This window comes from Primorskyibacter aestuariivivens, from assembly GCF_028023675.1.
Taxonomy (GTDB): Bacteria; Pseudomonadota; Alphaproteobacteria; order Rhodobacterales; family Rhodobacteraceae; genus Marinovum; species Marinovum aestuariivivens.
This window is the reverse complement of the sequence record NZ_JAQIOZ010000019.1, coordinates 1-54,899: the sequence shown is the minus strand read 5'-3', so window position 1 is coordinate 54,899 and position 54,899 is coordinate 1. Positions and strand designations below refer to the sequence as shown.

Here is a 54,899-nt window from a genome sequence, read left to right as displayed (position 1 = left end):
ACCGATGTGGTGGTGGAGGTCATTCATACGGTGCTGTTTGCGCTGGCCTCGGTGGTGGGGGCGATCCTGCTTCTGGGTACGGTGGATTTGCGGATCGCGCTGGGCCTGTTGGTCTGGATCATCGGCTATCTGGCGCTTGTTCGCTATTTCATGCCGCGCATCCGCAAACGGTCCAAGGCACGGGCCAGCGCACGCGCCATGGTCACCGGGCAGGTCGTGGATACGGTGACCAATATCAAGACCGTCAAACTGTTTGCGCATGACGATCACGAAGACGATGTGGCGCTGGACGCGATGGACCGGTTCCGGGACCGTCAACTGGCATTCGGCGCGATGTCCGTCAGATTCCGGTTCTGGCTGATGACCGTTGCCGGTGTCTTGCCCATCCTGCTGGTTGGCGGGGCGCTTTGGTATTGGTCCCGCGGTCTGGTGAGCGCGGGTGACATTGCCGCCACCGGCGCGGTCAGCCTGCGGCTGGCGCAGATGACCGGCTGGGTGAGCTTCACGCTCATGTCGCTCTATGCCAATGTTGGAGAGGTCGAGGACGGGATGCGCACTTTGGCCCCGGCCCACACGCTGACCGATGCGCCGGATGCCGCGCCGCTTGAGGTGAGCCAAGGCGAGATCCGGTTTGACAATGTGAGCTTTGCCTATGGGCGCGAAACCGGCGGCGTCGATGGAATCGACCTGACAATTTCGCCGGGCGAAAAGCTGGGCGTTGTCGGGGCGTCCGGCGCTGGCAAGTCCACGCTGGTGGCGCTGCTTTTACGGCTCTATGACACAGAAAGCGGGCATATCCGCATTGACGGGCAGGATATCTCATCCGTCACGCAGGAAAGCCTGCGCCGACAGATTGGCATGGTCACGCAGGAAACCGCGATGTTCAACCGCTCGGCGCGTGAAAACATCGGTTACGGCGAACCCGACGCAACCGAGGCTGACATCATCGCCGCCGCGCGCCGCGCCGAAGCCCATGGTTTCATCCTCGGGCTTGAGGATCACGAAGCCCGCAAGGGTTATGACGCGCATCTGGGCGAACGCGGTGTAAAGCTATCGGGCGGGCAACGCCAGCGCATCGCGCTGGCCCGCGCCATCCTCAAGGACGCGCCCATTCTGGTGCTGGACGAGGCGACAAGCGCGCTCGACAGCGAGGTCGAGGCCGCCATTCAATCCGCGCTGGAACAGGTGATGGAAGGCAAGACCGTGCTGGCCATCGCGCACCGGCTCTCCACCATCGCCCGGATGGACCGGATCGTGGTGCTGGAGGCGGGGCGCATCGTCGAACAGGGCACGCATACCGAGCTTCTGGCGCGCGGCGGCGTTTATGCCCGCTATTGGGAGCGGCAATCGGGTGGCTTCCTGAATATCGTCGAGGCCGCCGAGTAGGACTTTATCGACGCGCGCCAAGACTGTATCTGGCGTTATGGAATATCTGATCGAACGTCTGGGCCATCAGGGCGATGGCATCGCACCGGGTCCGTTTTTTGCGCCGCTTACCCTTCCCGGAGAGCGCATTTCCGCCGTGGCCAATGGCGACCGGCTGAGCGATATCCGCATTGTGGAACCGTCGGAACACCGCGTTTCCCCGCCCTGCGGACATTTCAAGACCTGCGGGGGCTGTCAGCTGATGCATGGCTCGGACGCGTTTGTGGCGGAGTGGAAGCAAGAGGTGGTCGCGCGCGCCCTGAGCGCCCAGCGCATCGAGGCAAAAATGCGCCCCATCGCCACCTCACCCGCGCAGAGCCGCCGTCGCGCGACATTTTCCGCGCGCCGCACCAAAAAGGGTGCGATGGCCGGGTTCCACGGCCGCGCCTCGGATGTGATCATTGAAATCCCGGACTGCAAATTGCTGCATCCCGATCTGCTGGCCCTGCGTCCGGTGGCCGAGGCGCTGGCGCGCGAGGGAGCAAGTCGCAAAGGCGCGCTGAGCGTACAGATCACGCTCTCCAAGGATGGCGCGGATGTGTTTGTCACCGGCGGCAAGCCATTGGATGGCCCGCTGGAGATCGCGCTCGCGCAATTGGCTGGCGCGCATGGGCTGGCGCGGCTGGTTTGGGAGGATGACCCGATTGCCATGCGCGCCCCGCCACGTCAGGATTTCGACGGGATCGACGTGGTCCCGCCGCCGGGCGCGTTCCTTCAGGCCACCGATCACGGTCAAGCCACGCTGATCGCCGCCATGAAAGAGGCGGTGGAAGGGGCGGACCACATCGCCGATCTCTTTGCCGGATGCGGCACCTTTGCCCTGCCGCTGGCGCGCGGGGCCGAGGTGCATGGCGTCGAGGGCAGCCGCGCGATGCTGACTGCGTTGGACGAGGGCTGGCGCAAGGCGCAGGGGCTGAAGAAGGTCACCACGGAAACCCGCGATCTCTTTCGCAATCCGCTCCTGCCCGATGAGCTGAATAAGTTCGATGCGCTTGTCATCGACCCACCCCGCGCGGGGGCCGAAGCGCAGGTGACCCAGATCGCCAAAAGCGATGTGGCGCAGATCGGCTTTGTCTCCTGCAATCCGGTGACATTTGCCCGCGACGCGGCAACGCTCATTCAGGCGGGATATTGCCTTGAATGGGTGCAGGTTGTGGATCAGTTCCGGTGGTCCACCCATATCGAGCTTGCGGCGCGCTTCACCCGTCGCCATATGTGAGCCGGGCTTAACAAGGGCAGGACAGATGCGGGCAAAACTGGCGGCATGGCTGGATCAGGCATGGGTGCGCAACGGGATCATCGCAGTGATCCTTGTGAACGCCGTAGTTCTGGGGCTTGAGACCTCGGAGACCGCCATGGCACGGGCCGGTGGTCTGATCATCGCCATTGATACCATCTGTCTGGCGATTTTCGTGGTCGAGATCGCCCTGAAACTCATAGCGCAAGGCGGGCGGTTCTTCCTGCGCGGCTGGAATATGTTTGACTTCGTGATTGTCGGCATCTCATTGGTCCCATCGGCGCAAGGCCTGTCGGTCCTGCGGGCGCTGCGCATTCTACGGGTGTTGCGCATCCTGACCGTTGCCCCCCGCCTGCAACGGGTGGTCGAAGGCTTCATCACCGCCCTTCCCGGTATGGGCAGCGTGTTCCTGCTGATGGCGCTGATCTTCTATATCGGCGCCGTCATGGCGACCAAGCTCTTTGCCGCCAGCTTCCCGGACTGGTTCGGCACATTGGCCCTGTCGGCCTATACGCTGTTCCAGATCATGACGCTTGAAAGCTGGTCCATGGGCATCGTGAGGCCCGTCATGGATGTCTACCCCTATGCCTGGCTGTTCTTTGTGCCCTTCATCATGGTTACCACATTCGCGGTGGTGAACCTGTTGGTCGGTCTGATCGTGAACTCCATGCAGGACGCCCATCACGAAGAAGACGTGGCCGCAACGGACGCCTACCGTGACGAGGTGCTGGTGCGGCTGGAGGCCATCGAAAAACGGCTTGCAGCCCAAGAGGGACAATCCGCCGACAAGCAATAATGTGATATGCGTCAGCGCCACATTTGCGGTAAACTGTGTCAAAACATTCCGGGCAGTGACACTATGCGTTTTCTCAAAGTTCTGATGATCCTTGGCATCGGCGTTGTGCTTGCCGGGTGCAGCGGCAAGTTCCAACCCTATTTCGGACCCGAGGTGACCCGCGTGGTCGTGGATAAGGGCGCGCGCAAGATGTACCTGCTGCATCACGGCGAGGTGCTGGAAAGCTACAATGTGGGGTTGGGTTTTGCGCCTGAAGGCCACAAGGGCAAGCAAGGTGATGGACGCACACCCGAAGGCGAGTACATCATCGATCGGCGCAATCCGAACAGCGAATTCTACCTGTCCATCGGAATCAATTATCCCAATGAGGCCGATATTGCCCGCGCGCGCGAAGCGGGTGTCGATCCGGGTGGGGACATTTTCATCCATGGTCGCCCGTGGAAAAACCGCAAGGGCGGGCGCGACTGGACCGCCGGGTGCATTGCGGTGACCAATACCGAGATGCGGCAGGTCTATTCCATGGTGAAAAACGGCACGCCGATCAGCATCCGGCCCTGAGAGATCGAAATCTTTTGAAGATTTCGGGCCGATTTCTTCTAAAGAAATCGCGTCTCACCTGTTTCAAGACCGCGTGAGCTCCAGAAACACGTCCTCAAGATCCGCTTCCTGGGTTTTCACATCCCGGATGCGGATGCCCGCGTTGCGCACCGCTTCCAGAACCGCCTCGGCCGGGGTCTGCTGGGCGTGGTAATTGATAACCAGTGATCCGTCATCACGCAGGGACACATCCAGCCCCTCCGCCTTGGGCGGGGTTTCGATGGGCGCGTCCGGCTGAATCACCATGCTCTTGGCATCCAACCGACCCAACAGCGCCGATGTGCTGTCCCGCGCGACCAGCTCGCCATGGTTCACGATGGCAATCTCGTCGCACATCTCCTCGGCCTCTTCGAGGTAATGGGTGGTCAGGATGATCGTCATGCCCCGCTCGCGGTTGAGCTTGCGCACATTGTCCCACAACATCTGGCGCAGCTCGATATCCACCCCCGCCGTGGGCTCGTCCAGCACAAGGATCTGCGGATGATGCACCAGCGCCTTGCCCAGAAGCAGACGCCGCCGCATCCCGCCCGACAGGGTTCGGGCATAGGCATGTGCCTTGTCCGACAGCCCCACCATTTCAAGGATTTCATCGCTGCGGCGCTGGGATTTCGGCACGCCGTAAAGCCCGGCCTGAACCTCCAACGCGCCGCGCGGGCTGAAAAACGGATCGAGGTTCAACTCCTGCGGCATCACCCCGATCGAAGCGCGCGACTGGCGTGGATTCACATCCTGATCAAAGCCCCAGATCTTGACCGTTCCGGCGGTCTTGATCACCAACCCCGCCAGAATATTGATCAGCGTGGATTTGCCCGCCCCGTTGGGCCCCAAGAGGCCAAAGACCGACCCTTGCGGAATGGTCAGATCGATGCCCTTGAGCGCCTCTTTCGCGGGCGCGCCCTTTTGCGCAGCATAGGTCTTGCGCAGTCCCGATATCTCGATCGCCGCTTGTGGCATGCTCTTCCCTTGCCCCTGTGCCTGATCTGCCTCATAACGCATGTAATTCAGGGTTTGCCAAAAGGAAACGGTCCGCCATGACGATAGAGGCTCCGGAAACCAAGATCGTTGACAGCTACCGCGTCTCCTGTGACGGGGGCGAAGGCGCGCTGGGCCATCCGCGCGTCTGGTTGCAGATCCCGTTGAAAACCGGCTGGGTTGAATGCCCCTATTGTGACGCGAAATACGTGCACAAGGATTTCGAAGGCCAGGCGTAAGACCAGCCTTTCAATCGCCTCCGGCGGGCGTATTTTCAAAGACAAGAAGACCAGACAGGCTGGCGCTGCCCCGGGCGGCGTGGCATGACTTGGGCTGTGCGTGACAGGGGAGAGTTGCAATGGCGGATGGATTTGGCAAAGGGTGTCACCTTCACCTGATCGACGGATCGGCCTTTATCTTTCGCGCCTATCACGCGCTGCCGCCACTCACCCGCAAGTCCGACGGTTTGCCTATCGGCGCGGTCAGCGGCTTTTGCAACATGCTGCAAAAATATGTCGAGGACAGCAGCGGCCCGGACGCGCCCACCCATGTGGCGGTGATCTTTGACAAGGGCAGCCATACGTTCCGCAACGACCTATACGATCTGTACAAGGCCAATCGCGAAGCGATGCCCGAGGACCTGCGCCCGCAGATCCCGCTGACCCGGCGCGCGACGGAAGCGTTTAATATCGCCTGCAAGGAGCTTGACGGGTTCGAGGCCGATGACATCATCGCAACGCTGGCCTGTCAGGCGCGCGAAGCCGGGGGCCGGGTGACCATCATCAGCAGCGACAAGGACCTCATGCAGCTGGTTGGCGGCGGGGTCGAGATGCTGGACGCGATGAAGAACCGGCGCATCGATGCGGATGGGGTGGTTGAGAAATTCGGCGTCGGCCCCGAACGCGTGGTGGATGTGCAGGCGCTAGCCGGGGACAGCGTGGATAACGTACCCGGCGCGCCAGGGATCGGGATCAAGACTGCCGCTTTGCTGATCAATGAATATGGCTCGCTTGAGGAATTGCTCGACCGGGCCGGGGAAATCAAACAGCCCAAACGTCGCCAGACGCTGATCGAGAAACGCGAGCAGATCGAGCTGTCGAAGAAACTGGTGCAGCTGGATTGCGAGACGCCACTGGATTTCGGTCTGGATGATCTTGAGGTGCGCGATCCGGACCCTGACACGCTCTTGGGCTTCCTGACCGAGATGGAGTTCCGCACCCTGACCAAGAGGATTTCATCGACACTGGGGGTCGAGGCACCGCCCATCCCCGACACCACCCCCGAAGGCGCGAACCCTGTGGAGCGCGCCGAAGAGGTGCCGATCACGCCCGAAGCCTATGAATGCGTGCGCGACATGGAGGCCCTGCAGGTCTGGATCGACCGGATCAATGAGCGTGGCTATGTGGCGGTGGATACCGAAACCACGGCGCTGAATGAAATGCGCGCCGATCTGGTGGGCATTTCGCTTTGTGTGGAGCCGGGACAGGCCTGTTACATCCCACTGACCCACAAGGAAGGGGCGAGTGACGATCTCTTTGGCTCGGACGATCTGGCCGAGGGGCAGATGGGGATGGACGCCTGCCTCGATGCGCTGAAACCGGTGCTGGAAGACCCTGCCGTGATGAAAATCGGGCAGAACATGAAATATGATGCCAAGATCTTTGCCCGCAACGGCATCAATATCGCGCCCATCGACGACACGATGCTCATGTCCTACGCGATGAATGGCGGCATTCACGGGCATGGGATGGATACCCTGTCCGAACGATATCTCAGCCACACACCCATCCCGATCAAGGAACTGCTGGGCTCCGGAAAATCCGCGATTACCTTTGACAAGGTGCCGATTGACGAGGCAACGAAATACGCCGCCGAGGATGCGGATATCACCCTGCGCCTGTGGCAGATGTTCAAGCCGCAACTGCATCAGACCAAGGTCACCCGCGTTTATGAGCGGCTCGAACGACCGCTTGTGCCGGTGCTGGCGCAGATGGAGATGCACGGGATCAAGGTGGATCGCGATACGCTGTCGCGCATGTCCAACGCGTTTTCGCAGAAGATGGCGGCGCTGGAGGATGAGATCCACCAGTTGGCGGGGCGCAAGTTCAATGTGGGTTCGCCCAAACAGCTGGGCGAGATCCTGTTCGACGAAATGGGCATCGAGGGCGGCAAGAAGGGCAAGACCGGGGCCTATGCCACCGGGGCCGATGTGCTGGAGGATCTGGCCACCGAACATGACCTGCCCGCCCGCGTGCTGGACTGGCGGCAGCTGAGCAAGCTGAAATCGACCTACACGGATGCGTTGCAGGAGCATATCCACCCCGATACGGGCCGGGTGCATACGTCCTACGTGATCTCCGGGGCCACCACCGGGCGGCTCGCCTCGACCGATCCGAACCTGCAGAATATCCCCGTGCGCACCGAAGAAGGCCGCCGCATCCGCGAGGCTTTTGTCGCGGAGCCGGGCAATGTGCTGGTGGCGCTGGACTATTCCCAGATCGAGCTGCGCATCCTCGCCCATATCGCGGATATCGACCAGCTCAAGCAGGCCTTCCGCGAGGGGCAGGACATCCACGCCGCCACCGCGTCGGAAATGTTCGGCGTGCCGCTGGACGAGATGACACCCGATGTGCGCCGTCAGGCCAAGGCGATCAATTTCGGCGTGATCTATGGGATCAGCGGCTTTGGCCTTGCGCGGAACCTGCGCATTCCGCGGGCCGAGGCGCAGGGGTTTATCGACCGCTATTTCGAACGTTTCCCGGGCATCAAGACCTATATGGATGACACCGTGGCTTTCGCCAAAGAGCACAACCGCGTCGAAACCCTGTTTGGCCGGGTGATCCATACGCCTGAGATTTCCGCCAAGGGGCCGCGCGCGGGCTTTGCCAAACGTGCGGCGATCAATGCGCCGATTCAGGGCACCGCCGCCGATATCATCCGCCGCGCCATGGTGCGCATGCCCGATGCCATCGCGGATATGCCCGCCAAGATGTTGTTGCAGGTGCATGATGAATTGCTGTTCGAGGTGGAACAGGGTGCCGAAGTCGACCTCATCAAAGCCGCGCGGGACGTGATGGAAAATGCCGCCGACCCGGTGGTGAAGCTCGATGTGCCTTTGGTTGTCGATGCCGGTCAGGGCGCGAACTGGGCCGAGGCGCATTAAGGCACCGGGCCACGTACCTTTGCGCTAAATCCCGCGCGCGCAGCGTCAGCAATCCGTTGCGCGCGGGTAGATACTCCTTCATATTCATATAAGAGATTTTGAGGAGGAGTATCATCGATGAACCTGACACGTCGCAGGATGATGGCCGGGATGGGAGCGGCGGCAGGGATGGCCGCAGCCGGACCGGTCTGGTCAAGTGTATCCCTTGGGCAAATGCAGATCGACACGCTGAGCGACGGGACATTGATGCTGCCCGGCGATTTCATATTCGGCCCGATGCCAAAGGATGAATTGCGCCCAATCATCGACAAATATGGCGTCTCGCCCGACAGCCTGACCCCGGAATGCAACCTGACGCTCGTGCGGGACGGCGAGCGCGTTATCCTGTTCGACGTGGGCTCTGGCCCGGATTTCATGCCAAGCGCTGGTAAATTGCAGGAGGCGTTCGACGCCATTGGCCTCTCCACGGATGAGGTCACGCATGTGGTCTTTACCCATGGCCATCCCGATCACCTCTGGGGGCTTCTGGACGATTTCGGAGACCCGCTGTTCTATGACGCGGAATATATGATGGGTGCCGGAGAGCTGGACTATTGGATGGCGGATGAGACCGTCAACACCATTGGCGAAGAACGGCAATCCATGGCCGTGGGTGCCAAGCGTCGGCTTGAGATCATCGCCGATCAGATCACCACCTTTGACGACGGTGCCGAGATTCTGCCGGGCATTCTGGCCCATGGCAGCTTCGGCCATACGCCGGGACATATGTCCTTTGAACTGCGCTCCGGGTCAGAGTCCGTGATGGTGCTGGGCGATGCCATTGGCAATCATCACGTGGCCTTTGAAAAACCCGGTTGGGTGTCAGGTTCGGATCAGGACGGCGAGATGGCCGCCGCGACGCGGTTGCGGCTGTTTGACAAGATCACCGCAGACAAGATGCGGGTGATTGGCTTCCACCTGCCCGGCGGCGGGCTTGGCCATGCGGATGCGCAGGGTGATGGGTTTGTCTTTGTCCCGGAGGACGCGTGATGCGGGGAATTCTTTTTGCACTGATGATGGCGGCGACGCCGATGATGGCCAGCGAAGATATCGCTGACCAATATCCCGGCAGCTTGCTCTACTCCAAACCCGTCGAGTTCATTCCCGGCGTCTGGTCCGCCATTGGGGCCACCGCCCCGCCGACCTACGAGAACTCGGGCCACAACAACAATCTCAGCTTCATCGTGACGGGTGAAGGCGTGGTGGTGATCAATGGCGGCGCGGCGCATAAACTGGCCGAAGCGCTGCATGAAGAAATCAAGAAAATCACCGATGAACCGGTGATCGCGGTGTTCAATGAGAACGGTCAGGGGCACGCGGCTCTGGGCAATTCCTATTGGGCGGCGCAGGGCGTGGATATCATCGCCCATGTGGATGCGGCCCATGAGCTTGAGGAATACGGGGCACAGATCCTGTCGGGCATGATGCGCTATAACCGGGACAAGGGGGACGGGACCGAGATCACCGTGCCAAATGTCACCTTTGAGGATGAATATATCCTCGAAAAGGGCGATTTCCGGATTGAGGCGCGTTACCTTGGCCCAGCGCACAGCCCGGGTGACATTTCCGTCTGGCTGCCCAACCAGTCATTGGTGATCGCAGGCGACATGGCGTTTCACGAACGCATGCTGCCGATTTTCGAAGACACGATCACCGCGGATTGGCTGGAAACCTGGGATACCGAGTTCGAGGCGCTTGAAGCGACCTATGTCATACCCGGTCACGGACACCCGACCAACATGGATCAGGTGCGCAAATATACCAAAGGCTATCTCGAATACCTGCGCGCGCAGATCCGCGAACATATCGACAATGGCGGCGATCTGGCCGGGGCCTATTACGTGGATCAGAGCCCTTATGAGGGGCTGGACACCTACGAGGAACTGGCCACGAAGAACGCCGGTCGCGTCTTTGAACAGATGGAGTGGGAATAACCCATTCCCAGCGATTGATCCTTTGGCACCTCAGGCTGTCTGAGGTGCCATGACCCGCGTGGTGAGCACATGGGTCGCCATCGCTCCGATCCACATGAAGAACACCGCAACCCAGGCTGTCATTGCAAAGATTGCGCCACCCGAAACACCGGCCCCCACGGCGCAGCCACCGGCGAGCATGGAGCCGAACCCCATGAGCGACGCCCCGATCAGGTAGCGTTCCATCGGTGTGTCGGGGCCAAAACGCTGGATGCGGAATTCACCCGACAGGACCGCCATCACAAAGGCCCCGAGGAACACCCCGGGTACAAGCCCCACGCCGAAGCTGGCGGGCAGGCTGGGTTCGTTGACGAGCCCCATGAGCGTATCTGTCGACGGCCCCGTAAAGGTCACAGAAGAGATCGGGACCACTTCGAACGAGGTCTGCGCAAGCGTGTAGGTCAGCACCCAGCCCAGCGCGACGGCAAACCCCACGAGCGCGGCGGAAAGGGACCGTGTGAGCGGAACAACGCGCCGCAACGCCAGCCAAATGCCCCCGGCAAGAACCAGTGCCGCCGCGATAGCAGCGGTGCTATGGCCGATACCGGTGAGATGCAGGAGGCTGCGCTCTGCCCCACCATCCACCAAGGATAGCGCGCCAAGGTATTCACGCGCCGGTGACAGGATCCCCCGCAAGGATGCCTGCGCCACGAGGGTCAAGACCAGACCTGACACGATAGCACGCAGATTGCCCGTGGCCGACAAGACCAGAAGACGCGACGCGCATCCGCGCGCAAGGATCATGCCCACTCCGAACATCAGCCCGCCAATGACCGCGCCCGAGAGCGAGCCCGTCGCGGCCAGTTGCCGTGCCTCGCTCACATCCAGCCACCCCACTGAAATGGCACTCTTCACACCCAGAACAGCGGCAGAGAAGGCGATGAGCCAGATCGCCAGTTTGCTCCCGAACTGCCCGTCTGCCACCTCGGCAGTTGCCGCCCGCAGGCAAAAGCGCGAATGCTGGGCGGCTGCGCCAAAAATCAACCCGGTCACAAGCCCGATCGCGACCAGCATCGTGCCGTCACCGAATCTGTCGATAAGCGTTTCCATCGGACGTCCCTCAATCTTTGGGCCGTCATATATGGACAGATGAATGTGTACCTTGATTTGGCTCAAGGCCGGAGAATTCGCCTTTAGAAAGCCAGAGCTTCCTGAACGAGGCCGTCGAGAAGCTCTTCGACCGCATCCATCGGTCCGTCAGGATAATTCTGGTAGCCGATTTCCACCTGCCCGTCGCGCTCGGAGACATAAATGCCGTAGGGGCAAAACGCGATGAGGGCGGGATCAGCCTCCATCACCTGCCGCGATACGGTCGCTGAGCAGAACAGGAAGATATCCGCCGCATCGTAGAGCTTTTCTCCGCCCACATCGGCGCGGGTGCGTTCCAGCATCTCGCCGGTGTGGCTGCGGTAGTCGATCACCAGACCTGCATTCACGATAGCGCTTTCCACGCTAAAGGTCGCATCTTCGAAACTGCCATCATATGGGTAGCTGGTCGAAAAATCGCCCGCCAGGGCCGGTGTCGCGGCAAGTGCAAATGCGCAAATCAGTTTCATGTTTTGGACCCTCAAATGAAGTACGCGCCCCCGATATTGGGGACGCGAGTGCCATGGTTTCGATGTGGTTCAGCCGAACATGTCGGACGTGATGCCGTCATACCAGCCGAGACTTTCCTGATAGGTCGCCTCCCGCGTGGCTTCGTCTTCGCCTACCTGGCTGACAAAGCTGTCGACCGAGGCGATCTTTTCCTCAGTCGGCTCGTAAGCGGCACCCACCTTGATCCCGTCATTAGTGGTGATCAGGGACCAGCAGGTATTGGCGAATTTCGCCGGGAAAACGCGCGAATCTGTCAGTGCGCCGCGCACGGCGTTAGCGCAGACCTTGGCTTGGCTGTTGGCGGCGAAGCCGGATTTCGGCATGTCGCCCTGCAGCGCGGCGTCACCCAGAACATAGATATCCGGATCCGCCTTGCTGGACATGTCAGAGGGGTTGATCGGAGCCCAGTTGCCATCCGTCACGCCGGCAAGCTCTGCGATGCGGCCTGCTTTCTGGGCGGGGATCACGTTGCAGACGTCAGCCTTTACGATTTCCCCGTCGATATCAACGGTCATCTCATCGGTATTAACGCTCACGTTTCCACCCCCGAAATCCGGACCAATCCGCTCGATCATGCCGCTGTAATATTTGGTCCAGCCATTCTCGAACAGCGTCTGTTTCGAGAATTTCGCCTTCGGGTCCGCGACGATGATCTTGGCCGTCGGATTGGTTTCCTTCAGTACATGCGCCACCATCGAAATGCGCTCATAAGGCCCCGGGGGGCAGCGGAACGGGTTCGGTGGGGCCACCATCACAAAGGTGCCGCCTTCGGGCATCGCCATGACCTGCGCCCTGAGAAGCTCGGTCTGCGATCCGGCCTTGTAGGCGTGAGGCATGATGTGTTGCTTGGACTGGTCCCAACCGGGCACAGCACCATCAACAAAGTCGATGCCGGGGGACAGGATCAGCTTGTCATAGGGCACCCTGCCGCCACCCGCGAGCGCCACCGTCTTGGCGTCCCGGTCCACACCGGTGGCCCAGTCATGCACGACGTTGATCCCGTATTCGATGGCCAGCGTGCCATAGGAATGGCCAATGCTTTCCAACGTACGAAAACCGCCAAGGTAAAGGTTCGAGAAGAAGCAGGTATAGTAGTGCCGCGTCGGTTCGATCAGAGTGACATCGATCTCGCCCTTGCTGTCTTTCGCGATGTAGCGTGCCGCCGTGGCGCCGCCCGCACCACCTCCGACAACCACAACGCGCGGCTTGCCATGGCCCGCCGCGCGAACCATGGGCGCAGTTGATGCCGCGGCCGCAGTCGCCGAGCCTAAAAAGGCGCGTCTGTTCAGTTTCATAGGTTCCTCCCTTCGCTGGACGCTCAGGGTTCGAGCGCCCCAAAATATGCGGCAAGTGCCGCAATCTCTTCGTCGGACAAGCGCCCGGCGATCATCTGCATGACCGGATGGTTCCGGCGTTTGGTCTTGTAGGCGTACATGGCGATCACGAAGTCCTCTTCGGGCCAGAGCGTGATCGACGGAATGCCGCTGTCACCGCCATCTGCCTGATGGCAGGTGGTGCATTCAGAAGAGAGATACTCGCCATATTCCGGGTCCCCCACAATGGCGAGGATTTCCGGGTCCACATCGTGATCCGTGCCTGTGGCTGTTGGATCGGCCTCGGGAATATTTGCCGGGTTATCGGAGAATTTCCGCAGATAGGCCAAGAGATCAGCCCGGTCTTCGGGGTCTTTCATCCCGCGGAAACTCATCCGCGTGCCGGAAACCAGGTTTTTGGGGTTTTCGATATAGATATCGAGCGTGTCGGCATGCCATTCAAGACCATTGGCACCCGCGCGGGCAAGGTCCTTGGAATACCGGTATCCCTCATGTGCCCCGGCGCGCCTGCCAAACAGGAAGTTCAGGTGCGGGCCAACGCGGTCCTTGGCCCCCTGCCCCACTTGGTGGCAGCCCTTGCACTGGGCAAACAGCTTTTCACCCTTGTCCGGGTCTCCAAGCGCCTGCGCATTGGCCGCCTGCACTATGCAGACCGCCAATGCCAGAATCGTGAAAGCTGAACGCCACATGCCGCTACTCTGCAGCAAATGACTTCAGGTATTCAACAATTGCGTCGAGATCCTCGTCCTTGCGCAGACCGCTGAACGACATTTTGGTGCCATTCATGTAGTCCCGTGGCTTGGCCAGAAACGCCTTGAGCTCTTCCTCGGTCCAGACAAGCCCGCCTTCGCCAGCCTCGGCCATGGCCTTGGAGTATTTGAAGCCGTCAACGGCCCCGACCGGATGGCCAACGATACCGTTGAGCATCGGACCGGTGCGGTTCTTGGCCCCGTCTCCGACCTGATGGCAGGACTTGCATTTCTTGAAGACCTTTTCGCCATCGGCAACCAGCGCGGGATCAAGTGCAGCGGTTTCCACGGGCGCTTCTTCGGCTGCGGGTGCCTCGGTAGCAGCCTCTTCGACAACGGTTTCCTCGGCGGGTGCGTCCATGGAGGCTTCTTCCGTGCCTTCTTCTTCCGGGGTCACGTCCAGAACAGTCGCGCGCATGGTGATTTCGACGCTGTCCTTGCAGTTTTCCATGCACGGCTCGGTACGCCAGATCGAATATTCCGTCTCGGCCCGGTCATCCACGATGAAGCCGTCCGCGTTGGGCATTTCGACCTCAAGGAAATTCTCGTGGCTGAGGGTAAAGTCATCCTCGACGATATAGTTGGAGTAGAGGATATAAGCCGTGATGGCATAGGTCTCGTCCGCGGTCAGGGTCTGTGCGGCGCCAAACGGCATGGAGCGGTGCACATAGTCCCAGACCGTCGAGAGATAGGGCCAGTAGGACCCAACCGTTTTCAGCGGGTCTTCATCGGCAAGCGTGCCATCACCCCCGGCCAGCTTTGGCCAATTGTCGATGCCCTCGGCAAAGTCACCGTGGCAGGCGGCACATTTCTCGACAAACACTTGTTCACCGGTAAAGACATCGCCGGACCCTTCGGGCAATCCCGAACCGTCGGGGCGCACATCCACGTTCCAGGCGGCAATTTCTTCGGGAAGGGCAGCACGGCCCAGACCGTAATTGGCGCCTGCGCCGTCGGACGCATTGGCCGCACCCACGAGAATTCCGCCCGGCGCTTCAGCCACTTCGGGTTCGGGGCTCTCAAAGATTTTCAGCGGCACGGTATCGGCGCGCTCGGGCATCTCCGCGACAAAGCGATCGGCGAAATTCACCGCGATCGTGGCCAGCGCCACAAAACCGATGGCACCGCCACCGAAGAGGGTGAGATTAGGAAACTTCGACATTCTCTGCCTCCCCGTTGGGTTTTACATGCCATGTCTGGATGCAGTTGTTGTGGTAGATGGAGTTTTCGCCGCGCACTTCGCGTAGCTGGGCCTTGGTCGGCTGGACATAGCCGGTTTCATCCATGGCACGCGCCTGCAACAGCCAGTCTTCGCCGTTCCATTCGGTGTCGAGGTAGAAGCGCGTCAGGGCCTTGTTCGCGCCATCCGCGCCAAGACGCGCGGTCTCCCATGTGATGCCGCCATCCTTTGAGACATCCACACGGGCGATCTTGCCATGGCCGGACCAGGCCATGCCGGTGATGACCAGCGGGCCGTGACCATGTTTGATCGGCATCTGGGGCGAGGGCGAGGTGATGACCGATTTGGCATCCATGACCCAGGTCCATTTGCGGCTCGTGCCGTCGGCCAGCGTGTCGGTGTATTTCGAGGTTTCCTCGCGGCTTTCCACGGGGCCGTCCATGACTTCGACACGGCGCAGCCACTTGACCCACATGTTGCCTTCCCAACCGGGCACGACAAGACGCACGGGATAGCCATGTTCCTTGCGCAGCGCCTCGCCATTGGCCTTGAAGGCCACCAGCACGTCGTCCAGCGCTTTTTCCATCGGGATGGAGCGACCGTTCGACGACGCATCCGCGCCCTCTACATAGACCCACTTGTCCTCTAGGTCGCCCGCAGCGCCCAGACCCGCCTCGTTCAGCAGGGTGCGCAGGGTGACGCCGGAATATTCCATGTTGTGGATCATGCCATGGGTGAACTGCGCACCGTTGAGTTGCGCGCCCGCCCATTCCATACCGGTATTGGCCGCGCATTCGCAGAAATAGACGTGGTTTTCGCGCGGGAAGCGCTCAAGGTCTTCGTAGGTGAAGACCAGCGGCGTATCCACCAGCCCGTTGATCATCAGGCGGTAGTCTTCTTTCTTCAGCTCGATCGCGCCCGAGTGGTGACGCTCAAATGCGCAGCCCTGCGGCGTGATGGTGCCGTCCAGCGCGTGGATCGGTGTGAAGTTGATCGAAGAGATCGTGTCGGCGGTCAGCCATTCCACATTGCGGCGGATAACGTCGCTTTCAAACTCGATGGGCAGGCCATAGGGGACCTCATCAACGCCTGCGCCAAGACCGGAAGCCCAGTCCTGAACCTCGGTGATCAGCGGATCGGGGCTGTTTGCGCTGGCGGTCCCCGCAGCCACCGCTCCTGCGGCGGCGGCAACACCGCCCCGCAGGAAGGCGCGGCGCGAGGTGCCTTTGCCCTGGAAAGTATCGGACATGTCCAAAACTCCTCTTACTTGAATGCCTTAGGCGCCAATAACCTTGACGCTGTTGTTGGGATTAAGAGACACGGTGCCCTGTTTGCGGATGTGGTTTTCCACCACGTCCCAGATCATCGGCCCTTCGGTGCCTTCGTTCACAGAGGCCCAGCCCGCGACCACGTAGGTTTTGGTCGGGTCAATCGCTTCGCCGGTCTTGAGCAGGGTCATTTCCGAGATCCGCTCGCCCTGCGGCTTGTTGATGTCGATGCGGTAGCCCATGCCGCCGATCCGCACCATGTCGCCGCCCTGTTGGTAATAGGGGTCGGGGTTGAAGATGTTGTCGGCCACGTCTTCTAGGATCACCTTGATGAATTCGCCGGTCATCTCGGAGCGATAGGCCTGACCATAGGTCATGGAGGTCACGTTCCAGATGTCTTCGCGGGTGATGTCATCGCCGGGGATCAGCGACGGACCCCAGCGCACGCCGGGCGACATGGCGATGTCAGCCTCGCGCTCGGAAATCAGCGCGTCACAGATCAGATCGTCCCAGGAGCCGTTGAAATTGCCACGGCGATAGAGCAGCGAGTCGGTCTTGCCGATCACCTCTTCCAGCTCGGCCTTGTAAGGCGCGCGTTGTTCGTCGATGAGCGCGGTCATATCCGCGTCGGGCGTGATCACGTCCGAGAAGATCGGGATCAGCTTGTGACGGAAGCCCATCATCCGGCCGTCGCGCACATCAAGATCGACGCGGCTCACGAATTTGCCGTTCGAGCCGGAGGCCACGATGATCGTCTCGCCCACCAGCACTGGTTCGGGCAGCGCGTCATGTGTGTGCCCCGACAGGATCACGTCGATGCCGGAGACGACGCTGGCCATCTTCTTGTCCACGTCGAAACCGTTATGCGACAGGCAGACCACAAGCTCGGCACCCATGCCGCGCACTTCATCGACCATCGCCTGCATGTTCTCGTCGCGGATACCGAAAGAGTATTCCGGGAACATCCAGCGCGGGTTGGCGATGGGCATATAGGGGAAGGCCTGACCGATCACGGCGATCTTGGTGCCGCCGCGTTCAAAGAATTTGTAGGGTTTGAACAGCTCAGCCGGTTCGTCCCATTCCGCGTCAAAGATGTTCTGACCCAGCGCCGCATAGGGCAGGCTTTCGACCAATTCATTCACCCGGTCAGAGCCCAACGTGAATTCCCAATGGAAGGTCATGGCATCGGGGTTCAACGCATTCATCACGTTGACCATGTCCTGCCCTTCGGTCTGGTAGCAGGTATAGGACCCGTGCCAGGTGTCCCCACCATCCAGAAGCAGCGCATCGGGGCGGTCCGCGCGGATGGCATTGACCACGGTGGCCACCCGGTCCAGCCCGCCAACACGGCCATAGGCCTGGGCAAGCGACGCAAAGTCACCGGACGACAGCGCGTAATGGGAGGGGCTGCCATCGTCGATGCCGTAAAGCTTGCGGAAATCGGCACCGGTCACATGCGGCACCGCGCCTTTATTGCCGCCTACGCCGATATTGATCGACGGTTCGCGGAAATAGATCGGCTTGAGCTGCGCATGAATGTCCGTGACATGAATCAGAGAGACATTCCCGAACGTATCAAACTCCAGCAATTGATCCTGTGTCAGGCTTTGCTGAGCGGCCAGTCGGGACCAGTTGCCAAAACCAGAAGCCCCCACGAGGGCCGATGCGGCCATGGAGACCTGAAGAAAGTCGCGGCGGGAGATCATCAGATTGTCTCTTCCTTAAGATTCATTTCACATGCGCATATGTGAATGCGTTTAGGCTGAAAAACCCCGCGCCAGCAAATGCCAGCGCAGGGTTTCGGTGATTAGTTGCGGACGGACGGGCCTTCGATCGACAGGCCGTTGCCGCGCGACTTTACGTAAAGCTCAAGCGCGATGAATTCATCCGAACCGGCCGAGAAAGTCTCGGCGCGGGTGTCGCGAATGCAGCCCTTGAAGCGGCTATGCGACCCGTTCAGCTTGGCGTTTTTCAGACGATAGGTCGGGAAACCATTGATCTGGCCCTGGCTGAGATGGTCGGCACGGATATAGTTGCCATAGTTCTGCTCGTGGCAGGAGGCACAGGACAGTTCCAGAATACCGTAGCGGGTATAGTAGATTTCCTTGCCCTTTTCCCAGTACGGGGCCGCGTCGCCATCGATGGCCACATTGACCGGCATACCGCGAGAATGCGACGCGATCAGGGCGTCCATATTCACGGCAGTGCCCGAATCGTATTTCCAGGGCTCGGCCCCCATATTCTCTTCGCGACAATCATTGACCTGCATCTGCACGGTCTGCATTTCGCCCGCGTCTGCGTCAAATTTCGGATAGCTCGCTGCAACACCGGCCATCGAGTCCGCCGGATCACCGTGGCAATCGGCGCAGGATTTACCTTCGCTGCCCTCGGCCGTGTTCCAGACTTCCATGGCCTGATCGACAAAGATCATGCCCTGGTTCTCGAAGTCGTCCATTTGCAACGCTTGTGTTTCGTCAGTACGGAAATGCCAGCCCGAGATGATCTCGTCGATATTTTCCATATGCTCCGGCGCGGCGGTCTTGGTGACCATCTCGATCTCGCCATTAAGCACGAGCGTGTCATCATCGGGTCCGCCCGCGAATGCGGTGCCGGAAACCGCCAGCAATGCGGCTGCTGCCGTCAGTGCCTTGAATTTCATTCTGTTCCCTCCCTTAGCTGCCCTGCCCCGGATCGGGGATCAGATGGCTTACCTGCCCCCGGACCGTTCCGGGAGCAGGACAGTGGTTTATTACCCAACCGCGACTTGCTTGGCTTCTTCGTAAACGTCGCCATCGTCGTCGTACCAGGTGAACTTGTACTCACCGGCTTCAGGGAATTGTGCCTCGAACTCGAAATACGGGTTGGTCGAGATTGCCGGTTCCAGCGTTACGTCAATCACGTTCTGACCGTTGAAGTCACAGGTGAAGCGATTGATGATCGAACGCGGAATGACATTGCCGTCACCATCCTTGCGCTGACCCGATTCCATCTTGTGGCTGATCAGAGTCTTGATCGTGATGGCGTCGCCGACAGCCGCCTTCTTGGGAACCTTGACGCGGGGTTTCACACCTTTTGCCATTTGTCTGTCTCCTTACGTCTGTTAGCCGCCGCAGCCGCCGATGGTGACCTTGACGGTCTTCGAAGTGCGGGCGTAGCTGCCGTCCGCCAGTTTGGCGATGGCGATCACATCCTGTGTGCCTGCCAGACGAATCCGGGTCGAAGCCGCCTGAGATGCAGCCAGCGGGCCGAAGTTGAACGTGGCAACCGGCGGGGTCGGGTTGCCAGCGGCCAGCACCATGATCGCGGTCGCACCCTCGGCGGACACGTCGATCGGAACGGTGTTGCCGTTTTCGGCGATCTCCGGTGCGGTCAGGTCCACACCCGCATCGCCCACGGCGGCACCGCCGGTGAATTCGTTGATAAGATCGTCAACCGCCGCGTTTGCGCGGAACGGCAGGACGGTCAGAAGCGCCGCACCGGCACCCATGGCCAATGTCTCGCGTCGCGTGAAGTCCATCATCACTCTCCTTAGTCTTAGCTTGGTGGCCGGACTTATTCGTCCGTCAGCGTCATGAGAAACGCCACCACATCCTCGATTTCCTGAGCCGACAGAATCGGCTCAATTTCGCCCTGTGCCGCCTTGCCGGTATAGCCGTCACCCGGGCGGGTGAAGCCGTCGGTCTTGTAGAAGGCAGGCATGACTGTCCCGTCAAAAGTCTTTTTGGCGTTGGCTACCAGACCGCGGAGTTCCGCTTCGCTCCAGCGCGATCCGGTCCCGTCAAGGCTCGGGCCAACCTCGCCATGGAACGGCGCATCCTTGAGCGCGGTGACGTCGTGACAGGCGACGCAGTTGCCCTTGCCGCGATTGGTCATAATCATGGCACCGCTGGCCGCATCACCGGCCTGACCGGTCAAAGACGCCGCGATGGCCCCGTATTCATCATAGTCAACATCACCCGGCGCAACGATCTCTGCGATCGCGCTCCCGGCAGTCAATAGTGTTGCCGCCACTGCAAGTGTCGTAAGCCTCATGGTCCCTCCCTAGGATGCTGCCTTGTCATTGGATCGGTAGCTCGGCATACCGTAGTGGACCGCACCCCCAAGACGCAACAACAAATTCATCTTTGTGAATTACTGGCGCATTTTGTCGCGCGTTAATCACTCTTGCCGTTGCTGCGTTCTTGGATCATGCGCGCGTGATAACGCTGAAAATCTTCCCCATTATCAAGCTCGTAGCGCTTTTCATGCACCCATTTGAAAAGGTCGAACGTTGTGCTCGCCGAAAAGGCGCCCGGCATTGCGGCAACCGCCGCCTGTACAGCGCTTTTGTCGTCTTCGACCTCTTCAGGCAGGAACATGATTGTCGGTGTAAAGAGAATCCCCCACTTTCGCGCCATGGCTTTTTCCGGCAGTGCTTCGCCGTCGAAATCGATCACTTCGATGTCCCCATGCAGGTTGAGCTGCACCACGAAATAGTCCTCTTCAAGCATCTTGGTGATGCGCGGATCTGGAAAGACTTCTTTGTGCATTTTCGCACAGTAGGTGCAACCACGTTGCTCAAAGAACAATACGAGACGCTTTCCCTCTGCGTTCGCCTCGGCCAGATCTTCACGCAGGTCCTTGAACGTGTCGCGCATCCAATCGGCCTTGTGCAGCCCATCGGCCCCAAGCTCGGCACCCATGACCGGAAGGGTCAGAAAAAGTGCCGCAAGTGTCGCCAGAATCCGTTTCATTTTATCCTCCCTTCGGCTGTTCAGCCGATTTGCATGAAGACCGGGAAGGTCTCCAACATCCATTGTGCGATGTAGTTTATCGAATCCGTGGCAATGAGCACGCCGAACACGATGAGCAGAACGCCCATGGCCCGTTCGATCTTGGGCAGATGTCGGCGGAACCGTTGCATCCAGCGCATGAAAGGACCGATGAACATCGCGGCGACGATGAAGGGCAGAGTCATGCCCAGCCCGTAAACAAAGAGCAGAAGCGCTCCGGTCGATGCGGTGTCCTGACCGGCGGCCGTAAAGAGGATCGCGGCCAGGACAGGACCCACACAGGGCGTCCAGCCAAAGGCAAAGGCCAGCCCAATGACAAAGGCCCCAACAAGGCTCAGGTTGCTGGTTTCCCCGGTCTCGGCCCGGAATTGCCGGTAAAGAAATCCAATCCGGATCACGCCCAGGAAGTGCAGCCCCATGGCGATGATGATCGCCGCTGCGACCCAGCGCAGGATGTCGAAATAGTCGCGCACCATCTGGCCAAAGGCGGTGGCCGTCGCGCCGAGGCCCATGAAAACCGTGATCACGCCCAGGGCAAACATCGTAGCGGCCAGCACCGCGCGGCGGCGCACGGCGGGCGATATTTCGGCATCGGCCGAGACCTGATTCATTCCGACACCGGCAAGGTAGCTGAGATAAAAAGGCACAATCGGCAGGATACAGGGCGACAGAAAGGACAATAGTCCAGCAATCAGCGCGCCGACAAAGGTGACGTCAAACATATCGGGCTCGCCCAGCTTGAAAAATTCACATATTCAAATTATGCTAAGTAATCCTGAGGCGGTCAATCAAAAGCCATGAACCCTATTCGCACATTCTTTCTCGCCGGTCTGAGCTGGCTTTTCCTGGCCGGTGTTGCAGCCGCCCAGATGACGCTGATTATGGTCGAAGAACCCGGCTGCATTTGGTGCGCGCGCTGGAATGAAGAGATCTCGGAGATTTATCCGAAAACGCCGGAAGGTCAGGCCGCGCCGCTGCGCCGGATCGACATTCGTGACCCGACGCCTGACGATCTGTCCTTTGCACGTTCGCTACACTTCACGCCAACTTTTGTTCTGATGCTGGACGGTAAGGAAGTGTCGCGGATAGAAGGTTACCCGGGTGAGGATTTTTTCTGGGGACTGCTGACCCAGATGATCGCCCGCGCAACGGCCTCTGAGGCCGCGGGATGAAAGACGTCTCGGCCCCAACGAACTGCAATGTGAAAGGTCAGGCTATGGATCTTCCTGTATTTGACCAGAATACATGCGACGAAGATCTCGAACGCATGATGGAGAATGCGACGCGCGCCTCCAATTTCCTCAAGGCCATTGGCCACGAGGGACGCTTGATGATTCTGTGCCATCTGGCCACTGGCGAAAAATCCGTGACCGAGCTTGAAGACCTGCTCTCGGCGCGTCAGGCTGCTGTTTCGCAACAACTGTCCCGCCTGCGGCTCGAAGGGTTGGTCAAACCAAGACGTGATGGCAAGGCAATCTACTATTCCTTGACCGACGACCGCCCCCGCCAGATTATGGAAATCGTCTATGATTTGTTCTGCCGGGCAGAGCCGGGAACCCCGGACTGAGACCCGGCACCGCTTCAACGGGAGGTGAAGACGGTTGATTGAGCTTGCCAGCGAATCTGTGCTCGTCGCTTTGGTCGGTCTGGTCAGCGGGTGCCTGCTTGGTCTCGCTGCTCGTCTGGGCCGGTTCTGCACGCTCGGGGCCATCGAGGACTATTTCTATTCCAGTAGCGATCTGCGCCTGCGCATGTGGGGCGTTGCCATCGGAACTGCGGTGATCGGGACCTTTGGGATCATCGGGTTCGGATGGCTGGACGCTGCGGCGCCCGCGTATCTTGCACAGGAGTGGCGCCCGCTCGGCAGCATTTTTGGCGGGCTGATCTTTGGCTACGGGATGGCGATCAGCGGCAATTGCGGCTTTGGCGCGCTGGCCCGTCTTGGCGGTGGTGATCTGCGGGCCTTTGTGATCGTGCTGGTCACCGGGATTTCGGCCTATGTCGCGCTGTCCGGTCCGTTGGCGGAATTGCGCACCACCGTCTTTCCGGTGGTGGAAACCTCTGGTGATGCGCTACCGGGTTTTGCCCATGCGATCAGCCGCGCGACCGGCCTGTCTGCTCCCATGATCGGTGTTGGAATCGGTGTGCTCATTCTATTGGCCGTGATCTGGCCAAGCCATGTGCGCCGCTCTGGACGCACGATTTTCTGGGGCGCGATAGTCGGGCTGGCCATTACACTGGGCTGGGCGGGCACCGCATGGGTCGCCCGTGAGGGGTGGGAGGGCTTGCCGGTTGTCTCGCACACCTTCTCGGCCCCGCTGGGCGACACCATCCTCTATGCGATGCTGTCCTCCGGGCTGACGCTCAGCTTTGGCATGGGATCGGTCTTGGGCGTTCTGACCGGCGCCTTTATCGGGTCGATGTTCAAGGGGCATTTTCGGTGGGAAGCCTGTGACGACCCGCGGGAATTGCGCCGCCAGATCGGTGGCGCGGTCCTGATGGGGTTCGGTGCGGCACTTGCGGTTGGATGCAGCGTGGGACAAGGGCTTTCGGCGATGTCGCTATTGGCCTACAGCGCTCCGGTCACTCTGATTTCGATCCTTGCAGGCAGCTATATCGGGCTGCGACAGCTGGTTATGGGGTTCGCACCGGCGGAATAACCACCGGTGCGAATTGCGCCTCAGAAGTCGAGGTTTTCCACGCTCAGGGCGTTTTTCTGGATGAATTCGCGGCGCGGTTCGACCACGTCACCCATCAGCTTGGTGAACATGTCATCGGCCTCGGCCACGTCGTCGATCTTGACCTGCAAAAGCGTGCGCGCATCCGGGTCCAGCGTGGTTTCCCAAAGCTGGTCGGGGTTCATTTCGCCCAATCCTTTATAACGCTGCAGCGTGTTGCCCTTTTCCCCCTCTTCGAGGATCGCCTCAAGCAATGTAATCGGCCCTTGGATCAGCTGATGCCGATCCTTGCGGTGCAAGGTGCAGGCCGTTGAATAGACATCCTGCAACGCCTTGGTGAATGAGCCTGTCTTGCGGGCCTCGCCCGATCGCAGCATAGGGCCATCCAGCGTGCGCACCTCTTCGACACCACGCAGGATGCGCGCCAGCCGGATGCCCATGTCCTGAGTAATCCGGCCCTGCCAGCCGCGTTCATATTCCAGCGCAATCATGTTGAGCCGTTCAGCAACCTTGTCCGCCACCCCCTGCAGGTCGGCATCCACAGCGCCCGGCACAAAGGCCCCGGCAATCGCCGCCTGTTCCAGAATGTGACGCGGGTAATGCGTCGGAAAAGCATCCAGAACGCGCTTGAGTTGGCGTGCCTCGTCGACCACGCGCACCAGATCCTGGCCAATGATTTCTTCACCGCTGGCCAGCTTGAGCACCGCGCCTTCGGTCCCCTGATGGATCAGGTAGTCATCCAGCGACGCCTGATCCTTGAGGTAGACCTCGGACTTGCCCCGGCTCACTTTGTAGAGCGGCGGCTGTGCGATATAGAGGTAACCCCCTTCGATCAGTTCCGGCATCTGCCTGTAGAAGAAGGTGAGAAGAAGCGTCCGGATATGCGCGCCATCCACATCCGCGTCCGTCATGATGACGATCTTGTGGTAGCGCAGCTTGTCGATGTTGAACTCATCCCGGCCAATGCCGGTGCCCAGCGCCATGACCAGATTGCCAATCTCCTGCGAGCCGAGCATCCGGTCAAAACGCGCGCGTTCGACGTTGAGGATCTTGCCTTTGAGCGGCAGGATGGCCTGGGTACCCCGGTCACGGCCCGTCTGCGCCGATCCCCCTGCGCTATCGCCCTCGACGATGAAGATTTCGGTCTTGGACGGATCTTTTTCGGAACAATCCTTGAGCTTTCCGGCAAGGTAGTTCACATCCATCGCCGTCTTGCGCCGGGTCAGTTCGCGCGCCTTGCGGGCGGCCTCGCGGGCCAGCGCCGCCTCGATGATCTTGCCAACGATCAACTTGGCCTCGTTCGGGTTCTCCTCGAACCACTCGGAGAGTTTCTCTCCGACAAGGTTTTCAACTGCCGGACGCACCTCGGAACTGACCAGCTTGTCCTTGGTCTGGCTGGAGAATTTCGGATCCGGCACCTTGACCGAGAGCACACAGGTCAGACCTTCGCGCGCGTCATCACCGGTGAAATTCACCTTTTCCTTTTTCGCGATCCCGCTTTCCTGCGCGTATTTCTGGATCGTGCGGGTCAGCGCGCCACGGAAGCCCGCCAGATGCGTGCCGCCATCGCGCTGCGGGATATTGTTGGTAAAGGGCAGCACGGTTTCGTGGTAGCTGTCATTCCACCACATCGCCACTTCGACACCGATCTCGTCACGTTCCCCGATCACATAAATCGGGTCTTCGATCATCGCGGTCTTGTGGCGGTCCACATATTTGACGAATTCCTTGACGCCGCCCTCATAGAACAGCTCGCTTTTCACCGGCTCTGCGGGGCGTTCGTCTTCGAGGATGATGCGCACGCCGGAATTGAGGAAGGCCAATTCGCGCAAGCGCTTTTCCAGCGTCTCGAAGCTGTATTCGAGGTTCGAGAATGTGTCCGTTGACGCCAGGAACCGCACCTCGGTCCCGGTGTCACCCTCGGAATCACCAACAACGCGCAGATGCTCGGACGTTTCACCATGTTCGAACTTGGCGAAATGCTCCTTGCCATTGCGCCAGACCCGCAGTTCCAGCCAGACCGACAGCGCGTTCACTACCGACACGCCCACGCCGTGCAGACCGCCGGAGACCTTGTAGGAGTTGCTGTCGAATTTGCCGCCCGCGTGCAGCTGGGTCATGATGACCTCGGCGGCTGAGACGCCCTCTTCCTCGTGCAGATCGACCGGGATTCCGCGGCCATTGTCGCGCACCGAAACGGAGCTGTCGGCGTGGATTTTCACATGCACATAGTCGGCGTGACCGGCCAGTGCCTCGTCAATACCGTTATCGACGACCTCATACACCATATGATGCAGGCCCGAGCCGTCATCCGTATCCCCGATATACATTCCGGGACGTTTGCGGACCGCTTCTAAGCCTTTGAGAACCTTAATGGAATCTGCGCCGTATTCCGGCGCGGCATTTTCTTGCTCGGACATGAGATGCCTTGTTGTTCTGTCGCGCGAAATATACGTGTTTTCGCCATGTATGTCACGCGTCTGACACAATATTTTGTGGATTGGCGATGTGACGCCACGACAGTGATCTGGGTTCAGGACTCGCCGGTTTCCGCCGCATCCATGGCTTCCGCCATATCCAGCAATGCGGCCACCGTGCGCCAGTTGCGCGCCGTGGCCTCCCCGACCGTCAAACGTTCAAGTTTCGGTGCGATTTTTGAGCCGGACATGAGCGCCGGGCAATGCAGATAGACGTGTGACGACGCGACATGCAGGCGTTCGCCCGGACCTGCATGTTGCACAAGATCGTCCTGCCGAAGCTCAGATGCCCCCGAGAGGAAAAAGACATTCAGTGCCCGGTGATCTTCGACCTCCGGGAAAGGGTTGGCAGAGACCACGTCGCGCCATTGGTCAAGACTGCGCGACAGGATCGCGGGGCTGAACCCGTGTGACGCCTCAATTCCCGAGGCCAGCGCGGCAATATCCACATGCCCGTGAACCACCAGATTGCCGCTTTGCAGGTAGCTTTGCGCCGTGGCGGCGCCACAGGCAATCGCCATATGTCGCAGGTCCTGCATAGGCAACCTGTGGCGTCCACCGACATTGATGCCGCGCAAAAGTATGATTTCAGTGCTCATGTCGCACCTCCCAGCACCGATGTACCATCCTCTTCGTTAACTTCGATATACTGCGCCCGGTCGCCAAGCTCTTCGAACAGTTCCATGCCAGTCCCTGTCATCCATGCCTGCGCCCCCAAGGCACAGATTTCGTCGAACAGTGCGGCCCTGCGCGCCCTGTCCAGATGGGCCGCAACCTCGTCCAGCAAAAGGATCGGCGGCAGGCCGGTATCCGCCGCCAGCGCCCGTGCATTGGCCAGCACGAGGGAAATCAAGAGCGCCTTTTGCTCGCCCGTCGAACAATCCCGCGCCGCGACGCCCTTGGCCTTGTAGACCGCATGGAGATCGGCGCGATGGGGGCCGACAAGCGTGCGCCCGGCGGCAAGGTCGCGAAACCGGCTCTCTGACAAGGCATCTCGCAAAGCCTCCTCGGTTTCGGGAATGTCGCTGTCCGTGCTGATCAGTTCGAGCTGCGAGGTGGGAAAACTGGTCTCGGCCCCGTCCTGGGCCGCCGCGACACGGGCGATGGCGGATTGCCTGTTCTGCGTGATGCGGGCCCCGGACCGCGCCATCTGGGCTTCCAGTGCGCCGTACCAATGCGGGTCGCGAACATTCTCCTTGAGCAGGCGGTTGCGCTCGCGCATGGCCTTTTCGTAGTCAAGCACCTCGCTCGCGTGATCGGGGCGAAAACTCAGCGTCATGCGATCGAGGAAACGGCGCCGCCCCTCGGCCCCTTCGATCCAGAGCCGGTCCATATTCGGGATGAGCCAGAGCACACGGGCCAGCCCGGCCAAAGCCACCTGCGCCGCGGGTTTGCCATCTATCCGCACTTGCCGGGATGCGCCTTTTTCCGACCGGCTTTCGATCTCATAAGTCCGCTCATCCAGCCTCAGAAGTCCCGTCAGCTTCCAGCCCAACGCCTCGGGGCGTCGCGTCATGTCCTCGGCACTGGCGCGGCGCAATCCGCGCCCCGGTGAGAAGAGTGAAACCGCTTCGAGGATATTGGTCTTACCCGCGCCATTGGGGCCATGGATCGCGACGGGACGCGCGTCGCAATCCAATTCAACCCGTTTGTGCGAGCGGAAATGCGACAGGCTCAGATGAGACAGAAAGGCGGATTTCATCGGGCAGCACCGATTTCTTCAAAGAAATCGATCCGGAAATTTTGAAAATTTCCGGTGCTGGTCACACGCGCATGGGCATGACGACATAGACTGCACTGGTGTCATTGCCTTCCCGCATCAGCGTGGGATCGCCCGAGGAATTGAACAGGAACACCGCGTTTTCGCGATCCACCTGGCTGGCGATCTCCAGCAGGTATTTCGCGTTGAACCCGATCTCCAGCCGCTCATCGCCATAGGCCACGGCAAGCTCTTCCTCTGCGGCCCCGCTGTCAGGCGCATTGACGGACAGGACCAACCGGTCCTCATCCAGCGCCATTTTGACCGCGCGGGAGCGCTCCGAGCTCACGGTAGCCACACGGTCCACGGCCTTGGCAAAATCGGCGGCGTCCACTTCCATCTTGCGGGTGTTGCCCTGTGGAATGACACGGGTGTAGTCCGGGAATGTTCCGTCGATGACCTTGGAGGTCAGGGTGATGTCGGGCGTGGCAAAGCGCACCTTGGTTTCAGACACGCTCACTGCGATTTGCATGTCGTCATCATCCAGCAGCTTGCGCATCTCTCCCACTGTTTTGCGCGGCACGATCACGCCGGGCATGTCGGCTGCATCTTCGGGCAGTTCCGCATCAATCCGCGCCAGACGGTGACCATCGGTGGCCACGCAGCGCAGCACCTTGCCGCCTTCGGCATCGGCGACATGCATATAGACGCCGTTCAGGTAATAGCGCGTTTCCTCTGTGGAAATCGCGAATTTCGACTTGTCGAAGAGGCGGCGCAACACCGGCGCGGGGGCCGAGAAATTTGTGCTGTATTCCGAGGTCGCCATGACCGGGAAATCTTCCTTGGGCAGGGTGGCCAGCGAGAAATTCGACCGTCCGGCCTCGACCGTCAGCCGGTTCGACGCCCCCTCTTCGGTCAGCGTGACAAGCGCCCCATCGGGAAGCTTACGGACAATCTCATGCAGGGTCACGGCAGATACTGTCGTGGCGCCTGCGCGCTCCACCTGCGCCAGGGCCTTGTCGACGACTTCGATATCCAGATCGGTCGCCCGGAACTGAACGCTGTCGCCCTCGGCTTCGATCAGGACATTGGCAAGGATCGGAATGGTGTTGCGGCGTTCAACAACCGACTGCGCCTGTGCCACGGCCTTGAGCAATGTGCCGCGCTCGATGCTGATCTTCATAGCCTGTCCCTCCGCTAGACCCGGACCGGCACGTTATCCGCATCACAGGTGGCCTCCAAGCCCTTTTTGGACTGTTGTCAGAGGTTTCCAATGGATTGTCGGGAGGGTCAAGGGCTGGCCCGGTCCGAGATCACTCTGACCGGGCCATTGATGCGGATATGCTCAGGCTTCCAGCGCCCGGCGCAGCATTTCGATGTCTTCGGCGATCTGCCCATCCTGGATCTTGAGCTCTTCGATCCGGCGCACCCCGTGCATGACGGTGGTGTGGTCGCGCCCACCAAAGCGGCGGCCGATCTCGGGCAGGGAGCGGCTGGTCAATTGCTTGCACAAATACATGGCCACCTGACGCGGGCGGGCAAAGGCGCGCAGACGTTTGGGACCCAGAAGCTCGGACAGGCGAATATTGTAATGCTCAGCCACCTGGCGCTGGATTTCCTCGATGGTGATCTTGCGCTCGGATGCACGCAGCACATCCGCCAGACAGTCCTGGGTCAGGTCCATGGTGATCGGACGACCGACCAGCGATGCAAAGGCGAAGAGCCGGGTGAGCGCGCCTTCGAGGACACGCACATTTGTCGAAATCCGATGCGCAAGGAATTCCAGAACCTTTTCGTCCAGTTCGAGGTCCAGATATTGGGTCCGGTGCGCTGCAAGCTTGGACTGCAGGATACCCAGGCGCAGTTCATAATCCGTCGGGTGCAGATCGACCACCAGACCGCTTTGCAAGCGCGACTGAATGCGGTTTTCCAGATCCTTGATCTCGCCTGGGGCACGGTCGGCGGAAATGATGATCTGTTTGTTCTGATCCACCAGCGCATTGAAGGTGTGGAAAAACTCTTCCTGCGTGGAATCCTTGCCCGCGATGAACTGCACATCATCCACCATCAGCACATCGACAGAGCGGAAGATCTGTTTGAAATCCATCATCTTGCGGTCGCGCAGCGCCTGAACAAAGCGATACATGAACTGTTCCGCCGACAGGTAGAGGACGTTCAGATGCGGCATACGCGCCTTCAGCTCCCAGGCGATCGCATGCATCAGGTGCGTTTTACCAAGCCCGACGCCGCCATACAGGAAAAGCGGGTTGAACGTGACTTCGCCCCCTTCGGCGACACGGCGCGCGGCGGCATGGGCGAGCTCGTTCGGTTTGCCGACGACGAAAGTGTCAAAGGTGAACCGCTTATCAAGCGGCGCGCTGGGCAACAGCCCCTCAAGAGCATTGGCAGAGCCCCGGCCCGGCTTGGCGTCGTTTTGCACAGGTCTGGCCGTTGGCTTGTCAGCACCCTTGCCCGAAGCCGTCTTGGCCGCGGCGTTAGCCGGCACGTTGAACTGGATACGGCGCACATCGGACCCGGCCGACGTCATCGTATACAGGAGCACATCGCCGAAATTGCGCGACACGTAATTCCCCAGAAAGCTGGTTGGCACCGAAAAGGTTGCAACGCCGTTTTCAATCCCGCCGAATTCCAGCGGCTCTATCCAGTTTGAGTAGTTGTTCGCCCCGACCGTTTCCCGCAACTGCCCCTGAAGTGCGCCCCATTGTTCTCTTGTCATATTCCCCGCATCCGCATTCATGTGTCCCGATCACCTTGCGGCGATCCCTACCCCCGTCTCTCATTCGGCCGATGATGACGCCCGCGCAGCAGATGCGCGGACCAACCCAGCCCTGTCGGCAAACACAGCACGACGCTGTACGGAAAAACTTCCGTCAGAATCGGCTACTACCGACGATAATCGTTGGACACGACGAAAGGCATGTGGCGGCATCTCGTTGAGATTGTGGTATTTTCTCTGTCCCCCGAGGAAACACCGTGTTTTCGCAGCCTGCCTTTTGTAACCTGTCCCCCCATTGCGAAGTGACTCGCAGGGAGGAAGTTACCAACTCGTTCAGCCGGGCGGCAACTGAACTTCAAACTTGACTCGGGATAAACTCAAACGAATCTCAAACGCCATGCAAAGGCGACACAGTTCGGTCACAAGCGGGCAAAAAAGCATCCTGCGACGCTTAAACCTGTTGGAGCCTTGAGGGCCTTTTGGCCCGGCACGATCTTAGCGATTCTTTCGTTAACACGACCACAAAAAAACCCGCGTTCCGGGCTGGAACGCGGGCTTATGCTTGTCCTGTCGGGACCGGGATCAGCCGATAGCTTTGACCCGCGATGCCAGACGCGACATTTTACGCGATGCCGTGTTCTTGTGCAGGATACCTTTGGTCACACCGCGCATCAGTTCAGGCTGAGCTGCGCGCAGAGCGGCCTGTGCTGCGTCCTTGTCGCCAGAAGCAATCGCTTCTTCAACTTTGCGCAGATAGGTGCGGATGCGCGAACGGCGGGCTTTGTTAACGGCAAAGCGCTTTTCGTTCTGACGTGCGCGTTTCTTGGACTGGGGCGAATTGGCCATGCGATCATCCCTTCTTAGGGTTTGGTGTAACTGTTAAGCGCAATGCCAAACCCAACCCGTACTGTCGTCACCGGGGATGATTCGAGCCTGAGCGGGCTGCACGCGCATGTATGGCACGGCGTATAACGGGTTTCGCCGCGCTTGCAAAGATGAAAAAGGGGCGCCCGGAGCGCCCCACTGTTTGACTACCTGTCGCGGAACTGTGCCTGACGTTTTTCCAGGAAAGCCGCCATGCCTTCCTTTTGATCCTCGGACGCAAACAACGAATGGAACAGACGCTTTTCAAACAGCAGCCCTTCGGACAGCGTTGTCTCTTCGGCGCGGTTCACGGCCTCTTTCACGGCCATCGCGGTCAGAACCGATTTCTCGGCGATCTTCTGGGCCGCGGACTGCGCCTCTTCCATCAGCTTCTTGACCGGAACCACGCGACTTACCAGCCCCGAGCGCTCAGCCTCTTCGGCATCCATGAAACGCCCGGTCAGGTGCATGTCCATGGATTTTGATTTGCCCACGAGGCGAGTCAAACGTTGCGTCCCGCCAATCCCGGCCACGACGCCCAGGTTGATCTCGGGCTGGCCAAACTTGGCGTTGTCCGCGGCGATAATGAAATCGCACATCATGGCCAGTTCGCAGCCACCGCCCAGCGCATAGCCTGCGACCGCGGCGATGATCGGCTTGCGCACTTTCAGCACGGCCTGATGCTCTTCCGAAAAGAAGTCGGACATGAACATGTCGACAAAGCTTTTCTCGGACATCTCCTTGATATCGGCCCCGGCGGCAAAGGCCTTGGCCGATCCGGTCAGGATGATGCAGCGCACCTTGTCATTCTCAGAGGCTTCCGCCAACGCCTTGGACAGCTCGCCCAACACCTGCGTGTTCAGAGCGTTCAGAGCGTCGGGGCGATTGAGTGTGATCGTGGCAATGTGGTCTTCTACGTCGACGATGATCGTCTCATAGGCCATGTGATTTGCCCTTGGTTGTTTCAGGTCAGAGTTCCGTGATTACCATTCTGGCGGATGCGTTCAACCTATCTTTGGCAGGTCGGGCAGTAGAAACTGGATCGTCCGGATTGCACGACGCGCGAAATACGGCTGTTGCAGTCCGCGTTGCGGCAAGCGTCACCCTCGCGACCATAGACATCGAAATTGTGCTGGAAATATCCAAGTTCTCCATCGGTTTGGCGAAAATCGCGCAACGACGATCCCCCCGCATCAATCGCCTCGGACAGCACGTCGCGAATGGCCGAAACCAGCACCTGCAGGCGTGCCTTGCTGACGTTGCGTGCTTTTCTCAGCGGCGAGATTCCGGTGCGGAAAAGTGCCTCGCAGACATAGATATTGCCCAGCCCGGCAACGATTTTCTGATCCAGAAGCGCCGATTTGATGGGCATATTGCGAGGCTTCAACGCCCCGACCAGATAAGATTCGCTGAAATCATTGCCCAGCGGTTCGGGGCCCAGACTGGCCAAAAGCGGATGTGCATCACCCTGTTCGCTGGCGAACATGTCCATTGCCCCAAATCGCCGGGGGTCGTTGAAGGTGACGCGCGCGCCACTCTCCATATCAATCACCACGTGATCATGTTTCTCCTTGGCCGGATGCTCCTGCACGAAGCGCCCCAGCGGATCGCCCGAGATCAGCATGCGCCCAGACATGCCCAGATGGATAAGAAGCGTCTCGCCACTGTCCAGATCGGCAAGGATGTATTTCGACCGCCGCCTGAGGTGCAGCACCCGTTTGCCAGTAAGTCGCGCGGCCATGTCCGGGGGGAACGGCCAGCGCAGATCGGGACGGTTCACGGCGACCCGCGCCATGACCTGCCCCGTCATCACCGGCTCCAGCCCGCGACGAACCGTCTCGACTTCGGGTAATTCGGGCATCTGGACAAGCTCCCTCGGCAACGCCGCATTGTAACGGCATATCAGCGCTCTATAAGAAAGCGGAGCAACAGCAAACGGCAAGCCCAATATGCAGGACGATCAAAAGACCACCCATTTCGGATTTCAGACCGTGCCCGAGAATGAAAAAGCCGGGCGGGTACAGGGTGTCTTCAACTCGGTCGCGTCGCGCTATGACGTGATGAACGATGTCATGTCCATGGGCATTCACCGCGTCTGGAAGGATGCGATGATGGATTGGCTGGCGCCCCGCGCCGGGCAAAAGTTGTTGGATGTGGCGGGTGGCACCGGCGATATCTCGTTCCGGTTCCTCGCTCGCGCCGGTCACGCCGAGGCGGTTGTGCTGGACCTGACCGAGCCGATGCTCGTCGAAGGGCGCAAACGCGCCGAGGCAGAACATATGTCGGATCAGCTTGACTGGGTGGTCGGTGACGCGATGGCCCTGCCCTTTCCGGATAACAGCTTTGACGTCTATACAATCAGTTTCGGCATCCGCAACGTCACCCGCCCCGCCGAGGCGCTGGCCGAGGCCTACCGCGTGCTGCGCCCGGGCGGGCGACTCATGGTGCTTGAATTCAGCCAGATCCCGAACCCGGCGATGCAATGGGCCTATGACCGCTATTCCTTCAACGTGATCCCGCGCATGGGGCAGATCATCGCCAATGACGCGGACAGCTATCAGTATCTGGTGGAATCGATCCGCAACTTCCCGGATCAGGAGACATTCCTGCAAATGGTCCGCGATGCCGGGTTTGGCAATGCCAAGTATCGCAACCTGACCATGGGCATCGCCTGTCTGCATTCCGGTTGGAAAATCTGAGATGCGCGGACCGCATAATATCATCCGGCTTATCCGCACGGGCGCCACGCTGGAGCGCACCGGAGCCATGAATGTGGTGCTTGAGGCGTTTGATGCGCCGCCTTTCCTGCGTCTGGTGGCAAAAACCCTCGGCTGGCCCTTCAAATGGCTGGGCTACAAGGGCGATCCCAATATGCCACCTGCGACGCGGGCGCTGACCGCGCTTGGCCCGGCCTATATCAAGTTCGGGCAGGTGCTTTCGACGCGCCCCGACGTGGTGGGCGACGAATTGGCCGTGCAATTGCGGGTCTTACAAGACAAGCTGCCGCCCTTCCCCGTGGAAATTGCGAAAAAAAGTGTCGGAGACGAGCTCGAGATCCCGGCGGACACACTGTTTTCGGAGTTCAGCGAACCGGTGGCGGCAGCGTCGATCGCGCAGGTCCACAAAGCGCGATTGGCCGACACCGGCGAAACGGTTGCGGTCAAGGTCCTGAGGCCGGGCATCGAAAAGGCGTTTCGCAAGGATATTGACGCCTTTTACTTCGCCGCGCGCATGATCGAACTTTTGTCACCCTCGTCCCGCAGGTTGCGGCCGATGGACGTGATCACCCATTTCGAAGGCGTGGTGCTTGGCGAACTGGACCTGCGGCTTGAAAGCTCCGCCGCCTCGGAATTCGCGGCAAACACGGCAAATGACGCAGGCTTCCAACTGCCCGAAGTCAAATGGATGCTGTCCGGGCGGCGGGTCATGACGCTGAGCTGGGCCGAAGGTGTACCGCTGGGGGATAATGCGGCGCTGGATGCGGCAGGGCTTGACCGGATCGCGCTGAGCGAACGGGTACTGCAGCTGTTTCTGAACCACGCGCTGCGCGACGGATTTTTCCACGCGGACATGCACCAGGGCAATCTCAAGGTTGCACCGAATGGCGATATCGTGGCGCTTGATTTCGGGATCATGGGCCATATCGATGAATACACCCGCCGGGTCTATGCCGAGATCCTGTTTGGGTTTATCCGCCGTGATTACAAACGTGTGGCCGAGGTGCATTTCGAGGCCGGTTATGTGCCCGCCGACCGCGATGTGGACGAATTCGCCCGCGCGCTGCGCGCAGTTGGTGAGCCGATCTTTGGCATGGACGCGACGCGCATCTCGATGGGACGGCTGCTGAGTTACCTCTTTGAGGTGACCGAACGGTTCGGGATGGAGACCCGGACCGAGCTGATCCTGCTGCAGCGCACGATGGTCGTAGTTGAAGGCGTGGCGCGGTCATTGAACCCGCATATGAATATCTGGGAAGTCGCGCGGCCCGTCGTTGAAGATTACATCAAGAAAAGCATCGGGCCACGTGCGGCCGTTTCTGACCTCGCCGAAACCCTGAAGGTTCTTGTGCGGTTCGGCCCCCGTCTGCCGGGATTGGTGGAATCGGCGTTGATCAACCAGTCCAACACCGTTGATCCGTCCCGCGGGCGCAAGCTCTGGATCGAAAGGGGTGTGATCCTGCTGGGCGGATTGGTATGCGGCGCGGCTCTTTTTGCGCTGATGCAAGGTCTCGCATAACCGGGCGACGATCGAAAATCCCTGATCAAAAAGAAAACGGCGACCCGGTGGGCCGCCGTTTTCGTATCTGATTGTCCCGTGGGACCGAAACTTAGTCGGTACCGGAGGACGAGTTGTTGCCGGCAGCTGCCAGAATGGTCAGGAACGTCACACCACCGACAACGATCAGTGCGGTGTTGTCCTGAGTCGACAGGAACGGATCTGCCGCAACGGTGTTCTCTTGAGCAACGGCAGGTGCTGCCGAAGCGAGCGCAAGTGCTGCAACTGCAGCAAGCGAAAGCTTTTTCATAATAGTCTCCAGACTTCTCAAATGGGTGATTGAACACCCCACGCGATGTGAACTTATACAGAAGGCTGGCCAGTTTCAAACAGGATTTTTTAGCCTTTTTCCTGCCTGGCCGGTGCTCTTCGCAAGCGCGGCAAAACTGCAACAGAAGTGCCTCAAACCGGGCCGCTATGCCACATTTTGGGGCGGTCTGAAAAACCCTGGGGTCAGCAAAACTGTGCTGACAAAAGATCTGGCGCTGACCGCTAGGCCTTTTTTCGGACATGCGTTCCACCTCAGATCAACTATCTAAGCGCGAATCCCGGAAACCGAATCAACGCTAAGGAGTCTCCCTCCCTCAAGCACGAGGACAATTTGCCCATTCTGCGACCGCGCTTCGATAACTTCGTTATAGGTGTGGACAGATGTTAGCCCAATCGACTCGTCATCGACAAGATTGTCGACCACGAAACTGTATTCGCCGGATGGAAATGGCGTTCCATTTTCGTCAACCCCGGCCCAGATCACAGAGTCGCTGTCAGGATCCACGACGGTCGTCTGAACCAGATCGCCATTCTGATCATAGACTTCCAACACCGATTGGTCCGCCTGCAGCGCGACCGTAACAGCGAGCTCGAGTGGCTCACCATCAAAGTAGGCAGGTGCTTCGCTGCGCACGTCACGCCCAACCCAGGTTGAAACTTCTGCAAGGCCGCCGACCCCAAGCAAACCGGCCATGTCTTCGAGCAGGCTATTCGTCACCACTTGCTGCTCGACGCTGGAGAATGCGGCCAGTTGAGCAGCATAGTCAGACGAATCGATAGGATTGAGAGGGTCCTGATTCATCATCTGCGTCGTCAGCATTTGAAGAAAGGTGTTGAAGTCCGAATTCAGAACGGTCGAATTGCTAGAACTGGGTGCCGCCCCGGTGTTGAAGAGGCTTGGAGGAGACTGCGTGGCAGATATGGTCATGGGCTTTCCTTACACTCTGATGTCTAGGCCAGCACTCGTGATGGTCGCTTTTGACAGCGTCTTACCTTTGGGGGTGTCTGGTCTGGCTTCACCAACCTGAATACCGTCCGCGCTGTCTCGCACGTCAGCTCGGTGAGGTGGGTGATGTTGGCCCAGTGACAAATCGATGCTGAGATCAGAGAAACCGAGGTCGCGAAACGTCTTTTCTGCCAGATCAATGTGCCTCCGGATCAGATCGTGAGTTTCGGTTCTTTCCATGGTCATCGACAAAACCATTCCGTTTTCCGTAGGCGACAGAATCATTCGGACGCTCCCGAGTTCCTTCGGGTTGAGCATGATTTCAATTTCATCTGACGCGGCAGCGTTCAACTGCGCCGTGATTTGGTGAATGACCGCCATTGCGTTTTCTTTGCCGGTCGGTCCCGGTGCCAATGTTTGCATGATCGATGTGGCACCTGAGCGTTCCAAGAAATCGCCACCCACCACCTGAAGCGGAGTCGACGGCCATGCATTCTGATACGCGGGACTGACCGCTGGAACCACCGCGGCAATTGAAACGCCTCGGCTCTTCACCCGATTGACGTCGATGGGCGCGGCGGAGGCCATGAACATAGAATGCCAGGCTACTCCAACGTTGGGCGAATGCGATGGTTGGGAACCATGAACGACACGCGTTTCTGGGCGTGCCACCAAGGGAGAATCCACACCGTTTTCGATCAGCCTTGTTGTGTTTTTGGTCGGATTTTTCAGCGGCAGGGCAGGCGGCTGACCAACGCCTGACCTGCCAGTGATCGCCCCCTCAGCATCGACTTTCCCGACACCACGGTCCGGTCGCAGAAGCGGGTGATCCGGGGCCATCTTAACATCAGTTGCCTGAGAGGTTTGATCCGGTGACGTTCGGTTTGGCACCAATGACCGGTTGGACAGCTCCACTTCAAACTCAGAACGAGCATTCCAACGTACTGGTGCAGAATGCATCCTAATTGGGCCGCAATTCACATGTATGGTCTGCTCCGCGACCAACGGCGGCTTTGATGACGGATTATGCAGCGCGTTCTCAGGCAACTGGGCTTGAAACCGGTATTGGCTTGTTTCGGCTGCCCCGTTTGGCACGTGCCAAACAGGGCGCAGAGCGGGCGAGACAGGCAGAAACAGAGGATTCCTTGCGGACCCCGTCGCGTCTTCAGCGACGGCACTCATTGCGATATCAGCATGTCCGTTGGTGACCCGTCCATGAGCCGCTGTCACGCCTCCTGCATCGGGAGCCCAGGCTCGCGCCGGTGTCGCGGCTCTTTCGGAAACTGCAGTTGGCCGCTCTTCCGATGACCTCACATTGGGCCCCAACGGCGTATAGGTTTCCTCCGGGACCATATTCGCGTCAATCTGCCTCCGCCCCTCATTGGGTTGGGCATTCCGGATGCCGTTCACATCAGAGGTGAACCCGACGTCATTCTCATCAGGCAATAGCATATCATCCTTTGCCGGAGACAAACCCGGCGCATTCTTCGGGGGGAGCTCGTTTGCAAGCATTTTCGCCGCCTGCCCGAACGGCTCCCCCGCCTTGTCATCGAAATGAGAGAGCTCAACGGCATGGTAAACCCGCGCCCAACCATCGGAATCCGTATCCAACGCGACACTTTCCGAATCTGCGCTTGTTCCAGGCCCCTGAGCGCCGGCTGCGTTCCTAGCAAACAAATTTGTCAGTCCGGTTTCCATGCGGTTCTCCGCCTTGTTCTATTCCGAACACTATCCGCAAATGTCGTTACCGTATCTTTACCGGTCTCAAGGCAAATTCAGAAAATCCTGCTCAATTTGGAGGTTTTCATGATTCCACTGGTATCCAATACCCCCGGTCAAGGTGGTGCCACTCAGGTCCCTGAGGAGATTCGCAGCGCTGCGCAAAAACTGGAGGCGGCGTTTTTGGCAGAAATGCTGAAATCAGCAGGGCTGGGAAGCGCGCCCAATAGCTTTGGCGGTGGCGCTGGAGAAAGCCAGTTCAGTTCCTTTCTGATCGAGGCCCAGGCACATGCGATCAGCCGGGCGGGAGGCCTTGGATTGAGCGAAATGTTTATAAAATCATTGATGGAGACGGTCCATGACGGAAGTTGAGATTGGAATTCTGGACGAGTTGAATGACCTTCTGGATCAGGAAAAGGCAGCGATCCTGCGCGGCGATATCGAAGCGGTCGGCCGTATACTCGAGACCAAGCAAACGTTGCTTGAACTGCTAAAAGATATGAACGAGCCAGACGAGGGCGGGCTTGACGATCTCAGGCATAAATTGCTGCGCAATCAGAACCTTCTCGAGCACTCCCAAAGAGGAATCCAGGCTGTTTTTCAGCGCATTTCCACGCTGCGTAACGTTCAATCGACCCTTGAAACCTACGACAGGCAAGGCAAACGGCGCGCGTTTCGTCTTGCGACCGGCGACAAGGTCGAAAAACGCGCCTAGCTTTGGGTTTGAGTCAAATGCTGCGGACACGATTGGAGGCGTTTAGGATTCCATTAGGACATCCAGCTTCAGATGGGCGTCGCACCTGAGGGGTGGCGCAGATGCCGCAAAACACGGCACCTGCATTCGTCAGAATGACGTGGGCTCAGCAATGAACCCAGCCATGAAACGACGCAAAGCGTCATGCGACAAAGGGAAAGCTACATGTCCAGTATTCTGACCAACAACAGCGCAATGGTCGCGCTTCAGACTCTGAAGGGTATCAACTCCAACCTCGCTCAGGTCCAGAGCGAAATCTCCACTGGTAAAAAGATTGCAACTGCCAAAGACAACTCTGCGGTATGGGCGATTTCCAAGGTGATGGAGTCCGATGTCAAAGGGTTCAAGGCGATCAGCGACAGCCTTTCGTTGGGCCAATCCACCGTTGCCGTTGCGCGCAATGCCGCGGAAACTGTCACCGACCTCCTGACCCAGATGAAGGGCAAGATCGTCGCCGCGCAGGAAGACAATGTTGACCGCACCAAGATCAACGCGGATGTGACAGCACTCAAGGACCAGATCAATGCCGTGGTCGGTGCCGCGCAGTTCAACGGTCTGAACCTGGTGAACGGGTCTACAGCCAGCGCCTCCATCCTGGCTTCTCTCGACCGCGATTCCTCGGGCAATGTGACCGCGTCTTCAATCACCGTGACCGCACAAAGCCTGTCTTCGGGAAGCTACACGGCCAATGATGTCTTCGGCTCGTCTGGCGGTGTGCCGTCGGCCAATGGTGACACCGTGACTCTGTCGCTGGACAACGGTGGTGGCAATGACACAATCACCATCGACGACAGCGCAGGTACAGCCTTTGCGGCCGGTGACAAGGTGACTTTGAATGTCGCGGGACAGGAAGTCTCCTACACGGTGACCGCCGACGATGCGGCTGCGACGACAACATCGGACATTGTCGCAGTCGGTCTGAAAAACGCGATCGATAACCTCGGTATTGCTGGTCTGACGGTGGATTATGACAGTGGGACACCGGGCACGCTTGATTTCACCAATGCCGGCGGTGACGACATCACCGTGACCGGCCAGTTTGTGAATGCCGGTTCGGGTGGGCTGGGCGCGATGAGCGGGATCGATGTCAGCACTGGTGTCGGCGCGACCTCGGCGCTTGCCACCGTTGAAAGCCTGATCAATGTCTCGATCACGGCATCGGCGGCCTTTGGCTCCGTCGAAGGACGGATTGAAACGCAGGCAACCTTCATTTCGAACCTCACGGACTCGATGAAGTCGGGGATCGGCGCGATGGTGGACGCGAATATGGAAGAAGCATCGGCACGGCTGCAAGCGCTCCAGGTTCAGCAGCAGCTGGGCGTTCAGTCCTTGTCCATTGCCAATCAGGCACCGCAATCGTTGCTGTCGCTCTTCCGCTAAGGTGGATTTTCCGGGCGGGCGCAAATCCCGCCCGGAGCTCTTGATCCCACTCCCCTCATGAAATGATCGAAAGGATGTGTCGTGACCGCACATTCAATGGCAATGCGCGCCTATGCGCAATTCGGCTCGCCCACCAAAACCGAACGGCAGGCCGAGTATGACACAATCGCACGTGTCACCCATGAACTGAAAAGCGCCGCGAAAGAGGCTGCCGCAAATTTTCCGAGGCTTGCTGCCGCTCTCCACAAGAACAACCAACTCTGGACCCTTCTCGCCGCTGATGTTTCCGATGCGCAGAACGGTCTGCCCAAGGAATTGCGAGCGCGCATTCTCTATCTGGCAGAGTTTACAAAGCGTCATTCGGCCCAGGTCCTTGGCAAAACCGCCGATGCCGCACCGCTGATCGAGATCAACACGGCCATCCTGCGCGGCCTGAACAACAGGACGGGTCAGCCATGAGCGGGCTTGTTCTGAAACTCGGGCCCCGCGAGCGAGTGCTCATCAACGGTGCTGTGGTTGAAAACGGGGACCGCCGCAGCCGGTTTTCCATCCTGACGCCCGACGCCAATATTCTGCGGCTGCGCGATGCGATCCATCCGGATGAGGCAACAACTCCGGTGCGGCGCGTCTGCTTTGCCACCCAGCTGATCCTCACCGGTGACGCAGACCCAGAACCGACGCGCCAGCAACTCCTGCGGCGGATCGAAGAGCTGAGCCGGATTCTGACCGATCACGACAGCCGTCGGCTGCTTGGGAAAGCGACAGATGCATTGATCAATGGCCAGTTCTACCAATGCCTCAAAGCGCTTCGCGCGCTCCTTCCGCGTGAGGACAGGTTGCTTGCCGCGGTGCCACGATGAGTTTTCAACCCATCGTCCCCGGCACGGGTCTCGTTGCCTGGTCCCTGTTGAACCGGACGCTTGAAACACAGCTCAAGGCGTATTCCGATAGCCCTGTCCAACAGCGCGATACAGAGTATTTTCTGGACAGGATCGGCACCGTGACCACTGCGGAACAGCTGGTCGATGATCGTCGGTTGCTCCGCGTCGCGCTGGGGGCCTATGGGTTGCAGGACGATCTCGACAATCGGTTCTTCATCAAGGAAATCCTCAGTCAGGGGACGGCCAGCCCTGATGCGCTTGCGAACAAACTGGCCGATGAGCGCTATGCCCGCTTTTCCAAGGCCTTTGGCTTCGGCGATGTTTTTGGTCCGAACACCAAGTCCGCCGCATTCGCACGCGAGGTGGTCGACCTGTTCAACCGCTCCAGCTTCGAAGTCTCTGTCGGGGATCAGGACGAAACCATGCGTTTGGCGCTCAACGCCACACGTGAACTGGAACGCATGGCCACCGCAGATGGAACAAATGACACCAAGTGGTTCCTGATCATGGGCACGCCGCCCCTACGTCAGGTGTTCGAGACCGCGCTGAACCTGCCATCGGGTTTCGGCAAGCTGGATCTCGACCGACAACTCGAAACCTTCAAAGACAAAGCCCTTCAGAGGTTAGGTTCTGACGATATCAACAGTTTCGCCGATGCTGAACAGCGCAACGAACTCGTGCAACACTTCCTGCTGCAATCCCAACTGAACAACGAGTCTCAACTATCCGGTGGCAGCATCGCGCTACAGCTCCTGCAAACTGTTTCGTGAGAAGTGCGCCGCGCGCATGCATGATACGCGCGTCCATTACGAACTCGGACAAGCCAAATGAATCACTGGGACCCCGGCGGGGTCACTAACTGCTGAGAGCCGCGACCAGATCTGCCACGATAGGCTTCGGCCTCCGCCAAGAGCCGTTCCAGCTTTTCAAAACTCGCGTCAATGCCACCGGTTTCGACCTGTGCCGCAAGCGCGTCCAGACGGTCGTGAATGACAAGCGCCTGATCCAGCACAAGATCGGAACCATCCGCATAAAGACCGGCACGCACCATTGTTTCGGCCTCGGCAAAGGCGCCAAGATACTTCCGGGCCGTCGCAATCCGGTCATTCTGACGATCCGTCGCGCATCCCGGCAGGCTTCGCGAGACCGAACGCAGGATGTCAACGGCGGGAAACCGCCCGCGCTCCGCAATCGCCCGGTCCATGGTCACGTGACCGTCCAGCACTCCGCGCAACACATCCGCAACCGGCTCGTCCATGTCAGAGCCCGCGACAAGGACGGTATAGATCGCCGTGATATCGCCCTGATCCTGCGTACCCGGACCAGCGCGTTCACAGAGAGACATGACGCTATGCGACATGGACGGTGGATAGCCCCGCAATGCGGGCAATTCGCCGCTTGTGGTTGCCACCTCGCGGTGGGCTTCGGCGAAACGCGTGATGGAGTCTGTCAGAAGCAGAACCTGACGGCCCTGATCCCGAAAATACTCGGCAATCGCCGTTGCAGCCGCCGGGCATCTGCGCCTGACCAATGCCGACCGATCCGAGGTTGCGGCCACCACGATGCTGCGTTGCATGCCCTGCGGTCCAAGAGCTTCGTCGATGAATTCCCGCAATTCGCGGCCGCGTTCACCGACAAGAGCGATCACGACGACCTCGGCCTCCATGTGGCGCGCGAAATGCGCCAGCAAACTGGTCTTGCCCACGCCGGAACCGGCGAAAATCCCTATGCGTTGGCCCCGCGCCAGCGGCAGAATCGTATTGAAGAGAACCATCCCGGTATCCATGCGATCGCCCAGCTTCTTGCGTTGCGCAGGCGGCGGCGGCGGCGCGTCCAGCGCATAGACCTGCGCACCCGGTTGCATTGGCTTGCCATCCAGTGGGACGCCATAGGGATCGATGATCCGCCCGATCCACGCATCACAAGGCGCAAGCCCTGTGTCGGGTTCAACAAAAACCTTGTTTCCGACGGCGATGCCCTCAAGCCGATTATCCGGCAACATGATCAACCCATCCGGGGCAAGCTGCACGACTTCGCCACCCACATCCACGCCATCGGACCGGGTCAATCGCAGATGATCCCCGATTCTCGCATAGCCATTCAGGCCCGCCACTTTGAGACAGGCACTCTCGGCCCCGACAACGCGTCCAAAGGGCCGCACCGGGGTCAGCTTTGCCAACCGGTCGCGGAGGGATTCGAATTTCTGCATGGCCATCGGTCGCTTCCTTCAGTTCCTGAAAACGGTTTCTAAAGGAATCAGGGTTAAGCCTTGATTGAAGCCAATCGAGGGAGAAGCCCCGATGTACCAAAATCTTGAAATTTTCCGCCTGGCCTCGGCCATGGCCGGCCACGCGGCGCAAAGACAGTCTCTAGTCGCAAGAAATATCGCCCATGCTGACACACCTGGGTATCAGGCGCAGGACCTGCTTCCGTTCAAACAGATCCTGCATTTGGGCGACGCGGAACCAGGGTTGAAAGCGACGCGGACCTCGCATTTGCACGGGGCCAGCCCGACCGCAACGCCACAGGTCCGGACAGATCCGTCAGCTGCGAATGAACCGAATCGCAATTCCGTTTCGCTTGAAACCGAAATGGTCCGCGCGGTGGAGATCAAACGCCACCATGACCGCGCCATCGCGATCTACAAATCATCCATGACCATCCTGCGCTCCAGCCTTGGCCGCAGGTAAACGGGGGTATCACCGATGACTGATTTCTCGTCTTCCCTGTCAATCTCCGCCAGCGGGCTCAAGGCACAGACCGCGCGGTTGAAGCACCTGTCGGAGAACATCGCCAATGTCGATACACCGGGCTACCGGCGCAAAACCGTGTCCTTCCGACAGATGCAGGAGGCCGGACAGGTCGAATTGGGCCGCGTGCGCACCGATCAAAGCCCGTTAACCAGCATCTATGATCCATCGCACCCGCTGGCAGATCCGTCCGGCCGCTATGACGGATCAAACGTGTCGCTGCTGATTGAAATCGCCGACGCGCGCGAAGCCCAGCGCAGTTACGAGGCCAATCTCAAAATGTTCGACCAGGCAAGGCAGATGTCATCCAGCCTGCTCGATCTTCTCAGACGTTAATCAAAGGAGGAATCCAGAATGGATGTCCGATCTCTTTTCGCCGCGCAGAATTACAACGCGCTCAAGCCCGCCACCGAAGCGGCGCAAGGTTCTGCAAGTGCCAGCAACCTGATCTTTGACACCGCCCGGGACTTTGCCGAAACGCTGCAGCATAGCGAAACCACGGCCAAATCCGCCATGACCGGCGACGCGGATCCGCATGCGCTTGTCCAGGCGCTGGCACAATCCGAGCTGGCCGTCGAAACCGTCGTGACCGTGCGCGACAAGGTGGTCGAAGCCTATCAGGAAATCCTGAGAATGCCTGTCTGAGCCATGAATGAGGCCCTGTTCTACGACACGTTGCGCCAGGGGCTTTGGATATCCGCGATGATATCCATGCCTATCCTTGGGGTCGCGCTTGTCACCGGGCTGGCCATCGGATTGTTCCAGGCGCTGACCTCGATCCAAGAGATGACGCTCACCTTTGTGCCGAAACTCGGGGCCATCATCATCGTGTTCTGGGTGTCCATGAGCTTTATGACCGAACGGTTGGTCAGCTTTTTTCAGGACTGGATCATCCCTTTGATCGTTGGAGGATAACGTGGAAAATGCAAGCTATACAACGTTGACCCGCCAGGTGGGGCTGCTGCGAGAAATGCAGGCGATTGCCAACAATATCGCCAATACCGCCACCACCGGGTTCCGGCAGGAGACAGTCGGATTTTCTGAATATGTTCAAAGGGTGGAAGGCGAGCCGTCGCTCTCCATGGCGCTGGCCAACTATGATTTCAGCTCGACCCTGCAAGGGGCCATGACCAAGACCGGCGGTCAGTTCGACTTTGCCATCGAGGGTGAGGGGTATTTCCTTGTGCAATCGCCCCAAGGTGAACGTCTGACCCGTGCAGGCAGCTTTGCGCCCAATGCCCAGGGTGATCTCGTGACCAAGGACGGCTATCCCGTTCTGGACCCCGGTGGCGCGCCGATTTTCGTACCGCCCGATGCCTCGGACCTGTCTGTTTCCGCTGACGGCACGCTCAGCAGCAATGGCCGCCCTCTGGCACAGCTTGGCGTTGTTCAACCTGTCGAAGGGTCCGAGCTGCTGCGTGAAGGGGGGGTTATGTTCCGTGTCGAAGGTGGATTCGAACCCTCCGGGTCATCGCGTGTCGTACAGGGCTTTCTGGAAAACTCCAATGTCGATGCGGTTGGCCAGATCGCAAGGATGATTGCCGTGAAACGCGCCTATGAGATGGGTCAGTCTTTTGCCGAGGCTGAACATGAACGTACACGCACAGCTCTGAAAACCCTTCTGAAATAAGGATTTGACAATGCGAGCCTTGAAAATTGCGGCCACGGGTATGGCCGCTCAACAGATGCGGGTCGAGACGATCTCGAACAACCTCGCGAATATGTCCACCACCGGTTATAACGCCCGGCGCGCCGAGTTCGCCGACCTGCATTATCAGCAATACGCCCGAGCCGGGACGATCAATGCCTCGGACGGGACGGTCCTGCCCACCGGTGTTCAGCTTGGGCTTGGTGTCCGCCCGGCGGCGGTATCCATCCATCTGCAACAGGGGGCACTTTCTGCAACCAACAACGATCTCGATATCGCCATCGACGGGCGCGGCTATCTCGAGGTCACGCTGCCCTCCGGCCAGGCCGCCTATACCCGCGACGGAGCGCTCAAACGCAATGCCGAAGGGCTGATCGTCACGTCCGACGGGTTCTCGGTGGCTCCCGAAGTTGTCATTCCGGCGGATGCGCGCAGCATTTCGATCAATGCCGATGGCGAGGTCTATGCCTATTTCGCCGATGCGGCCGAGGCGCAGCTGCTGGGGCAGTTCAACCTTGTGGGCTTTACCAATGCCAAGGGGCTGGAGGCGATCGGCAGCAACCTGTTCACCGAAACCGAGGCCTCGGGCGCGCCGGTGGTATCGACACCCGGTCAGGACGGGCTCGGCATCCTGCGCCAGGGGTATCTGGAGGACAGCTCTGTAGATGCCGTGCGCGAGGTGACCGAATTGATCGAGGCGCAGCGCGGCTACGAGCTGAACGCCAAGGTCATCACCGCCGCCGACCAGATGCTGGGCGCGACAACCCAGATCCGGTGATGCGCAACGCTCTTGTCATACTCGCGGCGCTGTTGGCCGAGCCACTGCTGGCCGACATTGTCGTGCCGGTGCGGAACCTGCGGGCGGAAACCGTCATTTCCGCGCAGGATCTGACGGTGCTGGAGCGGGATGTCGCAGGGGCCGTCCAGAGTTTTGACCAATTGGTCGGTCAGGAAGCCAGCGTCACGCTCTACGCGGGCCGCCCGGTCTTTCCCGGCGATGTGCGCGCGCCCGCAATCGTGACCCCCAACCAGTTTGTCAGCCTTGTATTCACCACCAGCCAGCTTCGGATCCAGGTCGATGGACGCGCGCTGGGGCGTGGGGGTGCCGGGGACCGCATACGCGTGATGAATCTTGCAAGCCGCTCGACTTTGTTCGGGGTCGTGCAGGAAGACGGAACAGTTCTGGTAAAGAACGGAAAGTAACATGATGAAGACTTACGCTGCCCTTCTGGCCCTGACCGCAACTGCCCTGCTCTCTGCCTGCGGGCGTCTGGACCATGTGGGGCGCGCACCGACCTTTAGCGAAACGGCGCAAACGCCCGAGCATTACGCCATGCTCGACCCCGGCCTTCCGGTCTCGCATCCAGAGGGGGTGCGTCGCCCGGAAAGCTCGCTTTGGGACGGCGGGCGCGCATCGCTGTATGGCGACCGCAGGGCGGCGGACCGGGGCGACATCCTGACCGTGGTGATCGAAATCGACGAAAAGGCCGAGATTTCCAACTCCACCTCGCGGTCACGCAGCAGCGATGAGTCTCTGGCTATTCCGCAACTTCTGGGTCTGCCGCAGCGAGTTGAGGAACAGTTTCCTCCCGGCGCGGGCCTCGACGACGCGGTGCGGCTGAACTCTTCGTCCAGCGCCGGGGGGGATGGCTCTGTGCGGCGCAAGGAAAAGCTGACCCTGCGCGTGGCGGCCACGGTCGTGGATATCCTGCCCAACGGCATCCTTGCGATCAAGGGATCGCAGGAAGTGCGGGTGAATTTCGAGCTGCGCGAATTGCTGGTCACGGGGTATGTGCGGCCCGGCGACATTACCCGCCAAAACGAGATCACCTATGACAAGATCGCGTCTGCGCGCATTTCCTATGGCGGGCGCGGCCAGATCACCGATGTCCAGCAACCCCGTATCGGGCAACAGGTGCTCGACGTCATTCTTCCGTTCTGAGGTCACGCGATGGGCAAGATCCTTCCAATTCTCCTGGCCGTTATCGGCATCGGTGCCGGTGTGGGCGCGGGGCTGTTCCTGAAACCGGAGCCTCCCACCGAGGAACTGGCCAACCCCTGCGGAGAGGTGCCGCATCCGGACACCGCCCCCGCCAAGGCCGAAGAGCCGCCTGCGCCGGAAGACCTCGAATATGTCAAACTGGCCAACCAGTTTGTCGTGCCGGTGGTGATCGATGCCAAGGTGACATCCATGGTGGTACTCGCCCTCAGCGTCGAGGTGGAGACCGGACGCAGCGAGGATGTCTATTCCCGGGAGCCCAAGCTGCGTGACGCTTACCTTCAGGTGTTGTTCGATCATGCCAATGTGGGCGGGTTCAACGGATCCTTCACCAGTTCCGGCAATATGAGCATCCTGCGGCGTGCCCTTCTGGAAACAAGCCACAATCTGTTTGGTGATCTGATCCTGGATGTGCTGATTACCGACATCGCACGTCAGGATGTCTGAACCGCAAGCCCGAGGTGCCGCAAAAACGAAGACACGAAATGCAGGATCGGTCCGCCCTGAGCCTGATTCCATCTTGAAGCAGACGCCCGATGCCGCTAAACGGTCGGTCGCTTCGCCTCAATAGCTCAGCTGGTAGAGCAGGTCCTTCGTAATTAGCGGGTCTGCTCGCAATTGACGTTTCGAACCAGTCGCTTACAAGCGGCGCACAGTAACTAGTAGGGCCATAGTAGGGCCGCGACAGGGAAGGATGCCGGTGTAGCTCAGCTGGTAGAGCACGTCATTCGTAATGGCTGAGCGACCTTCGGAACCCCCCAACCACATCAAGCAATTACCGTATTCCAAGAACCCTGTTTCCGAGAATCTTTCGAGGATTTGCAGGTGAAATTATTTGTTGCCTTCATTCTCGGCGATCAGAGTTTCGACGCGATTGCGAAACTCACTCGAAAAGAACGAGAAAGTCTCCTCGCTAATCGCGCTAAACTCGGCGCTGATGATCTCGCGCCCATCCACGATCCTCGAGACGCGCGGCTTTTCGAGGCGCGGGATTGTACCGCCGAGCATGGTATCGCAATCACCGGCTGTGTTGTTGCGCGCGATCTCGAAGAACTCTTGCGTCTCGAAGTTCAAGCTCAACTGGTTGATCCGACACCCCGTCGCGTTCATCGGAACCGCGTCGATGGATTGTCCTTCCCATCGCGTGATCTGATACACTTCGTCTGCGATCTCGCCCACGTGATACGACTGCACCCAAGAATTCTCATCCGGTAGGGTCAACGCAATCTGTCGGTAGTCGCACGTGCCTCTACTTCGGCTGCACTCAATATCGACGTGGTTGATTGGGTAGGCAATCTTCTCGTCGATTATCTCGACGGTGCCTTTCAAGAATGCCCAGTTTTCGATCATCGTGCCGCCGAAGTCGAGCGGGAAGAAACTGACGCTGGTCATGTTCACGCGTGATGAACGGTAACCGAGGGTATGGATTTGCCACACGGTCAGATCACCGGTCGGCTCCTCGCCCAAATCTTCTTGAAACGCGCGCTTTGCTCCTTCGAAGTCGGCAAATCCGTCATACATCAGCATGTTTAAATTGGACTGCATGACGAGTTCACCCGCAGGCGAAGTCGCGAGGTTGGCAGCGCCACTGAACATCATGGGGACTGAACTGTGACGCTCCTCCTCCGACAGCGCGAGAAGCTGTTCGGGCAGGTAATCACGGTATTTCGCGACGGCATCCTCGTCGGCACTAGCAATGCCTGTGAGCAAAATCAAAAATATGAAAGCTGATCGAAACATGCGAGCAGCCTCACATACCGACTCCACACGGGTCAACGTCAAAACTTGTGTGATGCGTGGTGCCCCAAGACGGACTCGAACCGCCGACCACCTATTTACGAAACAGGTGCTCTACCAACTGAGCTATTGGGGCCTCGGCTGCGTCGTTTAACCGATGGTGAGTCACTCGGCAAGGCAAAAGGACGACCGTGAGTGGCGACAACCACTTCGCCCGCGCCCGGATCGCCCCGTCAGAGCGAGACCAGGCGCGAAGCTTGTCGCGTCCGCTGAACACGGGCGCAACTGCGGAACTAGGCCCAATTGAACTCATCAGACTGAGCAACGCGATCCCGATTCACCTGCGCATCCGGGTTGCCCAAGATGGCTGTGAACCTGCGATACTGCAGACAGAGGGCTGCGAGAAGTTCGTTGGCCAATTCCTGCTCGCAATCGAGAATGATCCACTCACCTGGTCCGGCGAGCACCTCCCAACCGGCGTCTGAGGACCTGTTCAGCCAAAGATTGGTGCCTTCGCGGATCGAACGCATGTGGTTCGCGAGGCGAGCAGCGTTCTCATGGGTGTAGATTTCGTGGTCTTTCGACATGTTCCTACCCCTCAGTACTTCGCGTTGCTGCAGGTGATCACCCACTCGTCGCCGATCTTTCTCAAGGTCTGGCGGGACCAGGCGTGCTGGACAGAGACGCGGCAGATGCCCATTGCCTCTAGACCCAGCGTGAGGCGCCGACGATCCGAGTCGCGGAGTGATGCCGGATCAAGAAGCTTTTCCGGCGAAAAGTGGATCAGATGGTTACTCTGCATCGTTTTTCCTTTCGATTACGATGTAGATGGCTCTTTGCTCAGGGTCGCGTGCATGCCATCAATTCACGCGATCCATGCAGCGGTTCTCTCACGGGCCGATACAAATAACTGGAGCGACAGATGGCAGATGAAGACTCCAATTTTCTCGACGAGTTGGTCGAAGACGGGAAGCTCGCAGAAGGCGACGCAAAGAAGGCTTGGAAATTGCTTGCAGCAATTATCGATGACGCTGACCTGCCGATTTGGGTGAAGGACTACGTTAAACGGTCAGCGGCGGCTGTCGCGGACTACGACATGGAAACAGGCGATCAAACCCTTCTTGCCCACATGCTGGGTTTTTACAAGGAAAGAGAACCAAAAGCTTTTTCTGGATACGATCTTGATCATTTGCTGGCTTGGTTCCTCGAAAGGATGACCAACGATGTTGATAAAGGGAAGAAGCCCAACATTTCTCGAACGGCGCGTGAGTACCACGAAGAAGTCATGAACATGAACGGGACACCGGACGGTGTTCGAAAGGCCTACGAAAAAGCTAGAGCAGGATTCGAAGAAAACAAACAAAACGAGTTGGCGCTACAGCGGATTCTAAGTCAGAGATAGATGTGCAAAATCTCGCCACATTGACGATTGTAGGTTATTACACCAACTGAGGTCCGTGCTGCTCCACCACTCACGTAAGATCAATAAAACCCAAACTTGTCGTGACTGAACTTTAGTCAGACGCGCACTTCATTTCGAGGATGTTGTGCATTTCATCTGCGCTGATACGCCGAGCCCCTCCAACCAAAAGCGAACCCCATCTCAATTTGTTTTTCATTCTTTTGTATGAGTGCAAGATGGGCAGAACGTTCCTGATTAGAATTGGGTTGAAAAATTCAACGTCTTTCACACCGAATATTGTTTCCGGGTTTCCAGACACAATATCCAACTCATCTTCCTCGGAAAAAACAGATCGCTTCTTTTTGGGGCCAAAAAAACCATGCGCAACGATTGATCGAGAATCTTGGCCACTACCAGCCAAATAGACTAAAAACTCGTCACCCGGACGAATTGCTCGCCTGTTTCTGGTGTTACTATACAACGGCCAGTATCCAGATTTTAAACGATAACTTGCTATAGCAAGCCCGTCGACCCGCCTGTCGTTCAGATCATACCCATCGGAGCAAATAAGGATAAATACACCAGCCATCGACGCTACTTATCAGGCGTCTGAGAGGCGATTTCCTGCAGCAAATCCGGCAAGGCGCTAACCACGAGCGAGTATTTTCTAAAATCACCGGAAATATCGATTTTTTTTGCAAGAACAGCCTTACGAATAGTCTCGATTCCACCACCAAATGATTTGAGAGTGGAAGGCGACATGCTAATCTCAAAATCTGGCGCTAATTCTGCGAGGGTCGCGTCCAGCTGTTCGTTGGTACAATTCCTTGTCTCAACGAGTTTCAATACACCGCTGGCAACATATTTTAAGACTTGGCGGGAATCATCTTTGCCGCCCTCTACTAGCACAAGACAAAAGGAGACCCCTTTGCCTTCACGGGGCCGACTGTTGCTCTCCTTCGCGTCTTGAAATAGGTCCACCAGGCGCATCCAGCTTCAACAGTTCCAGCAAGTCTTGCTTCCGTAACACCGACACTTCGTAGAAGCAATCCATCATGCACTGGAAGGTAGAGCCTGAGTTACCAATGAAATTCCAAAGACCCGGCCCCATCAGGCTCAAGCCTCGAGCGTGCCAGTCATGAGAAGGATCAAAAAAGTACTGCAATGGAGGCCACGCGTAGTCCCCAAATAATCCATTTGGACTGTGCGGAAACACGACCAGTGCTCTAACCTTGTCTTGATGACGTCGCATCGCATGGACCGTAAGGATGCGCACCTTCATTGCGCTGCATTGATCGTAGTTCGGCTGCGGCGTCTTGATTTCCAAGTAATTCTCGTATCCTTCGTGATCGATAAAAAAGACATCGGATTTAATCTTGCGAGCAAGTGTAGGATGGCCCTCGTCCACAACCGAAAATACCTCCTCTAACTCACGTGTCGTTGAAGGCATTACGCCGATACGCTGTTTGTACTTATTCACAATCTCTTCGATTGTCGAAAGCGCCTCTGCGCTCACTTCGCCGTCCAATACGTAATCATGCTCGCCGTTTCCGTACGCGGCTTTAGCAATTGCAGCGCCAATATAATCGAACGCTTTTCCCAAAGAAGCGCTAAGCGAGCGCTCGAACGACGAGTATAGCTTTGCTTCCGGTAGAATCATTTTTTGAAACGGTGATGCGCCGCCGTTTCCAGATGAAGCCAATTCCGAAAGAAACAGTTCGGCCTCTCTTTCCTCGATTCTCGCTATAGCCACATTAACCGCGTTGTTAATGTGGCCTTGCACTTCATCGAATCGAAAGTTTTTCACAGTATATCCTTCACTTCGCACAGTCAGTTCGTTGAGAAATAGCAAGTAAACTCCGGCCAATCGCTTCGCCTAGTCTAACAGGAACAGCATTTCCAATTTGCTCATATTTCTTTGCCTTATTTCCTGAAAAACGGTAGTTCGCAGGAAAGTCTTGTAGAGCCGAATACTCTGTCACCGACAGTGGGCGTTCCTGGGCTGGATGGCAGAGACCTGTTGATAGGTGCTGGGGTTGAGTAGGAAGAGTCGGAGCTGGACGATCCCAAGACAGACGCCTCCAGTAACCAACCTTACCGCCACCTGATTTAAAGGCGCCGCCCAGCAGTGTTTCTAGACCTTCCGGAAAAAGATCGGGATTATCACGGATGTAGGTCCAATAGTTCCCAGGAGGAATTCGCTTCCAGATAGCTGTCCGTGCGTCGCTGTAGCCAAAAGTTTCTTCATTATTTGGCACCGTATCTGCCAGGTGGCCGATCGCGTCACGTAGGGTGCGCCATCGCTTTATGGGAGAGTAAGGTGCGAGCTCGTTATGGGTTGGGGGCATAAGTTCGCTTAATGGCATAACTTGCCCTGTCGTCTTCCGATACTTGCCACTTCCAAACTCATTATCTCGCGATCCAAAAATCACAAGCCGATGCCGTATCTGCGCAGTTCCATAATCAGCTGCATTTACGAGACCATATACAATCTCGTAACCAAGACGTTTAAACGCGGGTAGAACCACAAGGTTGAAGACCGAGCCAAGTCTCTCTTCCTCACTTAGAGTGTTTTTGTCTTCTCCTTTACGCTCTGCCTCAATTCTTTCGGCGTAGTTGCGATGCTTCAGCGCCACAGAAAGCAGTCCGCGCACATTCTCAAAGACGAAAAACCGTGGTTTGATAATTTTGATTGCGTTCAGGTAGCTCTGGACGACTTGGCCTCGTTCATCATGTACAGAGCGTCTTAAGCCGGCGGTGGAAAAAGCTTGGCAAGGAGGGCCGCCGACAACTGCAAATGTTTCGCCGGGAGCACACTCCGCCTGCTCCAGCAACGCATATGGATTGACCTCATTTATGTCACTCCAAATCCTTTTTGGATCGCAATTTGTGTTTTCTTGAATTGTATCGCGAAAAACAGCGTCAATTTCTGTCCAAGACGTAAACTCAATTTTGCCATTTGAAGCCAACTGAATTCCTAGGTCGAGACCTCCAGCGCCAGAGAAGAATGATATCGCGCGCTTTCTCGTACCCTGGGTGCGAGCTGCACTCAGGAAGTCGAGTTGCTGAGGTATGTGCTGGTTCATAATTCTCGCTTTCCTCCGCCGCGACCCGAACCGGCGGTTTTCACCTACGATATCTTGCGCTCATTACGTTAACAACCACTGTATGCAGCAAGTCCATGCTTTTTGGTTAAACCAAAATTTTTCGAACGGCACTTCGAACCATGACGGGAACTCTCTTCGTGCTTGAGGTCACCGCCCAGCAGAGCCCTCTGAGGAATTATCGTGAAGACTTAGTACCATCCGCGCATCCTCGTCTGTTGAATGCGTTGCGACGCCACATGCTGCGCAGCTACCAACGCGATGGCGCAGGCAATCGCGCGGTCTGCGTGGTGACCGCGCCCGCCGCCTTTCAGCGTCATGTTGCCCGCTGATGTAAAGTGGTATTCGATGGAAGTGATTGAGCTACTCCCCAGTGTTTGGACAGTGTTCAGCGTAAATTAAGCTACTCTTTGCTCCTGCTGACCTGATTGGGTTTCGTCTTTTCTTAGCCAGTAGACCACGGCTGGGGGTTTGCCGC

63 protein-coding genes and 1 tRNA gene (1 of these 64 running past the window's edge) are annotated in these 54,899 nt (G+C 58.7%); 30 read left to right on the top strand and 34 right to left on the bottom strand.

Annotation, left to right across the window (positions count from 1 at the left end):
- The 4 genes from PGB28_RS17430 to PGB28_RS17415 form a co-directional block, all read left to right on the top strand.
- A protein-coding gene (locus tag PGB28_RS17430) for an ABC transporter ATP-binding protein (RefSeq protein ID WP_271422809.1) crosses the window boundary here: on the top strand, positions 1-1,386 show its 3' portion. Its footprint begins 447 nt before the window's first position; the window shows 1,386 of its 1,833 coding nt (coding positions 448-1,833); the start codon falls outside the window, past its left edge; its stop codon occupies positions 1,384-1,386.
- A 37-nt stretch (positions 1,387-1,423) separates the two neighbouring features.
- Positions 1,424-2,644, top strand: coding sequence for a class I SAM-dependent RNA methyltransferase (locus PGB28_RS17425; RefSeq protein ID WP_271422808.1), 1,221 nt, complete (start codon positions 1,424-1,426; stop codon positions 2,642-2,644).
- A 25-nt stretch (positions 2,645-2,669) separates the two neighbouring features.
- Positions 2,670-3,458 carry an ion transporter gene (locus PGB28_RS17420; RefSeq protein ID WP_271422807.1) on the top strand — a complete coding sequence of 263 codons (789 nt, stop codon included), beginning with the start codon at positions 2,670-2,672 and terminating at the stop codon, positions 3,456-3,458.
- Between the two features lie 63 nt (positions 3,459-3,521).
- A complete protein-coding gene (locus PGB28_RS17415; protein WP_271422806.1) occupies positions 3,522-4,016 on the top strand; it encodes a L,D-transpeptidase family protein in 495 nt (164 codons plus the stop codon).
- A 63-nt stretch (positions 4,017-4,079) separates the two neighbouring features.
- Here the strand turns inward: PGB28_RS17415 and PGB28_RS17410 are convergent, their stop codons facing one another.
- Positions 4,080-5,009, bottom strand: coding sequence for an ABC transporter ATP-binding protein (locus tag PGB28_RS17410; protein ID WP_271422849.1), 930 nt, complete (start codon positions 5,007-5,009; stop codon positions 4,080-4,082).
- 77 nt (positions 5,010-5,086) lie between these two features.
- Here PGB28_RS17410 and PGB28_RS17405 point away from each other — a divergent pair, with 77 nt between their 5' ends.
- From PGB28_RS17405 to PGB28_RS17390, 4 genes are all read left to right on the top strand, one after another.
- Entirely contained in the window at positions 5,087-5,266 is a 180-nt protein-coding gene (locus tag PGB28_RS17405) for a zinc-finger domain-containing protein (protein ID WP_271422805.1), read from the top strand.
- A gap of 119 nt (positions 5,267-5,385) precedes the next feature.
- Complete coding sequence (polA, locus tag PGB28_RS17400; RefSeq protein WP_271422804.1) at positions 5,386-8,190, top strand: DNA polymerase I; 2,805 nt, start codon at positions 5,386-5,388, stop codon at positions 8,188-8,190.
- A 117-nt stretch (positions 8,191-8,307) separates the two neighbouring features.
- Complete coding sequence (locus PGB28_RS17395; RefSeq protein ID WP_271422803.1) at positions 8,308-9,219, top strand: MBL fold metallo-hydrolase; 912 nt, start codon at positions 8,308-8,310, stop codon at positions 9,217-9,219.
- Positions 9,219-10,163, top strand: coding sequence for an MBL fold metallo-hydrolase (locus PGB28_RS17390; RefSeq protein WP_271422802.1), 945 nt, complete (start codon positions 9,219-9,221; stop codon positions 10,161-10,163). The genes PGB28_RS17395 and PGB28_RS17390 overlap by 1 nt, the downstream gene beginning before the upstream one ends.
- 30 nt (positions 10,164-10,193) lie before the next feature.
- Here the strand turns inward: PGB28_RS17390 and PGB28_RS17385 are convergent, their stop codons facing one another.
- From PGB28_RS17385 to PGB28_RS17325, 13 genes are all read right to left on the bottom strand, one after another.
- Entirely contained in the window at positions 10,194-11,252 is a 1,059-nt protein-coding gene (locus PGB28_RS17385; RefSeq protein ID WP_271422801.1) for a YeeE/YedE family protein, read from the bottom strand.
- An 83-nt stretch (positions 11,253-11,335) separates the two neighbouring features.
- Complete coding sequence (locus tag PGB28_RS17380; RefSeq protein ID WP_271422800.1) at positions 11,336-11,758, bottom strand: DUF302 domain-containing protein; 423 nt, start codon at positions 11,756-11,758, stop codon at positions 11,336-11,338.
- Between the two features lie 69 nt (positions 11,759-11,827).
- Positions 11,828-13,093 carry an NAD(P)/FAD-dependent oxidoreductase gene (locus tag PGB28_RS17375; RefSeq protein WP_271422799.1) on the bottom strand — a complete coding sequence of 422 codons (1,266 nt, stop codon included), beginning with the start codon at positions 13,091-13,093 and terminating at the stop codon, positions 11,828-11,830.
- Between the two features lie 23 nt (positions 13,094-13,116).
- On the bottom strand, positions 13,117-13,821 hold the full coding sequence (locus PGB28_RS17370; protein WP_271422798.1) for a c-type cytochrome: 705 nt from the start codon (positions 13,819-13,821) through the stop codon (positions 13,117-13,119).
- A gap of 4 nt (positions 13,822-13,825) precedes the next feature.
- On the bottom strand, positions 13,826-15,043 hold the full coding sequence (locus PGB28_RS17365; protein WP_271422797.1) for a c-type cytochrome: 1,218 nt from the start codon (positions 15,041-15,043) through the stop codon (positions 13,826-13,828).
- Positions 15,027-16,310, bottom strand: coding sequence for a sulfite dehydrogenase (gene soxC / locus PGB28_RS17360; protein WP_271422796.1), 1,284 nt, complete (start codon positions 16,308-16,310; stop codon positions 15,027-15,029). The genes PGB28_RS17365 and soxC overlap by 17 nt, the downstream gene beginning before the upstream one ends.
- 27 nt (positions 16,311-16,337) lie before the next feature.
- Positions 16,338-18,035: a thiosulfohydrolase SoxB gene (soxB, locus tag PGB28_RS17355; RefSeq protein ID WP_271422795.1), complete on the bottom strand. Its 1,698-nt coding sequence runs from the start codon at positions 18,033-18,035 to the stop codon at positions 16,338-16,340.
- 101 nt (positions 18,036-18,136) lie between these two features.
- Positions 18,137-18,988 (bottom strand): sulfur oxidation c-type cytochrome SoxA, encoded by an 852-nt coding sequence (gene soxA / locus PGB28_RS17350; RefSeq protein ID WP_271422794.1) that lies wholly within the window; start codon positions 18,986-18,988, stop codon positions 18,137-18,139.
- A gap of 90 nt (positions 18,989-19,078) precedes the next feature.
- Positions 19,079-19,408 carry a thiosulfate oxidation carrier complex protein SoxZ gene (gene soxZ / locus PGB28_RS17345; protein WP_271422793.1) on the bottom strand — a complete coding sequence of 110 codons (330 nt, stop codon included), beginning with the start codon at positions 19,406-19,408 and terminating at the stop codon, positions 19,079-19,081.
- A gap of 21 nt (positions 19,409-19,429) precedes the next feature.
- Positions 19,430-19,846, bottom strand: a complete 417-nt coding sequence (gene soxY / locus PGB28_RS17340; protein WP_271422792.1) for a thiosulfate oxidation carrier protein SoxY — start codon at positions 19,844-19,846, stop codon at positions 19,430-19,432.
- Between the two features lie 35 nt (positions 19,847-19,881).
- On the bottom strand, positions 19,882-20,361 hold the full coding sequence (gene soxX, locus PGB28_RS17335; RefSeq protein ID WP_271422791.1) for a sulfur oxidation c-type cytochrome SoxX: 480 nt from the start codon (positions 20,359-20,361) through the stop codon (positions 19,882-19,884).
- 122 nt (positions 20,362-20,483) lie between these two features.
- Positions 20,484-21,062 carry a thioredoxin family protein gene (locus PGB28_RS17330; protein WP_271422790.1) on the bottom strand — a complete coding sequence of 193 codons (579 nt, stop codon included), beginning with the start codon at positions 21,060-21,062 and terminating at the stop codon, positions 20,484-20,486.
- A gap of 20 nt (positions 21,063-21,082) precedes the next feature.
- Positions 21,083-21,823 (bottom strand): cytochrome c biogenesis CcdA family protein, encoded by a 741-nt coding sequence (locus tag PGB28_RS17325; protein ID WP_271422789.1) that lies wholly within the window; start codon positions 21,821-21,823, stop codon positions 21,083-21,085.
- A gap of 75 nt (positions 21,824-21,898) precedes the next feature.
- Between PGB28_RS17325 and PGB28_RS17320 the strand changes: the two genes are divergently transcribed.
- The 3 genes from PGB28_RS17320 to PGB28_RS17310 are packed head-to-tail and all read left to right on the top strand — an operon-like array spanning position 21,899 to position 23,761.
- On the top strand, positions 21,899-22,273 hold the full coding sequence (locus PGB28_RS17320; protein ID WP_408636276.1) for a hypothetical protein: 375 nt from the start codon (positions 21,899-21,901) through the stop codon (positions 22,271-22,273).
- 44 nt (positions 22,274-22,317) lie between these two features.
- The gene (locus tag PGB28_RS17315; protein ID WP_271422788.1) at positions 22,318-22,668 is read left to right on the top strand and encodes an ArsR/SmtB family transcription factor; all 351 of its coding nucleotides are present in this window, start codon (positions 22,318-22,320) and stop codon (positions 22,666-22,668) included.
- A 34-nt stretch (positions 22,669-22,702) separates the two neighbouring features.
- On the top strand, positions 22,703-23,761 hold the full coding sequence (locus tag PGB28_RS17310; protein ID WP_271422787.1) for a YeeE/YedE family protein: 1,059 nt from the start codon (positions 22,703-22,705) through the stop codon (positions 23,759-23,761).
- Between the two features lie 20 nt (positions 23,762-23,781).
- Here PGB28_RS17310 and gyrB read toward each other — a convergent pair whose 3' ends face one another.
- The 8 genes from gyrB to mutM all read right to left on the bottom strand — a co-directional run bounded on the left by gyrB (position 23,782) and on the right by mutM (position 33,417).
- Positions 23,782-26,199: a DNA topoisomerase (ATP-hydrolyzing) subunit B gene (gene gyrB / locus PGB28_RS17305; RefSeq protein WP_271422786.1), complete on the bottom strand. Its 2,418-nt coding sequence runs from the start codon at positions 26,197-26,199 to the stop codon at positions 23,782-23,784.
- Between the two features lie 113 nt (positions 26,200-26,312).
- Positions 26,313-26,855, bottom strand: a complete 543-nt coding sequence (locus tag PGB28_RS17300; protein ID WP_271422785.1) for a DUF1697 domain-containing protein — start codon at positions 26,853-26,855, stop codon at positions 26,313-26,315.
- Positions 26,852-27,958 carry a DNA replication/repair protein RecF gene (gene recF, locus PGB28_RS17295; RefSeq protein WP_271422784.1) on the bottom strand — a complete coding sequence of 369 codons (1,107 nt, stop codon included), beginning with the start codon at positions 27,956-27,958 and terminating at the stop codon, positions 26,852-26,854. The genes PGB28_RS17300 and recF overlap by 4 nt, the downstream gene beginning before the upstream one ends.
- Before the next feature lie 61 nt (positions 27,959-28,019).
- The gene (gene dnaN, locus PGB28_RS17290; RefSeq protein ID WP_271422783.1) at positions 28,020-29,138 is read right to left on the bottom strand and encodes a DNA polymerase III subunit beta; all 1,119 of its coding nucleotides are present in this window, start codon (positions 29,136-29,138) and stop codon (positions 28,020-28,022) included.
- A 162-nt stretch (positions 29,139-29,300) separates the two neighbouring features.
- A complete protein-coding gene (dnaA, locus tag PGB28_RS17285) occupies positions 29,301-30,692 on the bottom strand; it encodes a chromosomal replication initiator protein DnaA (RefSeq protein WP_271422782.1) in 1,392 nt (463 codons plus the stop codon).
- A gap of 582 nt (positions 30,693-31,274) precedes the next feature.
- A complete protein-coding gene (rpsT, locus tag PGB28_RS17280; protein ID WP_271422781.1) occupies positions 31,275-31,538 on the bottom strand; it encodes a 30S ribosomal protein S20 in 264 nt (87 codons plus the stop codon).
- A gap of 185 nt (positions 31,539-31,723) precedes the next feature.
- Positions 31,724-32,500, bottom strand: coding sequence for an enoyl-CoA hydratase (locus tag PGB28_RS17275; protein WP_271422780.1), 777 nt, complete (start codon positions 32,498-32,500; stop codon positions 31,724-31,726).
- A gap of 65 nt (positions 32,501-32,565) precedes the next feature.
- Complete coding sequence (gene mutM, locus PGB28_RS17270; protein WP_271422779.1) at positions 32,566-33,417, bottom strand: bifunctional DNA-formamidopyrimidine glycosylase/DNA-(apurinic or apyrimidinic site) lyase; 852 nt, start codon at positions 33,415-33,417, stop codon at positions 32,566-32,568.
- Positions 33,418-33,505: 88 nt separating this feature from the next.
- On the opposite strand from mutM, the gene ubiE reads away from it, so the two are divergent.
- Positions 33,506-34,255, top strand: a complete 750-nt coding sequence (gene ubiE, locus PGB28_RS17265) for a bifunctional demethylmenaquinone methyltransferase/2-methoxy-6-polyprenyl-1,4-benzoquinol methylase UbiE (protein WP_271422778.1) — start codon at positions 33,506-33,508, stop codon at positions 34,253-34,255.
- Position 34,256: 1 nt separating this feature from the next.
- On the top strand, positions 34,257-35,792 hold the full coding sequence (gene ubiB / locus PGB28_RS17260) for a 2-polyprenylphenol 6-hydroxylase (protein ID WP_271422777.1): 1,536 nt from the start codon (positions 34,257-34,259) through the stop codon (positions 35,790-35,792).
- A 91-nt stretch (positions 35,793-35,883) separates the two neighbouring features.
- On the opposite strand, the gene PGB28_RS17255 is transcribed toward ubiB, so the two are convergent.
- The 3 genes from PGB28_RS17255 to fliK all read right to left on the bottom strand — a co-directional run bounded on the left by PGB28_RS17255 (position 35,884) and on the right by fliK (position 38,745).
- Complete coding sequence (locus PGB28_RS17255) at positions 35,884-36,081, bottom strand: hypothetical protein (RefSeq protein ID WP_271422776.1); 198 nt, start codon at positions 36,079-36,081, stop codon at positions 35,884-35,886.
- Positions 36,082-36,366: 285 nt separating this feature from the next.
- The gene (locus PGB28_RS17250; protein WP_271422775.1) at positions 36,367-37,029 is read right to left on the bottom strand and encodes a flagellar hook capping FlgD N-terminal domain-containing protein; all 663 of its coding nucleotides are present in this window, start codon (positions 37,027-37,029) and stop codon (positions 36,367-36,369) included.
- A gap of 9 nt (positions 37,030-37,038) precedes the next feature.
- Positions 37,039-38,745, bottom strand: a complete 1,707-nt coding sequence (gene fliK / locus PGB28_RS17245) for a flagellar hook-length control protein FliK (protein ID WP_271422774.1) — start codon at positions 38,743-38,745, stop codon at positions 37,039-37,041.
- 108 nt (positions 38,746-38,853) lie between these two features.
- Between fliK and PGB28_RS17240 the strand changes: the two genes are divergently transcribed.
- From PGB28_RS17240 to PGB28_RS17215, 6 genes are all read left to right on the top strand, one after another.
- A complete protein-coding gene (locus PGB28_RS17240) occupies positions 38,854-39,138 on the top strand; it encodes a rod-binding protein (RefSeq protein ID WP_271422773.1) in 285 nt (94 codons plus the stop codon).
- The gene (locus PGB28_RS17235) at positions 39,125-39,481 is read left to right on the top strand and encodes a flagellar biosynthesis protein FlgN (RefSeq protein WP_271422772.1); all 357 of its coding nucleotides are present in this window, start codon (positions 39,125-39,127) and stop codon (positions 39,479-39,481) included. The genes PGB28_RS17240 and PGB28_RS17235 overlap by 14 nt, the downstream gene beginning before the upstream one ends.
- Before the next feature lie 204 nt (positions 39,482-39,685).
- Entirely contained in the window at positions 39,686-40,900 is a 1,215-nt protein-coding gene (locus PGB28_RS17230) for a flagellin N-terminal helical domain-containing protein (RefSeq protein ID WP_271422771.1), read from the top strand.
- An 81-nt stretch (positions 40,901-40,981) separates the two neighbouring features.
- Positions 40,982-41,359 (top strand): flagellar biosynthesis regulator FlaF, encoded by a 378-nt coding sequence (gene flaF, locus PGB28_RS17225; RefSeq protein WP_271422770.1) that lies wholly within the window; start codon positions 40,982-40,984, stop codon positions 41,357-41,359.
- Positions 41,356-41,760, top strand: coding sequence for a flagellar biosynthesis repressor FlbT (flbT, locus tag PGB28_RS17220; RefSeq protein WP_271422769.1), 405 nt, complete (start codon positions 41,356-41,358; stop codon positions 41,758-41,760). Before flaF ends, flbT begins: the two co-directional genes overlap by 4 nt.
- Entirely contained in the window at positions 41,757-42,551 is a 795-nt protein-coding gene (locus tag PGB28_RS17215; protein WP_271422768.1) for a DUF1217 domain-containing protein, read from the top strand. The genes flbT and PGB28_RS17215 overlap by 4 nt, the downstream gene beginning before the upstream one ends.
- A 62-nt stretch (positions 42,552-42,613) precedes the next feature.
- Here PGB28_RS17215 and PGB28_RS17210 read toward each other — a convergent pair whose 3' ends face one another.
- Positions 42,614-43,996 carry a FliI/YscN family ATPase gene (locus tag PGB28_RS17210; RefSeq protein WP_271422767.1) on the bottom strand — a complete coding sequence of 461 codons (1,383 nt, stop codon included), beginning with the start codon at positions 43,994-43,996 and terminating at the stop codon, positions 42,614-42,616.
- Between the two features lie 85 nt (positions 43,997-44,081).
- On the opposite strand from PGB28_RS17210, the gene PGB28_RS17205 reads away from it, so the two are divergent.
- From PGB28_RS17205 to PGB28_RS17165, 9 genes are read left to right on the top strand one after another with little or no spacing between them, the layout of a single operon-like run.
- Entirely contained in the window at positions 44,082-44,471 is a 390-nt protein-coding gene (locus tag PGB28_RS17205) for a FlgB family protein (RefSeq protein WP_271422766.1), read from the top strand.
- 15 nt (positions 44,472-44,486) lie between these two features.
- Positions 44,487-44,867: a flagellar basal body rod protein FlgC gene (gene flgC, locus PGB28_RS17200; protein ID WP_271422765.1), complete on the top strand. Its 381-nt coding sequence runs from the start codon at positions 44,487-44,489 to the stop codon at positions 44,865-44,867.
- A gap of 18 nt (positions 44,868-44,885) precedes the next feature.
- Positions 44,886-45,176, top strand: coding sequence for a flagellar hook-basal body complex protein FliE (gene fliE, locus PGB28_RS17195; RefSeq protein WP_271422764.1), 291 nt, complete (start codon positions 44,886-44,888; stop codon positions 45,174-45,176).
- A 3-nt stretch (positions 45,177-45,179) separates the two neighbouring features.
- Complete coding sequence (locus tag PGB28_RS17190; RefSeq protein WP_271422763.1) at positions 45,180-45,446, top strand: flagellar biosynthetic protein FliQ; 267 nt, start codon at positions 45,180-45,182, stop codon at positions 45,444-45,446.
- 1 nt (position 45,447) lies between these two features.
- Positions 45,448-46,161, top strand: a complete 714-nt coding sequence (locus tag PGB28_RS17185) for a flagellar hook-basal body complex protein (RefSeq protein ID WP_271422762.1) — start codon at positions 45,448-45,450, stop codon at positions 46,159-46,161.
- 10 nt (positions 46,162-46,171) lie between these two features.
- Positions 46,172-46,957, top strand: coding sequence for a flagellar basal-body rod protein FlgG (gene flgG, locus PGB28_RS17180; RefSeq protein ID WP_271422761.1), 786 nt, complete (start codon positions 46,172-46,174; stop codon positions 46,955-46,957).
- Positions 46,957-47,382, top strand: a complete 426-nt coding sequence (gene flgA / locus PGB28_RS17175) for a flagellar basal body P-ring formation chaperone FlgA (protein ID WP_271422760.1) — start codon at positions 46,957-46,959, stop codon at positions 47,380-47,382. The genes flgG and flgA overlap by 1 nt, the downstream gene beginning before the upstream one ends.
- Position 47,383: 1 nt before the next feature.
- A complete protein-coding gene (flgH, locus tag PGB28_RS17170) occupies positions 47,384-48,121 on the top strand; it encodes a flagellar basal body L-ring protein FlgH (protein ID WP_271422759.1) in 738 nt (245 codons plus the stop codon).
- A 9-nt stretch (positions 48,122-48,130) separates the two neighbouring features.
- A complete protein-coding gene (locus PGB28_RS17165; RefSeq protein ID WP_271422758.1) occupies positions 48,131-48,625 on the top strand; it encodes a flagellar basal body-associated FliL family protein in 495 nt (164 codons plus the stop codon).
- A gap of 384 nt (positions 48,626-49,009) precedes the next feature.
- On the opposite strand, the gene PGB28_RS17160 is transcribed toward PGB28_RS17165, so the two are convergent.
- From PGB28_RS17160 to PGB28_RS17145, 4 genes are all read right to left on the bottom strand, one after another.
- Positions 49,010-49,918 (bottom strand): hypothetical protein, encoded by a 909-nt coding sequence (locus PGB28_RS17160; RefSeq protein ID WP_271422757.1) that lies wholly within the window; start codon positions 49,916-49,918, stop codon positions 49,010-49,012.
- Between the two features lie 57 nt (positions 49,919-49,975).
- Positions 49,976-50,051 (bottom strand) — tRNA-Thr (locus PGB28_RS17155).
- Between the two features lie 157 nt (positions 50,052-50,208).
- A complete protein-coding gene (locus tag PGB28_RS17150; protein ID WP_271422756.1) occupies positions 50,209-50,502 on the bottom strand; it encodes a hypothetical protein in 294 nt (97 codons plus the stop codon).
- Positions 50,503-50,513: 11 nt separating this feature from the next.
- Positions 50,514-50,717, bottom strand: coding sequence for a hypothetical protein (locus tag PGB28_RS17145; protein ID WP_271422755.1), 204 nt, complete (start codon positions 50,715-50,717; stop codon positions 50,514-50,516).
- Between the two features lie 120 nt (positions 50,718-50,837).
- Here PGB28_RS17145 and PGB28_RS17140 point away from each other — a divergent pair, with 120 nt between their 5' ends.
- Entirely contained in the window at positions 50,838-51,317 is a 480-nt protein-coding gene (locus PGB28_RS17140) for a hypothetical protein (RefSeq protein WP_271422754.1), read from the top strand.
- Between the two features lie 112 nt (positions 51,318-51,429).
- Here PGB28_RS17140 and PGB28_RS17135 read toward each other — a convergent pair whose 3' ends face one another.
- Genes PGB28_RS17135 through PGB28_RS17120 form a run of 4 tightly spaced genes read right to left on the bottom strand, consistent with a single transcriptional unit; the run spans position 51,430 to position 54,403 of the window.
- On the bottom strand, positions 51,430-51,906 hold the full coding sequence (locus tag PGB28_RS17135; protein WP_271422753.1) for a hypothetical protein: 477 nt from the start codon (positions 51,904-51,906) through the stop codon (positions 51,430-51,432).
- Between the two features lie 5 nt (positions 51,907-51,911).
- A complete protein-coding gene (locus tag PGB28_RS17130) occupies positions 51,912-52,226 on the bottom strand; it encodes a nitrate- and nitrite sensing domain-containing protein (protein WP_271422752.1) in 315 nt (104 codons plus the stop codon).
- Positions 52,227-52,251: 25 nt separating this feature from the next.
- The gene (locus tag PGB28_RS17125; protein ID WP_271422751.1) at positions 52,252-53,124 is read right to left on the bottom strand and encodes a TdeIII family type II restriction endonuclease; all 873 of its coding nucleotides are present in this window, start codon (positions 53,122-53,124) and stop codon (positions 52,252-52,254) included.
- Positions 53,125-53,134: 10 nt separating this feature from the next.
- Positions 53,135-54,403 (bottom strand): DNA cytosine methyltransferase, encoded by a 1,269-nt coding sequence (locus tag PGB28_RS17120; protein WP_271422750.1) that lies wholly within the window; start codon positions 54,401-54,403, stop codon positions 53,135-53,137.
- 140 nt (positions 54,404-54,543) lie between these two features.
- Between PGB28_RS17120 and PGB28_RS17115 the strand changes: the two genes are divergently transcribed.
- Positions 54,544-54,753 carry a hypothetical protein gene (locus PGB28_RS17115; RefSeq protein WP_271422749.1) on the top strand — a complete coding sequence of 70 codons (210 nt, stop codon included), beginning with the start codon at positions 54,544-54,546 and terminating at the stop codon, positions 54,751-54,753.
- The last annotated feature ends 146 nt before the right edge of the window (positions 54,754-54,899 follow it).

Bases quoted from the DNA above. Each gene is read 5' to 3' on its own strand.
- PGB28_RS17385 (WP_271422801.1), bottom strand. From the start codon at position 11,252: ATGGAAACGCTTATCGACAGATTCGGTGACGGCACGATGCTGGTCGCG.
- PGB28_RS17325 (WP_271422789.1), bottom strand. From the start codon at position 21,823: ATGTTTGACGTCACCTTTGTCGGCGCGCTGATTGCTGGACTATTGTCC.
- PGB28_RS17135 (WP_271422753.1), bottom strand. From the start codon at position 51,906: ATGGCTGGTGTATTTATCCTTATTTGCTCCGATGGGTATGATCTGAAC.
- PGB28_RS17425 (WP_271422808.1), top strand. From the start codon at position 1,424: ATGGAATATCTGATCGAACGTCTGGGCCATCAGGGCGATGGCATCGCA.
- PGB28_RS17235 (WP_271422772.1), top strand. From the start codon at position 39,125: ATGACGGAAGTTGAGATTGGAATTCTGGACGAGTTGAATGACCTTCTG.
- PGB28_RS17365 (WP_271422797.1), bottom strand. From the start codon at position 15,043: ATGTCGAAGTTTCCTAATCTCACCCTCTTCGGTGGCGGTGCCATCGGT.
- PGB28_RS17215 (WP_271422768.1), top strand. From the start codon at position 41,757: ATGAGTTTTCAACCCATCGTCCCCGGCACGGGTCTCGTTGCCTGGTCC.
- PGB28_RS17320 (WP_408636276.1), top strand. From the start codon at position 21,899: ATGAACCCTATTCGCACATTCTTTCTCGCCGGTCTGAGCTGGCTTTTC.
- PGB28_RS17140 (WP_271422754.1), top strand. From the start codon at position 50,838: ATGGCAGATGAAGACTCCAATTTTCTCGACGAGTTGGTCGAAGACGGG.
- PGB28_RS17250 (WP_271422775.1), bottom strand. From the start codon at position 37,029: ATGACCATATCTGCCACGCAGTCTCCTCCAAGCCTCTTCAACACCGGG.
- PGB28_RS17390 (WP_271422802.1), top strand. From the start codon at position 9,219: ATGCGGGGAATTCTTTTTGCACTGATGATGGCGGCGACGCCGATGATG.
- flgA (WP_271422760.1), top strand. From the start codon at position 46,957: ATGCGCAACGCTCTTGTCATACTCGCGGCGCTGTTGGCCGAGCCACTG.
- PGB28_RS17300 (WP_271422785.1), bottom strand. From the start codon at position 26,855: ATGAGCACTGAAATCATACTTTTGCGCGGCATCAATGTCGGTGGACGC.
- soxA (WP_271422794.1), bottom strand. From the start codon at position 18,988: ATGAAATTCAAGGCACTGACGGCAGCAGCCGCATTGCTGGCGGTTTCC.
- PGB28_RS17315 (WP_271422788.1), top strand. From the start codon at position 22,318: ATGGATCTTCCTGTATTTGACCAGAATACATGCGACGAAGATCTCGAA.
- PGB28_RS17420 (WP_271422807.1), top strand. From the start codon at position 2,670: ATGCGGGCAAAACTGGCGGCATGGCTGGATCAGGCATGGGTGCGCAAC.
- PGB28_RS17150 (WP_271422756.1), bottom strand. From the start codon at position 50,502: ATGTCGAAAGACCACGAAATCTACACCCATGAGAACGCTGCTCGCCTC.
- PGB28_RS17370 (WP_271422798.1), bottom strand. From the start codon at position 13,821: ATGTGGCGTTCAGCTTTCACGATTCTGGCATTGGCGGTCTGCATAGTG.
- flgH (WP_271422759.1), top strand. From the start codon at position 47,384: ATGATGAAGACTTACGCTGCCCTTCTGGCCCTGACCGCAACTGCCCTG.
- PGB28_RS17330 (WP_271422790.1), bottom strand. From the start codon at position 21,062: ATGAAACGGATTCTGGCGACACTTGCGGCACTTTTTCTGACCCTTCCG.
- flgG (WP_271422761.1), top strand. From the start codon at position 46,172: ATGCGAGCCTTGAAAATTGCGGCCACGGGTATGGCCGCTCAACAGATG.
- PGB28_RS17205 (WP_271422766.1), top strand. From the start codon at position 44,082: ATGTACCAAAATCTTGAAATTTTCCGCCTGGCCTCGGCCATGGCCGGC.
- PGB28_RS17165 (WP_271422758.1), top strand. From the start codon at position 48,131: ATGGGCAAGATCCTTCCAATTCTCCTGGCCGTTATCGGCATCGGTGCC.
- PGB28_RS17115 (WP_271422749.1), top strand. From the start codon at position 54,544: ATGACGGGAACTCTCTTCGTGCTTGAGGTCACCGCCCAGCAGAGCCCT.
- ubiB (WP_271422777.1), top strand. From the start codon at position 34,257: ATGCGCGGACCGCATAATATCATCCGGCTTATCCGCACGGGCGCCACG.
- PGB28_RS17405 (WP_271422805.1), top strand. From the start codon at position 5,087: ATGACGATAGAGGCTCCGGAAACCAAGATCGTTGACAGCTACCGCGTC.
- PGB28_RS17190 (WP_271422763.1), top strand. From the start codon at position 45,180: ATGAATGAGGCCCTGTTCTACGACACGTTGCGCCAGGGGCTTTGGATA.
- PGB28_RS17415 (WP_271422806.1), top strand. From the start codon at position 3,522: ATGCGTTTTCTCAAAGTTCTGATGATCCTTGGCATCGGCGTTGTGCTT.
- PGB28_RS17210 (WP_271422767.1), bottom strand. From the start codon at position 43,996: ATGGCCATGCAGAAATTCGAATCCCTCCGCGACCGGTTGGCAAAGCTG.
- mutM (WP_271422779.1), bottom strand. From the start codon at position 33,417: ATGCCCGAATTACCCGAAGTCGAGACGGTTCGTCGCGGGCTGGAGCCG.
- PGB28_RS17375 (WP_271422799.1), bottom strand. From the start codon at position 13,093: ATGAAACTGAACAGACGCGCCTTTTTAGGCTCGGCGACTGCGGCCGCG.
- PGB28_RS17255 (WP_271422776.1), bottom strand. From the start codon at position 36,081: ATGAAAAAGCTTTCGCTTGCTGCAGTTGCAGCACTTGCGCTCGCTTCG.
- rpsT (WP_271422781.1), bottom strand. From the start codon at position 31,538: ATGGCCAATTCGCCCCAGTCCAAGAAACGCGCACGTCAGAACGAAAAG.
- PGB28_RS17230 (WP_271422771.1), top strand. From the start codon at position 39,686: ATGTCCAGTATTCTGACCAACAACAGCGCAATGGTCGCGCTTCAGACT.
- PGB28_RS17160 (WP_271422757.1), bottom strand. From the start codon at position 49,918: ATGTTTCGATCAGCTTTCATATTTTTGATTTTGCTCACAGGCATTGCT.
- recF (WP_271422784.1), bottom strand. From the start codon at position 27,958: ATGAAATCCGCCTTTCTGTCTCATCTGAGCCTGTCGCATTTCCGCTCG.
- flgC (WP_271422765.1), top strand. From the start codon at position 44,487: ATGACTGATTTCTCGTCTTCCCTGTCAATCTCCGCCAGCGGGCTCAAG.
- PGB28_RS17240 (WP_271422773.1), top strand. From the start codon at position 38,854: ATGATTCCACTGGTATCCAATACCCCCGGTCAAGGTGGTGCCACTCAG.
- soxB (WP_271422795.1), bottom strand. From the start codon at position 18,035: ATGATCTCCCGCCGCGACTTTCTTCAGGTCTCCATGGCCGCATCGGCC.
- PGB28_RS17380 (WP_271422800.1), bottom strand. From the start codon at position 11,758: ATGAAACTGATTTGCGCATTTGCACTTGCCGCGACACCGGCCCTGGCG.
- polA (WP_271422804.1), top strand. From the start codon at position 5,386: ATGGCGGATGGATTTGGCAAAGGGTGTCACCTTCACCTGATCGACGGA.
- soxC (WP_271422796.1), bottom strand. From the start codon at position 16,310: ATGTCCGATACTTTCCAGGGCAAAGGCACCTCGCGCCGCGCCTTCCTG.
- ubiE (WP_271422778.1), top strand. From the start codon at position 33,506: ATGCAGGACGATCAAAAGACCACCCATTTCGGATTTCAGACCGTGCCC.
- PGB28_RS17275 (WP_271422780.1), bottom strand. From the start codon at position 32,500: ATGGCCTATGAGACGATCATCGTCGACGTAGAAGACCACATTGCCACG.
- PGB28_RS17410 (WP_271422849.1), bottom strand. From the start codon at position 5,009: ATGCCACAAGCGGCGATCGAGATATCGGGACTGCGCAAGACCTATGCT.
- PGB28_RS17145 (WP_271422755.1), bottom strand. From the start codon at position 50,717: ATGCAGAGTAACCATCTGATCCACTTTTCGCCGGAAAAGCTTCTTGAT.
- soxY (WP_271422792.1), bottom strand. From the start codon at position 19,846: ATGGACTTCACGCGACGCGAGACATTGGCCATGGGTGCCGGTGCGGCG.
- gyrB (WP_271422786.1), bottom strand. From the start codon at position 26,199: ATGTCCGAGCAAGAAAATGCCGCGCCGGAATACGGCGCAGATTCCATT.
- flbT (WP_271422769.1), top strand. From the start codon at position 41,356: ATGAGCGGGCTTGTTCTGAAACTCGGGCCCCGCGAGCGAGTGCTCATC.
- dnaN (WP_271422783.1), bottom strand. From the start codon at position 29,138: ATGAAGATCAGCATCGAGCGCGGCACATTGCTCAAGGCCGTGGCACAG.
- soxZ (WP_271422793.1), bottom strand. From the start codon at position 19,408: ATGGCAAAAGGTGTGAAACCCCGCGTCAAGGTTCCCAAGAAGGCGGCT.
- fliE (WP_271422764.1), top strand. From the start codon at position 44,886: ATGGATGTCCGATCTCTTTTCGCCGCGCAGAATTACAACGCGCTCAAG.
- PGB28_RS17120 (WP_271422750.1), bottom strand. From the start codon at position 54,403: ATGAACCAGCACATACCTCAGCAACTCGACTTCCTGAGTGCAGCTCGC.
- PGB28_RS17395 (WP_271422803.1), top strand. From the start codon at position 8,308: ATGAACCTGACACGTCGCAGGATGATGGCCGGGATGGGAGCGGCGGCA.
- fliK (WP_271422774.1), bottom strand. From the start codon at position 38,745: ATGGAAACCGGACTGACAAATTTGTTTGCTAGGAACGCAGCCGGCGCT.
- dnaA (WP_271422782.1), bottom strand. From the start codon at position 30,692: ATGACAAGAGAACAATGGGGCGCACTTCAGGGGCAGTTGCGGGAAACG.
- soxX (WP_271422791.1), bottom strand. From the start codon at position 20,361: ATGAGGCTTACGACACTTGCAGTGGCGGCAACACTATTGACTGCCGGG.